Here is a 56,206-nt window from a genome sequence, read left to right as displayed (position 1 = left end):
TCGGCGGCGCGACCACCCACGAGCCGCTGGCCGTCCAGGCGGCCCGGGCGGCCGACGGCGCCGGGCTGAGCGACGAGGTGCCGGCCACCACGGTCGCCGAGCAGCTCGCCCAGGGCGCCGTGGCGATCGGCGAGCTCGGCGGCGGCCAGACCCTGGCCGGCGGCGGGCAGGACGTCGTCTACCTGCCGGCCGCGTTCGCCGAGCGGCACGGCCTCGTCGTCGTCGCCGAGCAGGCGCGGGCACTCAAGGAGGCCGTGCTCGGCCGCACCCTCGAGTGGGTCGACGACCCCGACCTCGGTGCCGCCGCCGACCGGGTCGCCGTCGCGCTGCGGACCTGCGGCCTGGCCGGCGCGATCGCCCCACCCGACGTCGTCGCGCTCGTCCACGACGTGGTGCTGCCCTCGCTGGCGCCCGCGCTGGCCGGCATCCGCGAGGGAGTGCGCCTGGCGGCCGAGCACGGCGTGCCCGCCTTCGTGCACAGCGCCGCGGTCACCGGCTCGCTGCTCACCGCGCTCGCCGGGGAGGACCACGGTGCCCAGGTCGTGGCCTGCCACGTCAACCACCCGTCGTACCTGCCCGAGGAGGCGGCGGCGATGGTCCGGCGCGGTCGTGCGGCCGGGTGGGCCAACGAGGCCTGCGTCCTCGACCTGCTCGACCGGCGCGCGATGGTCACCACCCGGGAGCACTGGGACGCCGTCCTCGACACCGGCCTGGTCGACGTCGTCGCCACCGACTACGGACCCGGCGGCGAGCACGACGGACCGCTGCACGCGGTGCGCGACCTGGTCGACCACGGCCGGCTGGCGCTGGCCGAGGCCGTCGCCCTCGTCTCCTCGGCGCCCGCCGACCTGGTGCCCGGGCTCACCCCGGCCCGGGGCCGGATCGTGCCCGGCGGACCGGCCGACCTGGTCCTCGTCGACCGGGGCGACCTGACCCGGGTCCGCGAGGTGCTGGTCGGCGGCGAGAGCGTCGTGCGCGAGGGGCGCACGACCTACCGCTCGACGCAGCCGCACCTGTCCGCGGCCGAGTTCGACCGGCTGGCCGGCACCGTCGGGCACGCGCTCGCGCTGCGCGACGAGGTCGCGGTCGCCGCCGCGCACCACGGGCTGCGCCCGCGGGTCGACGCGCTGCGGACGTGGGTGCCGGCATGAGCGCCGAGCCCGCTGTCGTCCCGGTGGCTCCCGCCGCTCCGGCCGTGCCCGGCGCGGCCGAGGTGGCCGGTCTGATCCGCCGCGGTGAGCTGAGCGCGGTCGAGCACGTCACCCAGGTCCTCGCCGCGATCGACCGGGCCCAGGCCGGCACCGCCGCCTGGGCGTACGTCGACCACCGCGGCGCCCTCGCGGCCGCCGCTCGCGCCGACGCGCTGCGTGCCGACGGCCGCCCGCTCGGCCCGCTCCACGGCGTCGCGATCGGGGTCAAGGACGTCATCGCCGTGGCCGGCATGCCGCTGCGGGCCGGCTCGCGGGCGACCTCCGAGGTCCCGGACGCGACCGACGCCGCCTGCGTCGCCCGGCTGCGCGCGGCCGGTGCGGTCGTGGTCGGCAAGACGACCACCCACGAGTTCGCCTCGGGCCAGGGCGACCCCGGCACCCGGAGCCCGCACCTGCCCGAGCACCACCCCGGCGGCTCCAGCGTCGGCTCGGCCGTCGCGGTCGCCGCGGGCACCGTGGGCGCCGCGCTCGCGACCGACACGACCGGCTCGATCCGTACCCCGGCCGCCGCCCAGGGCGTCGTCGGGTTCAAGCCCGCGCGCGGCGCCGTCCCGACCGCGGGCCTGCTGGCGTTCAGCCCGACCCTCGACGTGATCGGGCCGATCGGGCGCACCGTCGCCGACTGCCGCGTGGTCCACGAGGCGCTCGCCGGCGTGCCCACCGGCACCGGCACCGGTCGCCCGCCCCGGAGCCGGCGTCCGGTGCTGGCCGTGCCGGACCCGGATCCCGCGCGCAGCGCCGACCCGGACTTCCGGGTGGCCCTGGCCCACGCGCTCGCCGACCTGGCCGCGGCCGGGGTCGAGCTGGTGCCGTGCCGCGCACCGTCGTACGCGCACGGGCTGACGGCGGCCCTCGTCCTCAGCCTGGTCGAGGCGCTGCCGCTCCACGCGGCGCGGCTCGCCGCCCGCGGTGCGGACTACCTGCCCGCGACCCGCCGGCTCATCGCGGGCGGGGCACTGCTCGACGCCGACGACCTGGCCGCCGCCCACCGGGCCGCGGACCGGATCCGGCGCGAGCTGGCCGACCTGCGCGCGAGCACCGGCGCCGACGCGGTCGTCGGGCTGACCCTGCCCGGCCCGCAGCCGCTGCTCGCCGAGGCGGTGACCGCGCTGACGGCGCCGCCCGAGCAGGGCTCGCTGGCCGCCGGCATCCACCACCTCTCGGCCGCCAACCTGACCGGGGCACCGGCGATCTCGCTGCCCATCGGTACGGCGTGCGGGCACCCCGTCGGCCTGCACCTGCTCGGCCTGGACGACGACCGCGCGCTCCTCGACCTCGCCGCGACCGTCGAGCGGAGCCTCGCTCCCGCCGGCAGCACGCGCCGGTGAGCGCCGTCCTGACGCAGCGGGCCTACCGCCCGCTGCCGGTGCTCGTCGTGGCCGTCGCGGTCTTCATGGTCGCGGTCTTCCACCGCTCCTCACTCGCCGTCGCGGGCCTCGAGGCGATCGACCGGTTCGGGCTCTCCGCCGCGCAGCTGGCCACCCTCATCGTCGTCCAGCTCGTGGTCTACGGGCTGCTGCAGATCCCGGTCGGCCTGCTCGTCGACCGCTTCGGCGCCCGTGACGTGCTGCTCGCCGGGACGGTCGTGCTGGCCGGCGCCCAGCTGCTCTTCGCCTGCGCGACGAGCTACTCGTGGGCGCTGACCGCGCGCTGCCTGGTCGGGGTCGGCGACGCGCTGACGTTCCTGTGCGTCGTCCGGCTGGTCAACACGTGGGTGGCCGTGCGCCGGGTGCCGCTCGTGCTCCAGCTCGCCGGCCTGGCCTCGCAGCTGGGCACGATCCTGGCCGCGCTGCCGATGGCCTGGGCGCTCTCGCACCTGGGCTGGGAGCTCGCCTACGCGCTGCCCGCGGTCGCGGGACTGGCGCTGCCGCTGCTCATCCACCTGTTCGTGCACGACGCCCCCGGGCAGCGCAGCACCCGCGGCACGGCCCTGAGCCCCGGCGCCGTCCGCGCCAACGTCGCCCGGTCGTGGGCGCACCCGGGCACCCGGCTGGGGTTCTGGATCCACTTCAGCACGCCCTTCGCGCAGACCGTGCTCGGGCTGCTGTGGGGGCTGCCGTTCTTCGTCGAGGGCCAGGGCACCAGCCCCGGGACCGCCGCGACGCTGCTCACCGTGATGGTCCTGGCCGCGATGGCCGCGGCACCGGTCCTGGGCTGGTTCATCTCCGCCTTCCCCGCCCAGCGCTCGACCCTGGCGATCGGGATCGTGCTCATGCTCGCCACCGTCTGGGCCGCCGTCCTGCTCTGGCCCGGGAACGCCCCGGTACCGCTGCTGGTCTGCCTCGTGCTCGCCAACGGGATCGGCGGCCCGGCCGCGATGATCGGCTTCGACCTGGCCCGGACCTCCAACCCCGACGAGCGGCTCTCCACCGCGATCGGGATGGTCAACGTGGCCGGCTTCATCGCCGCCTTCGTCGTGATGGCCGCCGTCGGCCTGGTCCTCGACCTGCGCGGCGGCGAGCGCACCCCGGGCGACTTCGCCTGGGCGATGGCGGTCCAGTACGTCGTGTGGGGCGGCGGCCTGGTCCAGATCGTGCGCTACCGGCGGCGCCTGCGCCGCCACGAGGCGGCCGAGCGGGACGTGCTGGTTCAGGCGATCTGAGCCAGCGCGACCCGGCCGTCGCCGGCGAGCAGCACCGGCTCGTCGGTCAGGGCCACGTCGCCGGCGCGCAGGGTCGCGCCGGAGGAGGCGCACACGCGCACGCAGCCGCTGAGCACGACGACGACCAGCGGGGCCGCCGCCGGCAGGGGGAGGGCGGCGTCGCGGGAGTGGAGCCGTCGTACCTGGAGGGTGGCGCTGGCCCGGCCCCGGCGGGTCATCACGTTGAGGTCGCGGGTGGGCCGCTCGACCGCGCAGCGGACCGGGACGCCGCCGTCGAAGGCGAACGGCTCGTCGGGGCGTAGCACGTGGGTGCCCTCGGGGAGGGTCAGCTCCATGGTCTCGCCGTCGATGAGCGTGATGATCCGGTCGATGCCGGGGAACGCCGAGAAGTCGCTGCTGTGCGCGACGTCGGCGATGCTCACCCGCCAGTCGAACGGCTCGGAGCCGTCCGTGGCGATCTCGGAGGTCACGCCCTCGCCGTTGGCCCACGGCTGGCGTCGGTGGTCGCGGTCGCGGCGCACGGTCAGGGACATGCGCCTACTCCAGCCGATCCCGCGGTGGCACGGAACGCCCGCCGCCGGGTTGGTGTCTGGGATCCCAGACGTTGCCCTGAGGCCGTCAGGAACGGCGCCCGGCCCGCGCCGCGCCCTCGGCCAGCAGCAGCTGCGCGCCCGTGTAGGTCGCCATCACGACCGACTCCAGCCGCGCCGGAGGGTCGGGCAGCAGGAACGTCCGCACCCCGAGCACCGCGTCGGAGGCGACGAACAGCGCGCCCCCGGCCGCGCTGAGCACCCGCGCGTCGCGCGGCAGCGCCGGGTCCAGGTGGGACGCCGCGGCCGCCATGCCCGACAGCAGCGCCGAGTAGCCGAGCACCGTCGCCCCCAGCCGCCGGTCCTGGCGCGCCGCCGCCGCGGCGACGACCGGTCCGCTCACCGCCCACGTCGCGGCGAACCCGCGCGCGACCCGCCCCGCCCGCAACGGCGTACGACGGTCGCGGGCGCGGCGGAAGCCCGCCACGTAGGCCAGGTGACCCACCCCGAACGAGGTCGCGCCCGCCGCGAACGCCCGGTCGCCCCGGCCCAGCAGGAGCACGTCCCCGCCCCAGCCCCCGGCCTGCGCGGCCAGGGTCGACGTACGCAAGGGGGAGCAGGCGGCCCGCGGGTCCGCCGCCAGCGCCGCGCCGAGCACCGACAGCAGCAGCGGCTTGGTCATGAAGCGCGCCCGGTGCGCCCACGGCCGCGCCGAGCCGGCCAGCGCGGTGTCGGTCGCGGCGAGGGCGGTGTAGGCGAGCTTGAGGCGGGTCGTCGTACGCACCCGCCGACCTTAGGGTCTGCCCGCCTGGCCCGCCGCCAATTGCGCCCGGGTCGGCTCGTAGGGCTGGACCAGCAGCCGCATCCCCGCCTCGGTCGGCGTCCGGTTGGCCTTGCGGCCGTTGCACGGCCCGCACGCGGCGACGGTGTTGAGCCAGGTCCAGGTGCCACCGCGGCTCTGGGGGAGCAGGTGGTCGATGGTCAGCGCGTGCCGGCCGCAGTAGGCGCACCGGTGCCGGTCGCGCTTGAGCACGTTGGTCCGCGAGTACGACGCCGGCCGGTACATCCACTTGGCCGCGACGTAGCGCACCAGCCGGATCACCAGGGGCCACCGGTGCGGCCCGATCATCCGGTCCTCGTGGGCCTCCTCGACGGTGGCGACCTCGCGGAACAGCATCCGCACGGCGTGCTGGAAGGTGACCGTGCCGAGCGGCTCGTAGGAAGCGTTCAGCAGCATCACGGTGGTCATGGGCCGCATCACCTCCTGGTCCTCGTCGCACGGCGCCAGTCGGATTCCTAGTCCGTCAGCATTTCCGTTGGGCCACGAAGGCGTGAAGGGCAGGGGTCCTCTGCGCGAGGTTCCGACACGGTGAATGTACGTCGGCGCGCGCGCCTGCTCCACCCGTTTGTGCTCAGGCGCCCGTCAGGAAGGGCGCCAGCTCGAGGCCCAGGTGCAGCCGCAGGCGGTCTGCGCCGCGGGCCAGGTCGAGCCCGGTGGCCTGCTCGACCTGGCCGAGCCGGTGGTAGACGGTCTGCCGGTGCACGGCGAGCCGGGTGGCGGTGCGGGAGGCGCTGCCGGCCTCGTCGAGCCAGGTGCGGACGGTGGCCAGGACGTCGGGTGGGGCGGTGGCGAGGAAGGCGCGCAGGCGGGGGTCGAGGACGGCGTCCGCGAGGTCGTCGTCGCGGGCGACGCCGAGGAGGGCGAGGGGGCCGAGGTCGCTCCAGGCGACGACGGAGCCGGGTGGGCGGGTGTGGGCGACGCGGAGGGCGACGCGGGCGCCGCGGTGGGCGGCGGCGAGACCGTCGATGCCGGAGACGGTGGGACCGAGGGCGGCGCGGGTGACCCGGTCGAGGGCGTCGAGGCGGCGGCCGAGGCCGACGGCGGCGAGGAGGTCGTCGAGGCCGGGCGTGGGGGTGACCAAGGTGGCGCGCGCGACGGCGGCCGCCGTACCGGTGCCGGCGCCGGCGCGGACCCAGACGACGCCGGGGCGCGAGGGGCGGCTGGCGACCTGGTCGAGGAGCTCGGGGCGCTCGACGAGGACGCAGGTGACGGGCTCGTCGAGGTCGAGCCCGGCGGCCTGGGCGAGGTCGACGGCGGAGGCGCGGGCGGCGAGCCGGCCGCCCTCGACGAGGTCGCGGAAGAGCGCGTCGCGGTGGGCCTGGCGGCGCTCGGCGACGTCGAGGAGGCGGGCCGCGGACTCCGCGATCCGGACCGCCTCGGGCCAGGTCGCCTCGTCGATGCGCCCGGCCGGGTCGATCAGCCAGAAGTAGCCGTGCACGCGGCCCAGGTGGCGGGCCGGGACGCACAGGCGTCCGACGATGCCGAGCGCGGTGTCGGCGGGCGTGCGGAGCGGGCCGGGGGAGTCCTCGATGCCCTGGGCCCGGAACCAGGCCCGCACCTCGTCGCTGGAGCGCCGCTCCAGGATGGAGCGCTGCCGGATCCAGTCCACGACGTCGTCGCCGCGGTGGTCGGAGAAGCCGATGAGGCGGAAGCCCGGGTCCTCGAGCGTGCACGGCGCGTCGGTGAGCCGGGCCATGTCCTCGACCAGGTCGTCCAGCGTCGTCACCCGACAAGTGTCACACGTTCATCGCGAAAGGATGTGACAGGTGTCCGTTCCGTGTGACCCCGGACGCTCCTAGCGTGGAAGCATGCTCAGCCAGACCCTCAACCGCGCGGCCCGCAGCACGCGGGCCCGGCGCGCCGTCGAGTCGATCCCGCTCACCCGGCGCGTGGTCGACCGCTTCGTGCCCGGCGAGACGACCGCTCAGGCCGTCGCCGCCGCCCAGCGCATGGCCGCCACCGGCCGCGTCGTGACCATCGACGTGCTCGGCGAGGACGTGCTCGACCTGGCCGGTGCGCGTGCCATGCGCGACGCCTACCTCGACCTGCTCGCCGCGCTCGCCGAGGCCGACTGCGCCGCCGGCTCCGACGTCTCGCTCAAGCTCTCCGCGATGGGCCAGGCGCTGCCCGACGGCACCGCGATCGCGACCGAGCACGCGGCCGAGATCTGCGCGGCCGCCGCGGCCGTCGGCTGCACGGTGACCCTGGACATGGAGGACCACACGACCGTGGACTCCACGCTCACGATCGGCGCCGACCTCCGTACGGCGTACGGGTTCGTGGGCAACGTGCTCCAGACCAACCTCTTCCGCACCCCGGGCGACATCGCCGCGCTCGACGGCACCGGCGCCCGGATCCGCCTGGTCAAGGGCGCCTACCGCGAGCCCGAGTCGGTCGCGCACCCGCGCAAGGCCGACGTCGACCGCGCGTACGAGCTCGCGATCGACGCCCTGATGGCCTCCGACTGCTACCCGATGATCGCCACGCACGACCCGGCGATGCTCGACCGCGCCGTGCTGCGCGCGACCGCCGCCGGCCGCACCGACCTGCAGTGGGAGACGCAGATGCTCTACGGCGTGCGCCCCGAGCTGGAGCAGACGATCGTCGACGCCGGGCACCGGATGCGCGTGTACCTGCCCTACGGCACCGACTGGTACGGCTACTTCATGCGCCGCCTGGCCGAGCGTCCCGCCAACGTCGCCTTCTTCCTGCGCGCCCTCGCGCACCGCTGACCCGCCGCTTCCCGCCGCACCCGATCGAGAGGACACCTGAGATGGACGCCATCACCACCCCGCCGGCCCCCGTCAACGAGCCGAACCTGACCTACGCCCCGGGCAGCGCCGAGCGCGACGCGCTCGTCGTCCAGCTCGACGCCCTCGGCGGTACGACGCGCCAGCTCGACGCCCACATCGGCGGCGAGAAGGTCGCCGGTGGCGGCGAGGAGATCGCCGTCGTCCAGCCGCACGCGCACCAGAAGGTCCTCGGCGTGCTGCGCAACAGCACCGCGGACGACGCCAAGAACGCCATCGCCGCGGCCCGCGAGGCCGCGCCGGGCTGGCGGGCCCTGCCGTTCGACGAGCGCGCCGCGGTGATCCTGCGTGCGGCCGAGCTGCTCGCCGGCCCCTGGCGCCAGAAGCTCAACGCGGCCACGATGCTCGGCCAGTCCAAGACCTCGTTCCAGGCCGAGATCGACGCGGCCTGCGAGCTCATCGACTTCTGGCGCTTCAACGTCCACTTCGCCCGCCAGGTCCTCGGCGAGCAGCCGATCGCCAACAGCCCGGGCATCTGGAACCGCACCGACCACCGCCCGCTCGAGGGCTTCGTCTACGCGATCACGCCGTTCAACTTCACCGCGATCGCCGGCAACCTGCCGACCGCTCCGGCGCTCATGGGCAACACCGTCCTCTGGAAGCCCTCGCCCACCCAGCAGCTCGCCGCGTCGCTGACGATGGAGCTGCTCGAGGAGGCCGGGATGCCGCCGGGCGTGATCAACATGCTCCCCGGCGACGGTCTCGCGGTCTCCGAGGTCGCCCTGGCGCACCCGGACCTCGCGGGCATCCACTTCACCGGCTCGACCCCGACCTTCCAGAAGCTGTGGTCGACCGTGGGCACCAACCTGCCGTCGTACCGGGGATATCCGCGGCTCGTCGGCGAGACCGGCGGCAAGGACTTCGTCATCGCGCACCCGTCGGCCGACCCCGACGTGCTGCGCACGGCGCTGATCCGCGGCGCGTTCGAGTTCTCCGGCCAGAAGTGCTCGGCCGCCTCGCGCGCCTACGTCCCCGCGTCGCTGTGGGCCCGGATGGGTGCCGACCTCGCCTCCCAGACCGACGCGCTGCCGGTCGGCGACCCGACCGACTTCTCGAACTTCACCGGTGCCGTCATCGACGCCCGCGCGTTCGCCAAGCACAAGGCCGCGATCGAGCGGGCCCAGGCCACGCCCGGTCTCCAGATCGTCGCGGGCGGGACGGTCGACGACAGCGTCGGCTACTTCGTGCGCCCGACCATCGTGGTCGCCGAGGACCCGGCCGACGAGATGTTCGCGACGGAGTACTTCGGGCCCATCCTCGTCGTCCACGTGTACGACGACAGCCGCCCCGGCGCCTTCGAGGAGACCGTGAAGCAGGCCGAGTCCGTGGCGCCGTTCGCGCTCACCGGCTCGGTGCTCGCCACCGACCGCACCGCCATCGACTGGGCCAGCAACGAGCTGCGCTTCGCCGCGGGCAACTTCTACGTCAACGACAAGCCGACCGGCGCCGTCGTCGGCCAGCAGCCCTTCGGTGGCGCTCGCGCGTCCGGCACCAACGACAAGGCCGGCTCGGTGCTCAACCTGCTGCGCTGGACCTCGCCGCGCTCGATCAAGGAGACGCTGGTCCCGCCGACGGACCACCGCTACCCGCACATGGGCTGACGCCCGCGGCGGCGCTCAGCCGCCGTAGGGGACGGTGATGATCTCCAGGTTGTGGTCGTCGGGCGCGGGCCAGTAGAGCCCGCGCCCGCCGTCGTCGTGGTTGACCCGGCCCGGCTCGCGCCGGAACGGGTCGGCCCACCAGGGCAGGCCGCGCGCGACGATCCGGGCGTGGATGGCGTCGAACTCGGCGTCGCTCACCAGGAAGGCGTAGTGCTGCGGGGTCACCGGTCCGCGCGCCGTCATCACGTCGAGGCTGACGCCGTTGGCGAGCTCGACGACGCGGAAAGGCCCGTAGGTACGGGCTTCTGGCAGCCCGAGCAGCCCGGTGAGGAAGGCCGCGGTCACGTCGCGGTCGGTCGCGTGGACGATCGTGTGGTTGAGGTCGATGCTCATCGGTCGGCTCCTTCTCGGCGCGGGGTGGGCAGCAGCAGGGCGGGCACGAGCGCGAGCCCGGCGACCGCGAGCGGCCACCAGAAGGTCGCCCCGAAAGCGTCTCCCGGCGCGGTGCTCCCGTCGAGGTGGTGCTGCAGGACGGTCGCGAAGACCGCGGTGGCGACGACACCGCCGGTGCGTTGGGCGATGCTCATCGTCGTGGTGGCGCGGGGGATGGCGGCCCGGTCGAGCGCCGCGTACGCCGCCGCGCTGGTCGGCGCGAAGATGCAGCCCGCGCCCAGCCCGATCGCGAGGAGCGCGGTGCCGAGGAAGAGCTGCGACGGGTCGCTGCCGACCGTGGTGTAGCCGAGGAACCCGGTGACCAGCAGCCCGACGCCGCCCAGGACGACGGTGCGGCCGCGGCCGCGATCGACGAGCCGCCCGGTCAGCGCCATCGCGAGCGCCGCGCCGACTCCCTGGGGCACGAGCAGCAGCCCGGTCGTCAGCTCGGACTGTCCGCGCGCGACCAGGTGGTAGAGCGGCAGCAGGAAGCCCGCCCCGGTGAGGACCCCGACGGCGAGGAGCTGGACGGCGGTCGCCGTCGCGAAGCCGCGGTTCGCGAGGTGGCGCAGCTCGACGAGCGGCCGCTCCGTGCGCAGGGCGTGCGCGACGAAGGCGGCCAGGAGCAGCGCGCCGCCGCCGATCCCGCCGGCCACGGCGAGCCGCGACCCGGACGACGCGGCGAGCGAGGTGACGCCGTAAGCCAGGGCGACGAGGCCGGGGGAGAGCAGGGCCAGGCCGAGCACGTCGAGCCGCTCGCGGCCGGTGCCGCGCTCGTCGGCGAGCGCACGGACCGACCAGGCGAGGCAGGCCAGACCGACGGGGATGTTGACGAGGAAGATCCAGCGCCAGTCGACGCTGTCGATCAGCACGCCGCCGAGGACCGGGCCGAGGATCGGGCCCAGCATCATCGGGATGCCGACCACGGCCATCGCCCGGCCCATCCGCTGGGGGCCGACCGCGCGGGCGACCATGGCGATGCCGACCGGGCTGACCAGCCCGGCGCCGGCGCCCTGGAGCACCCGGAAGCCGATGAGCGACGGGGCCGACCAGGCCAGGCCGCACAGCAGCGAGCCCGCGGTGAAGACGCCGACGGCGACGAGCCAGACCCGGCGGGCGCCGTACCGGTCCATGGCCCAGCCGCTGAGCGGGATGGCCGCGGTGAAGGCCAGCAGGTAGCCGGTCATCACCCACTGGATCGTGGTGAGGCCGACGGAGAACTCGCCGGCGAGGCGGTCGGTGGCGACGTTGACGATGGTCGCGTCGAGGACGGTGGTGATCATGCCGAGCACGACCACGGCGATGACGGTGCGCGCGGTCCGGTCCAGCGGTACGACGGCCGGGCGGGTGGCGGTCTGGCTCATGGCCGGCTCCTTCCTGGGTTCGGTATAACTTTATAGTGACTCTAAGTTTGAAGTGACGCGAAGTCAAGGTAGGGTGCCGCCATGAGCGAGCCGGGGCTGCGCGAGCGCAAGAAGCAGGAGACCCGTCGGCGGATCACCGACGCCGCGATCGAGCTGTTCGCCGCGCGCGGCTTCGAGCAGGTCCCGGTCGCCGACATCGCCGCGGCCGCGGACGTCTCCACGGCCACGGTGTTCAACTACTTCCCGGCCAAGGAGGACCTGATCTACGACGGGATGGCGTCCTTCCACGAGAGCCTCCTGGCCGCGATCCGCGAGCGCGCGGCCGGCGTCGGCGTGGTCGCCGCCTTCCGGGCCCAGGTGCTCCAGCCGCGCGGCGTCCTGGCCGACCCGGGCTCGCCGGTGCTCGCCGGGCTGGCCCGGATCGCCCGGATCGTGCGCGACAGCCCGAGCCTCCAGGCCCGCGAGCGGCTCGAGGCCGACCGCGCGGTGACCGCGCTGCGGGCGCTGCTCGCCGACGAGATCGACGACGACCTGCGCTGCTGGACCGTCGCCTCGGCGCTGGTCGGCACCACCCGTGGGATGACCCGCCAGGTCCAGGAGGCCGCCGCGGCCGGCCAGGTCGACGCCCGGCTGGCCGCGCGCCTGCTCGCCGAGGCCGCCGCGGCCCTCGACGTGGTCGAGGCCGGGTTGGCCGCCCCGACGAAGGGCCGCACCTGAGCCGGTGCGGTTCGACGAAAGCCGGCGTCCGTCCGCCGCCCTAGGCTGCGCCCATGCAGGGGATCGCGACGTGGCTGGAGGAGCGGCTGCCCAGGCTGCTGGAGGAGCACGGCGTGCCGGCGGCCGCCGTCGCGGTCGGGTACGGCGACGAGGTGGTCGATGCGGCCGCCGGGGTGCTGAGCACGGCGACCGGCGTCGAGGCAACGACCGACGCGATCTTCCAGGTCGGCTCGGTGACCAAGGTGTTCACCGCGACCCTCGTCCAGCAGCTGGTCGCCGAGGGGCTCGTCGACCTCGACCGCCCCGTCCGGGACTACCTGCCGGGCCTGCGGCTCGGCGACGACGACGCGGCGGCCGGCACCACGGTGCGCCGGCTGCTCACCCACACGGCCGGCTTCGAGGGCGACGTCTTCACCGACACCGGCAAGGGCGACGAGTGCCTGGCGCGCTATGTCAACCTGCTGGCCGGCGTCCCCCAGCTCTTCGCGCCCGGCGCGATGTGGTCCTACAACAACGCCGCGTTCTGCGTGCTCGGCCGCCTGGTCGAGGTGCTCCGCGGCCGGCCGTATGACGCCTGCCTGCGCACCCACCTGCTCGACCCGCTCGGCCTCCAGGCGGCCACCGATCCCTATGAGGCGGTGCTGCACCGGGTCGCCGTCGGTCACGTCGCCACCGCCGCCGACACGACGCTCCACCCGACGCCGACCTGGGCGCTGGCCCGCTCCAACGCCCCGGCGGGATCGATGCTGGCGATGCGCGCCCGCGACCTCGTCGCCTTCGCCCGGCACCACCTGACCGAGCCCGGCCTGGCCGGCATGCGCGCGCCGCAGGTGGCGCTGCCGGCGCTGGGCCAGGGCGCCGCCTGGGGTCTGGGCTGGGAGCTGTTCCGGCTCGCGCCGGACCTCGTGGTCGGTCACGACGGCAACACCATCGGGCAGTCCGCCTTCCTGCGCGTGCTCCCCGAACCCGGCCTGGCCGTCGCGGTCCTGACCAACGGGGGCGACGGCAAGGCGTTGCACCGGGCGGTCGCCGGGCACGTCCTGCGCGAGCTGGCGGGCACCGACCTGCCCGCCGTACCGGCGCCGGTGCCCGGCGCGACGCTGCCCGCCGACCTGAACCGGTACGCCGGCACCTACGCCTCCGTGGTGGGCGAGACCGTCGTGCGCGCCGACGAGCACGGCCGGCTGTGGCTCGACCGCCGGCCGCTCGGCGAGCTCGCCGAGATCGACGAGCCGCCGTACGCGACCGAGCTCGTGGGCTGGCAGGGCGACACCTTCTGGCCGGTGACGGCCGACGGCGGGGCGCACCAGCCGGTCGCCTTCGTCGGGGACGACGGCACCGGGCGGGCGGCGTACCTGCACACCGGACGCGCCGACCGGAGGGTCCGGTGAACGAGCTGCACCGCCGCGCCGTCGTCGCGGACACCCACAACGACCTGCTCTGCGCCGTGGTGGCGCGCCCTGTCGAGCGGTGGGCCGGCTACTTCCGCGACCGGTGGCTGCCGCAGCTGCGCGCGGGCGGGGTGGACCTGCAGACGCTGCCGGTGTTCGTCGAGGACGCCTACCGGCCCGAGGGCGCGCTGCGCCGGACTCTCCGGATGGTCGAGGCCGCGCACCGGATCGCCGAGGGCAGTGCCGACGAGGTCGCCCTGTGCCGTGACGGCGCCGAGATCGACGCCGCCCTCGCGAGCGGCCGGATCGCGCTGGTGCTCGCGCTCGAGAGCGCGCCCGGCGTGGGGGAGGACGTCGAGCTGCTGCACACGCTCTTCCGGCTCGGCGTGCGCGTCGCCTCGCTCGCGCACTTCGGCCGCACCGCCCTGGCCGACGGCAGCGGCGAGGACCAGACCGGCGGCCGGCTGACCAAGCCCGGCGCCGCCGCCCTCGCGGAGATGGAGCGCCTCGGCCTGCTCTACGACGTCAGCCACCTCGGCATCGCCGGGGTGGAGCACGTCCTCGAGCTCGCCACCCGTCCGGTGATCGCGACCCACTCGTCGGCCCGCGCGCTCTTCGACCACCACCGCAACCTCAGTGACGTCCAGCTGAGCGGGATCGCCGCCGGCGGCGGGGTCGTGTGCGCCAACTTCTTCGCGCCCTTCCTGCACGCCACGGACTACTCGATCGACCGGCTCGTCGACCACCTGGAGCACCTCGTGGGCGTCATGGGCGTCGCGCACGTCGGGCTCGGCCCGGACTTCCTCAAGGAGGTCCTCGCCGACACCACGCCGCCCTGCTGCGAGGTCGACACGGTCGAGGGTGTGCCCGCGGACGCCTACCTGCCCGGGCTGGAGGGACCGGCCGGGCTGCCCCTGCTCACCGAGGCGCTGCTGGGCCGCGGCTGGGCGGAGACCGACGTGGTCGCCGTCCTCGGGGGCAACGTCCGCCGGCTGTACGCCGCCGAGCTCGGTCGCCCTGCATGAGCGCCTTCGTCCCCGCCGACGAACCGCACCCCCCAGGTCGGGCGGGCTGCACCAACATCGAGCGTGACGCCCGTCGCACCATCGTGCCGTGGCCTTCGAGAGCAGCGTGAGCGGCGTGAGCGGCGCCGGCAACGCGGTGAGCACCGCCCCGGCGCCCGCGACCGAGCGGGTGCTGACCGTGCGGGACCTGTCGGTCGAGATCCGCCGCGGCGACCGCGTCGTGCGGCCGGTGTCCGGGATGGACCTCGTGCTGCACCGCGGCGAGACCCTCGGCATCGTCGGTGAGACCGGCTCGGGCAAGTCGATGACGGGCCTGGCGATCATGGGCATGCTGCCCTCCGGCGGCCGGATCACGAGCGGCTCGATCGACTTCGGCGGCTCCGAGCTGGTCGGCCTCCCGGCCGCGCGCTACCGCGGGATCCGCGGCAACGACATCGCCATGGTCTTCCAGGACTCGCTCACCTCGCTCAACCCGACCCGGCGCATCGGCGACCAGGTCGCCGAGCCGGTCCGGCTGCACGAGGGGCTGTCCCGGCGCGAGGCCGGCAAGCGCGCCGAGGAGATGCTCGCCCTGGTCGGCATCCCGCGTCCCGCCGAGCGGATGGACGACTACCCCCACCAGCTCTCCGGGGGCATGCGGCAGCGGGTGATGATCGCGATGGCGCTGGTCTGCCAGCCCCAGGTGGTCATCGCCGACGAGCCGACCACCGCGCTCGACGTCACCATCCAGGCCGAGATCCTCGACCTGCTCGACGGGCTGCGCGCCCGGCTCGGCATGGCGATGATCCTGGTCACCCACGACATGGGCGTCATCGCCCGGCACGCCGACCGCGTCGGCGTCATGTACGCCGGCCGGCTGGCCGAGACCGGTCCCACCCCGGCGCTGTTCGAGCGGACCCGGCACCGCTACACCCAGGCCTTGCTCGCCTCGATCCCGTCGTTGACCCAGGACCGCGGCGCGGAGCTCTACAGCATCGGCGGAGCCCCGCCCGACCTCAGCGTGCACGACGTCGGCTGCGGGTTCGCCCCGCGCTGCGCAGCGGCGAGCGACCGCTGCCGCGCCGAGCAGCCGCCGCTCGTCGAGGACGAGCGGCCCGGGCACGCCTTCGCCTGCTGGCACCCCGCCGACGGCCCGGTCGAGCGGACGCCGGTCCGGCTCGCCGAGCGGCCCGCGACCGCGGGCGCCGAGCCCGGGGGAGCGCCGCGGCTCCAGGTCCTCGACCTGCGCCGCGAGTACCCCGCCGGCAGCGACGGCTGGTTCGGCGGGCGGCGTACGGTCAAGGCGGTCTCGGGCGTCAGCTTCGAGGTCGCCGCCGGCGAGACCTTCGGCCTGGTGGGGGAGTCCGGCTGCGGCAAGTCCACCCTGGGCCGGATGCTCGTCGCCCTCGACCGCCCGACCTCGGGCGAGGTCGTCTTCGAGGGCGTCGCGGTGAGCGCCGTGCGCGGGCGCGAGCTGGGTGAGCGCCGGGCCCAGCTGCAGATGATGTTCCAGGACTCCAGCGCCGCGCTCGACCCGCGGATGCGCATCGGCGCGATCCTGCGCGAGCCGTTCGCCATCCACGGCGTCGGCACCCGCGCCGAGCGCACGTCCCGCGCCCGTGACCTCCTCGACGACGTGGGCCTGCCGGGCACCGTCCTCGAGCGCTTCCCCCACGAGCTCTCCGGCGGCCAGCGCCAGCGGATCGCGCTCGCCCGCGCGCTCGCCCTCGACCCGACCGTCCTCGTCGCCGACGAGCCGGTGAGCGCGCTCGACGTGTCGATCCGCTCCCAGGTGCTCAACCTGATGCGCCGGCTCCAGCGCGAGCGCGGCCTGAGCAGCGTGGTCATCTCGCACGACCTCGCCGTCGTGCGCTACCTGTCCGACCGGGTCGGGGTGATGTACCTCGGCAAGCTGGTCGAGTCCGGCAGCGCCGAGGAGGTGTACGCCGCGCCGGCGCACCCCTACACGATCGGCCTCCTGGCCGCCGTCCCCGGCGAGGGGGCGTCGCACGACGGCACCAGCCGGATCCACGGCGAGCTGCCCAGCCCGATCGACCCGCCGAGCGGCTGCCGGTTCCGCACCCGCTGCCTGCTCGCCACCGAGATCTGCGCCGAGGTCGAGCCCGAGACCCGCGCCCTCACTCCCACGCACAGCGTGGCCTGCCACCACGCGAACGGAGGCGTCTGACCATGGCCTGGTACGTCATCCGGAGGCTCGCGGTCTCCGTCCTGGTGCTCCTCGGCATCTCCGCCGTCGTCTTCTTCCTGCTGCACATGGTCTCCGACAGCCCGGGCCGCGTGGTCCTCGGCCAGCGCGCCTCGCCCGAGGCGGTCGCCGACTTCAACCAGAAGAACGGCTTCGACCGCCCCGTGGTGGTGCAGTACTTCAGCTACCTGGGCCAGCTGCTCCAGGGCGACCTCGGCCGCTCGTACAAGCTCAACGAGAACGTCGGCACGCTGCTCCAGCAGAACGCCGGGCGCAGCGCGATGCTCTCGCTGGCCGGCCTCGTCGTCGCCCTGCTCATCGCGATCCCGCTGGGCGTCCTCCAGGCGGTGCGGCGCAACAGCGTCGTCGACCGGGTCGCGACCGGCCTGGCGTACGTCCTCTACGCGACGCCGGCGTTCCTGCTCGGGCTCGTCCTGATCGCGGTGTTCAGCCAGCAGCTCGACCTGTTCCCGGCCGAGGCGTCGCAGTCGCACTCGCCGTGGGTGGTGTTCACCGATCCGCGCTCGATGGCGCTGCCGGTGATCACGATCGCCGCGACGAGCATCGCGATCTTCAGCCAGTACCAGCGTTCCTCGGCGCTCGACCAGCTCGGCCAGGACTACATCCGGGTCGCCCGGGCCAAGGGCCTGCCGGAGCGGCTCGTCGTCACCCGGCACCTGCTGCGCAACGCGTGCCTGCCGGTGATCACCCTCGTGGGCACGATGATCCCGGTGCTGCTGGCGGGCAACCTGATCGTGGAGTCGCTCTTCAATTACTCGGGGCTGGGGCTGCTGTTCCTCAACAGCCTCCAGCGCGAGGACTATCCCGTGCTGCTGGCCTACACGCTGATCGGCGGGGTGCTCACCGTGGTCGGCAACTTCATCGCCGACATCGCGGTGGCGCTGGCCGACCGCAGGATCGAGCTCGCGTCATGACCGCCGCCGACCGCACCGCCCCCGCCGACCGCACCGACGAGCCCGTCGTCATCCCCGAGCCCACCTCGGCCCGCGCCGCGCTGCGCCGGCTCAAGCACCACCCGCTGGGCCTGGTCGGCTTCGGGATGCTGCTGCTCATCGTGGCGTTCTGCTACCTCGGGCCGCTGTTCTGGAAGACCAACCAGACCGACGTCAACCTGCTCGACGCCGCGCTGCCGCCGGGCCCAGGGCACCCCCTGGGCACCGACACCAACGGCTTCGACGTGCTCGGCCGGTTGATGGAGGGCGGCCAGGTGTCGCTCCAGATCGGCCTCCTGGCCGCGCTCTTCGCCACCACCATCGGCACCCTGTACGGCGCCGTGGCCGGTCTCGCGGGCGGCGTGGTCGACGGCTTCATGATGCGCCTGGTCGACGTCCTGCTGTCGGTGCCGTTCCTGTTCTTCGTGCTCATCCTCTCCGCGCGCTTCCACGCCAACGCCTGGACGCTCGCCCTGGTGATCGGCGCCTTCTCGTGGCTGATCTCGGCCCGGCTGGTGCGCGGTGAGGTGCTCACGCTGCGGGTGCGCGAGTACGTCCTCGCCGCCAAGGTGATGGGCGCCTCGCGCCGGCGGATCATCCTGACCCACCTGATTCCCAACGCGATGGGCGTCATCATCGTCAACATCACCTTCCAGGTGGCCGACGCCGTCCTGGTCGTGGCCGCACTGGGCTTCCTCGGCTTCGGGCTGACCTACCCGACGACCGACTGGGGGAGCCAGCTCGCCAGCGGTGTCACGTACATCTCCGCCGACTACTGGTGGCTGATCTATCCCGTGGGCGGCTGCATCATCCTCACCGTCCTCGCCCTCAACCTGCTCGCCGACGCCCTGCGCGACGCCGTCGGGCGCAAGGCGGACTAGGTCAGGATCCGCCCGTGGCCGACTACTACGCGACGCCCACGGACGGATCCTGCCCCCCTTCAGCACCGGCTGTCGGCCCGGACCGACGTACCCGCGAGGAATCGTCGGGCCGGACGAACCAGCCGCACGACGCCTGCAGCATCTTCGATGCACAACCCACCAGCACTAGGAGCCAGACAATGAACCACCTGCCTGGACAGCGACGTAGCCGCCTCGGAGTGGCCCTCGTCGCGGTGGTCGCCCTCCTCGTCTCGGGATGCTCCGGAGGCGGAGCATCGACGAAGGACGTCGCCAAGAAGTACAGCGCGATCCCCGACGAGACGGGCAACCCCAAGGACGGCGGGACGGTCACCGTCGCGCTCACCCCGGGGCTCAGCCCGAACTACATCTACCCGTACCCGCCGGCCTCGGCCAACGGCACGGTCATCGCGCGCGGCCTCCTGTGGCGCGCGCTCTACCGCCCCAGCGGTGCCGGCGACCAGGTCGTCGACCAGGAGCTCAGCATGGCCGAGCCGCCGCAGGTCAGCGCCGACCGCACGAGCGTCACCATCAAGCTCAAGGACTACCAGTGGTCCAACGGCAACCCGGTGACCGCCGACGACGTCGTCTTCTCGCTCGACCTGCTCAAGGCCGCGCTGGCCGAGAGCCCCGGCAACTGGAGCTTCTACACGCCCGGGCAGTTCCCCGACGGCGTGAGCGCCGAGGCCACCGCGGCCGACACGGTGACGCTGCGGCTGGAGAAGGCCTACAACGAGTCCTACCTGCTCTCGATGCTCGCGCTGCTCTACGTGATGCCCTCGCAGGACTGGGCGATCGCCAAGGAGGGCGGCCCGAAGCTCGACTTCACGGACCCGAAGAACGCCACGGCGATCTACAAGTTCCTCACCAAGCAGTCCGAGGACCAGTCGAGCTTCGCCACCAACCCGCTGTGGCAGGTCGTCAACGGCCCCTACCGGCTCAAGAGCTTCGACTCGACCACCGGCTCGTTCTCGCTGGTGCCCAACCGCGACTACAGCGGGCCCGGTGACTCCCGGCTCGACCAGGTGGACTTCAAGGCGTTCACCTCCGCGGCCGCCGTGCTCAACCAGTACAAGGCCGGCACGCTGACCGTCGGCACGCTCGACTCGAGCTTCGTCACCGAGATCGACAAGCTCAAGAAGGACGGCTACCACGTCTACGGCGCGCCCGCCCCGGCCCGCTTCGACGCGCTGACCATCAACTTCGAGAACACCGTCGACGGCTTCGACAAGGTCATCGCCCAGCCCTACGTGCGCCAGGCGCTCCAGCACCTCATCGACCAGAAGGGGTACGTCGAGAGCCGCGGCATCTACAACGGCGCCGCGTCCGAGAACTACAGCACCGGCGGCGCGGACTCGCCCTACCCGCCGGCCTTCGGCGACAAGGCGCCCTACCCGTACGACCCGGAGGCGGCCGAGAAGCTGCTGACCGACCACGGCTGGAAGGTCGACCAGGGCGGCCGGACGACCTGCGAGAACCCGGGGACGGCGGACGGCCAGTGCGGTGCCGGCATCACCCAGGGACAGGCGATCAGCTTCACGCTCGCCTCGGCCAACACCCCGGCGTACGTCGGCGCCCGGGACGTCGCCTTCGTCTCCGAGGCCAAGAAGGTCGGCATCGAGGTCAAGGTCGTCACGAAGTCGCTCAACTACATGTACTCGAACTACGGCAACTCCTTCGCCCCGGCGAAGAAGAACGAGTGGGCGATGCAGGACTACGGCCCGCTCTACCTGGCCGCGGGCTACCCGAGCAGCAACACCGTCTTCAACACCACGGGCAGCTTCAACCTCGGCTCCTACAGCAACAAGGACGTCGACAGGCTGATCGAGGAGTCCACCTTCGGGAAGGACCCGGCGGTGCTGGCCGACGAGGTCACCACGATCTCGGAGGACCTGCCGGTGCTCTTCTTCCCGACCCCGCACACGCTGGTGGTCTGGAAGGACACGCTGTCGGGACCGCCGTCGTCGTTCCAGTCGCTGCTGAGCTTCCTGTACACGCCGGAGCTGTGGTACTTCCACGAGTGATGAGGACCGTCGACCTGAGCGCGCTGCGCACGCTCTCCGAGGGAGCGCGCGTGGTCGCGCTCGGCGAGGCGGCCCACCACGTCGCCGAGCTCCACGAGCTCCGGGACCACGTGTTCCGGATGCTCGTGGAGCAGCACGCCTTCACCGCGCTGGTGCTGGAGTCCGGCTTCGCCGAGGGGCTCGACCTCGACGCGTGGGTCGCCGGACGCTCCGGCGGGCCGGTCGAGACCGCGGCCGCGGGGATCTCCTACGGCTTCGGTGACGCCGTCGAGGTGCACCGCCAGCTCACCTGGATGCGCGAGCACGGAGGGCTCCGCGTCTACGGCATGGACCTCGCCGGAGGCTCGACCTCGCCGGGACCGGCGGTCCGCGCCCTGCTGCGCCGGATCGCCGCGGAGCCGGGGGACGCGGACCTGCTGGCCCGCAGCGACCTCGGCGGCAGGGTCGAGGCCGCGGTCCGCTTCGCCGGGCTGGACGACGGCGCGCGCGAGCGGCTGCGTGCGGACCTGCGGGCGCTGGCCGCCCGCGGGCTCGCCACGGGCGACCCGGTCGCGGAGCGGTTGGCCGCATCGGTGCGGGCCTTCGCCGACGACGAGGACCGCGACGCCTTCATGGCCGACACGGTGCGCTGGGTGCTGGAGCGCGAGGAGCGGGTGCTCGTCAGCGCGCACGACGGGCACGTGCAGCGGGCGCCCTTCGACGGCGTACCGACGCTCGGCGGGCTGCTGGGGGCCGGGCTCGACGACGACCGCGACCTCGTCGTGGTCGGCACGACCTTCGCCTCCGGGCCCGCGGTCCGGATCACCGATCGCTCGCCGCGCCCGTTCGACTGGGCGGTCGCGCTCGACGAGGGGGTCGCGTCGCCGCCGGTCGACGCGGCACGGAGCGGCTTCGACCTGGTCCTCGACCTCGGTGAGGTGCACCGGGTGCCGGGCGCGTTCGAGCGGCTGGAGCGCGACCTCGCGGCGCCGTACCCGCCGACGCGGACCGTCGACGTCATCGCCACCCAGGCGGGGGTCTCGGTGCCCGACCCCTATCGCTGGCTGGAGGCCGAGGACGACGAGGTCCACACCTGGCAGCGGCGCCAGGCCGAGATCGCGACCGGGACGATCCTCGGCGGCCAGGACCGCGCGGCGCTCACCGCCCTCGTCGAGAGGTACGACGCCGGCGCCCGCCCCGACCTGCCGAAGCACGCCGCGGGCCGCTGGTTCCGCGCCGACGGCGCCGTGGTCGTCGTCGCCGACGAGCCGTTCGGCCCCGGCCGACCGGTGCTCGCGCTCGCCGGGGGCGAGGTGCTCTCGTGGCTGGCGCCCGCCCCGGACGGGCGGATCCTCGCGATCGGTGTGTGCACCGACGGCAGCGAGCACAACACGATCCGGCTCGTCGACGTCGCGTCGGGGGAACGGCTGCCCGCGCCGCCGCAGGTGCTGCACAGCGCCTGGGCCGGCGGCGCCTCGTGGCAGGCCGACAGCGGCGGCTTCTGGTTCTTCGCGCTGACCGGGACGCCGGAGGAGTTCGCCCAGGCGACCTTCCACCACACGCTCGCCACCGCGGAGACCGTCGTCGAGCCGGTGCCCGTGCCGGACGGCTCGCGCGAGTACACGCTCGTCCAGCCCTCGGCCGACGGGCGCTGGCTGGTCGCGAGCCACCGCGTCGGCAGCCCGGTCCCGGTCGCGGTGCGGGACCTGACCGCGCCCGGCGCCGGGGCGTGGCGGCCGTTCGTCACCGGCTGCACCGGCACCGTCGCCGGTCACGTCATCGGCGACCGCTACGTCGCCGTCACCGACGTCGGGGCCGCCCGGGGACGGGTGGTCGCGATCCCGCTCGACTCCGCGACGCCCGCGGACCCGGCGACCTGGACCGAGCTCGTGCCCGAGGGGCCGACCGTGCTGCGCACGCTGACGCCCGTGGGGGAGCACCTCTACCTCGGCGAGCTCGACCGGACGTTCGCCCGCATCCGGGTGCTCGACCGCACCGGTGCGCCGGTCGGTGAGGTCCCGCTGCCGGGCCGCGGCGCGGTCGCGGCGCCGTTCTTCGCGCTCACCGGACTCGCCACCGGGGCGCCCGCTCCGGAGCACCTCTTCGCGTTCTCGACGCTGACCACCTCGTGGAGCGTGCACCGGCACCGGCCGGGCGCCCCGACCGCCGAGACCCTGGTCGCGCCGGCCGTGACGCTCGACGCCACGGTCGAGGCCGGGGAGGCGCCGGCCGCCGACGGGACGCTCGTGCCGTTCCACGTCGTCCGGCCCGCGGGCGCGGACGCCGGGCTCCCGGCGCCGACGCTGATCACCGCCTACGGGGCGGCCAACGTGCCCACGCTGCCGTCGTACCAGCCGGACCTGGCGGCCTACGTCGCCGCGGGCGGCACGCTCGTCCAGGCCTACCTGCGCGGGGGTGGCGAGCTCGGCCGCGACTGGTACCTCGCCGCCCACCGCGCGACCAAGCACGTGCGCGACGACGACCTCGTCGCCGTCGCCGAGCACCTCCTCGCCAGCGGCCGTACGACGACCGACCGGCTCGCCGTCACCGGCGGCTCCGACGGCGGCCTGATGTGCGGGGTCGCCCTCACCACGCGGCCCGACCTGTGGCGGGCGGTGCTGCCGCGCGCGCCCCTGCTCGACCTCGTCGCGGGCATGCGCGACCCCTACCTGGACTTCGTGATCCGCAAGGCGTGGGGCGATCCGGACGACCCGGCCGACGTGCGCCGGATGATCGGGCGCTCGCCGTACGAGCTGGTGCGACCGGGCGTGCTGCCGGCGGTCTACGTCCAGGCCGGCGCCAACGACCCGCGCTGCCGCCCGTGGCACGCGCGCAAGCTCGTCGCGCGGCTCCAGGCCGCCCAGCGGGGCACGGCGCCGGTGCTGGTGCACGTCTTCGAGAACGCCGGGCACGGCGCGGCCACCGGGCACGACGTGGTGGTCGCCCAGGACGTGGAGTGGCTCGGCTTCCTGGTCCGCGAGCTCGGGCTCGGCGCTACTCCGCCGACGTCGCGCTGAGGTCCATCAGCCGCAGCTGGAGCATCGCCGCGAGCCGCGCGTTGGGGTCGGCCAGGTCGAGGCCGCCGACCTCGGCCGCGCGGCGCAGCCGGTAGCGGAACGTGTTGGCGTGGACGTACATCGCCGCCGAGGCGATCGCCACGTCGCCGAACGCGTCGAGCCAGGCCCGCAGCGTGTCGACCAGGCTGCTCTGGTGCGCGCGGTCGTAGGCGACGAGCCGGGCGACCGGGCCGCTCGGCAGGTCGCCCTGGGGCACCCGGTCGGCGAGCTCGAGCAGCAGCGCCTCCAGGTGGACGTCGTCGAGCCGGGCGACCTGGCGCCCGGTGACCCGCGAGCGCAGCACCCGCAGCGCGCGGTCGGCCCCGGAGCGCGACCGCTTGAGCGCGGCACTGCCCGGCGCGAGCGGGCCCACGCCGACCAGCGGCCGCAGCCGCGAGTCGACCCGGGCCAGGAAGTCCGCCGCGATCTCCGCGGCCCGCTCCTCGCCGCCGCGGGTGACCGGCAGGATCCCGTAGGCGACGTCACCGACCAGACCGGCGGCGCTGCGCGGGTGCACGGCGGTGAGGTGCAGTGCGAAGGCGTCGGCCAGCCGCTTGCGCTCGACCGCGAGCTGGGCCGGCAGCGGCAGCTCGGCGCCGGAGCCGACGACGGTGAGCGCGAGCACCACCGAGGGCTCGTCCTTGAGGCCGAGCCGGCGGATCGTCTCGGGCGTGCGCGGACCGCTCTCGAGTGCGGTGCTGATCAGCTCGGCGCGCAGCCGGCGCTCGACGTCGGCGTCGGCGCGCTGCCAGACCATGTGCATCGCGACGAGCTTGGCGGCGTCGTAGAGGGCCTGGCCGCGCTCCTCGTCGAAGGGCTCGGCCGCGACCGCCCAGATCGTCCCGAGGATCTCGTCGCCGGCCCGGACGGCGATCGCGGCGCGCCCCTGCTCACCGTCGGCGATCGGGCCCACCCAGACCGGCCGGTCGCTGCGGTAGATCTCCTGGAAGACGCCGCGCTCCTCGAGCGTGCGTGTGTAGTCCTCGGGCACCTGCCGGCGCAGGATCGTCTGCACCCGCCAGGTGTCGACCTCCTCCTGGCGGCTGGAGAACGCGAGCAGCCGCGAGTTGCGGTCCTCGATGGTCACCGGCGCGTCGACCAGCGCGGCGATCGCGTTGGCGACGGCGAAGAGGTCGTCCATCCCCGACTGGTAGCCGACGACCTGGCGCAGCCCGGCGCCCGCACGGCCCAGCGTCCCCGCCGGCACGACGGGATCGCCCGCGTCGGGCGCGGGCTCGTCGGCGGTGAGGGTGCGCAGCATGCCGGCGAGCTGGGTCCACGACGCGCCGCGGGCGAACGCGAGGACCGGCACCCCCGCCCGTCGTACGGCGGCGCGGAGGTGGTCGTCGGCCTCGACCGGCCCGCGCACGACCAGCCCGATCGCACCCTGCGCACCGAGCTGACCGACCACGTCGGCGATCTCGCGCGTCTCGTGCAGGCCGACCCCCAGCACCAGCGCACGCTCGGGCAGCTCGGGCTCGTCGAGCGGGTCGTGGATGACGATCCCGCCGATGCCCGCGGCCCCACCGGCCCCGCCCGCCTCGTCGGCGCGCTGCACGTCGCCGCACACCACGTCGAGCAGCGTCGTACCGAGCTCGGCGAGGACGCGCGCCAGCCCGGCACGGGGGAGGTCGGCGGCGCTCACGTCGCCGACGTTAACGGACAGGGATCCACTCCCGGGCGATCGTCACCTCGTCGAGGACGTCGGGCAGTGGGGTGACGCCGAGCCCCGGCCCGGTCGGTACGGCGAGGTGACCGTCCTCCAGGACGAACGGCTCGGTCAGGTCGGTCGCGTAGTAGCGCTCCGAGGCGGAGGTGTCGCCCGGCAGCGCGAAGCCCGGGAGCGCCGCGAGCGCGACGTTGGCGGCCCGGCCCAGGCCGGTCTCCAGCATCCCGCCGCACCACACCGGGACGTCGTGAGCGAGGCAGACGTCGTGGATGCGGCGGGCCTCCAGGTAGCCGCCGACCCGGCCGGGCTTGATGTTGACGATCGAGCAGGCGCCGAGCGCGATGGCGTCGGCCGCTGCGCGGGCCGAGACGATCGACTCGTCCAGGCAGATCGGGGTGGTGAGCTGCCGGGCGAGCTCGGCGTGCCCGAGCAGGTCCTCCTCGTCGAGCGGTTGCTCCAGGAGGAGCAGGTCGAAGGCGTCGAGCTGCGCCAGGTGCCGCACGTCGCCGCGCCGGTACGCCGTGTTGGCGTCGACCTGGAGGGGGATGTCCCCGAAGCGCTCCCGCACCGCGCGCACCGGCTCGACGTCCCAGCCGGGCTCGATCTTGAGCTTGATCCGCAGGTAGCCGTCGGCCAGGTAGCCCGCCACCACGTCGAGCAGCGCGGGGATCGACTCGGTGATCCCGACCGAGACCCCGCACGGGACCGTCGTGCGGACCGCGCCGAGGGCGTGCGCGAACGACTCGCTGCGCCCGCGCAGGTCGGCGTCGAGGATCGCGGTCTCCAGGGCGGCCTTGGCCATCCGGTGACCCTTGACGTGCGCCAGCGCCGGGGCGACCCGGTGCGCGTCGAGCTCGCCCGAGGCGGACAGCCCGGCGAGCGCCGGCACCAGGTGCCGGGTCAGGACGTCGGCCGCGCCGTGGGTGTACTCGGAGGAGTAGAACGGCCCCGTCCCCGCGCCGCTCTCGCCCCATCCCTCGGAGTCCTCGGCGACGGCGCGGACGAGCAGCGCCTCGCGGACGGTCTCGGTCCCGAACGACGTCCGGAAGGGCGCCACCAACGGCACCGCCACGGTCCGGATCTCCACCCCGGTCAGCCTCACAGCGTCTCCTGCCTCTCCACGACGTACCAGCCCTCTCGGTCGAATCCCGTCACGCGCGCGCCGCCGGCGAGCAGCCCGCCGAGCACCTCGCGCAGCGCACCGCGCCACTGTGCGGCGAGCGAGGCGTCGTGCTCGCGCAGCGCCTCGATGTCGGCAGGGACGCCGACCAGCACCGTCCGCCCGTACGACGGCCGCACGATCGGCCCGCCCGCGGCCGAGGTCTCCAGCGCCACGACCGCCCCCGCGGTCCGCAACGCGGCAGCGTCGAGCGTGCGCTGCGTCCCGGAGCAGGCGTCGGCGACGGCCGGCGCGAGCAGCGGCCAGCGCACGAGCAGCCGGTCGGTCGGGTCGGCGCGGTTGATGTCGTCGTCCATCGGGCCGTAGAAGTCGGGGAGGTACTCCACCGCGTCGGCGGCGAGCTTGCCCAGGTTGAACCAGGAGTTGCGCCGGATCAGCGGGTCGTAGGTCCAGGTGACGGCACTCGCGCCGTGCTCCAGCGCCCAGGCGCGCTGGTGCAGCTTGAGCGCGAAACCGACCTTGCGCGCCCGCACCTGCGGCAGCACGCCGGCGATGTGGCTGTGCAGCGCGTCGGTCCCGGGCGCGGCGAAGAACCCGAAGCACGCGCCGACCAGCTCGTCGCCGTCGTACGCGCCGCTGACGTAGCTGCCGGCCTTGGCCAGCGCGCGGAGCAGGTCCGCGGTGACCGGCGGGTTGCTCGCGCCGGTGCGCCAGATGTGCTCGTAGAGGCGGCGGACCGCCTCCAGGTCGGCGATGTCGTCGAGCGTGCGGATCTCCACGCCGGAGGCGGCGATCGCCTCGGCCGCCACGTCGGCGGCCCGGCCGGCCGCGCTCAGCGTGCTCATCGGAGCAGGTCCGTGACGAGCGCGGTCAGCAGTCGGGTACGCCGCTCCAGCTCGGCGACCAGCACGTGCTCGTCGTCGGCGTGGGCGCCCCCGCCCACCGCGCCCAGCCCGTCGAGGGTCGGGGTGCCGACGCCCGCGGTGTAGTTGCCGTCCGAGGCGCCGCCCACGGCGAGCGCGGTCAGCGGGTCGAGGCCGAGCCCGAGGGCGATCGTGGCCGCCCGGTCGAAGAGGTCCTGCGTGGCGCTCGGGGTCAGCGGCGGCCGGTTCGGTCCGCCGACCACCTCGACGTCCGCGCCCGGCAGCACCGGTCGCAGCGCCTGGAGCGCGGCGTGGACCCGGTCCTGCTCCGCCTCGTCGCGCACCCGTACGTCGACCCCGAAGCCCGCGGCCGCCGGGACCGTGTTGATCGTGGTGCCCGCGTCGAGCCGGGTCGGCGTCACCGTCGTCCCGCGTGCGGGGTCGGCGAGCGCCGCCACGGCGTGCACCTGGTGGGCGACCTCGATCGTCGCGTTGACGCCGCGCTCGGGCTCCAGGCCGGCGTGGGCCGCGCGGCCGGTGACCAGCACGTCGTAGCGGGAGACGCCCTTGCGCTCGGTCTTGAGCGCCCCGCCGGGGCCGGCGGCCTCCAGCACCAGCGCGGCCGCGCAGCCGCGCGCCTCGCTCTCGATGAGCCCGCGCGAGGAGGGCGAGCCGATCTCCTCGTCGCCGGTGACCAGGATGGTGATCCCGGTGCGCTCGGCGCCGGGCAGCGCGGCGACCGCGTGGAACGCCATCACCACGCCCGCCTTCATGTCGAAGCAGCCCGGTCCGCGCAGCACGCCGTCGTGCACGCCGACGGGGTGGGTCACGAGCGAGCCGATCGGCCAGACCGTGTCGTGGTGGCCGAGCAGCAGCACCCGCGGGCTCGCCCCGGCCGCCCCGAACCGCCAGCGCAGGTGGGTCCAGCCGTCGAGCACGATCCGCTCCGGCGCGACGCCGAGCAGGCGGGTGCCGAGGGCCGCGACGGCCTCGGCACTGCGGGCGACCGCGGCGAGGTCCTCCGAGGGGGACTCGCAGCGGACGAGTTCCTCGATGTCGGCCACCAGATCGTGCATGGCGCCCAGCATCGGGACTTCCGGGTGCCCGCAGGCTGTCGTCCCGGCCAAGACTCGGGGGCCCGGTTGGGGGCCACGGACGAAGGACGCCGGCCGTCCGGGCGGCGTACGCTGGCGAGGTGGCCACCGCGAAGCCGCCGTCCGCCGTGACGCAGGAGGTGCGGTTCTGCCGCGCCGACGACGGCGTCCGGCTCGCCTGGGCGCGGCACGGGGCCGGTCCGCCGCTGCTCATCGTGTCGTGCTGGCTCAGCCACCTGCAGCACGACTGGCAGAGCCCGGTCTGGCGCCACTTCCTCGACGACCTGGGCGACATCGCCACCGTCGTCCGGTACGACGAGCGCGGCTTCGGGCTCTCCGAGTGGGGCGTCGCCGACTTCTCGCTCGAACGCCGTCTCGCCGACCTCGAGGCGCTCGTCGAGGAGGCCGGGCTGACCCGGTTCGCCGTGCTCGGCATGTCCGGCGGCGCACCCGTCGCGCTCGCCTACGCCCATGCCCACCCCGAGCGGGTGAGCGGCCTGGTGCTCTACGGCGCGATGGCGGGTGGCGGCCTCCAGCAGGAGGACGACGCCGCCGAGGAGGCGTTCCTGGCGATGATCCGCGCGGGCTGGGCACGCCCGGACCCGCTCTTCCGCCGGGTGTTCACCCACGCCTTCATCCCCGATGCCACCGAGGAGCAGATGGTGTGGATGGACGAGCTCCAGCGCACCTCGACCAACACCGAGAACGCCGTGTGCAGCCGGATCGCGCGCGGCCAGGTCGACGTGCGCCCGCTGCTGCCCGAGATCACGGTGCCTACCCTCGTGCTCCACGCCGAGGGCGACCGGGTCGCGCCCGGGTGGGGGCCGCGGCTGGCCACCGCGCTCCCGGACGCCCGTCTGGTGCTGCTCGACTCACGCAACCACGTGCTGCTCGCCGACGAGCCCGCGTGGCCGGTCTTCCGCCGCGAGGTGCGGGAGTTCCTGCACCGAGGTGCGGGGGTTGCGCCCGTCGCGCCGGTCTCGAGCCTCTCCGAGCGCGAGCGGGAGATCCTGCTCCTGGCCGCCGAGGGCCTCGACAACGCCGCCATCGCCGCGCGGCTCACGCTCAGCGTGCGCACCGTCGAGCGGCACCTGCAGAACGTCTACCTCAAGCTCGGCCTCTCCGGGCGCAACGCCCGCGCGGCCGCGGTCGTGCGCGTCCTGGCCTGAGGCCTGGGCCGGCTACGCGCCGGCCGCCACCGGCCGTCGTACGTCGCGCGTCGGCACCGATGCTCCCCGGGGGCGTCGGCTCCTAGCGTCGGGAGCACCCGCACGAGAGGAGACGACGATGTCGAGCAAAGCGGTGATCAGCCTCAGCACGGGGCTGGAGGATCCCGAACGCGTGACGGTGGCCTTCCTGGTCGCCCTCGGCGCGGCCGAGCAGGGCCGGCCGACGCTGATGTTCCTGACCAAGGAGGCGGTCCGGCTCGCCCAGCCCGGCCTCGCCGTCGGTACGGCGTGCGAGGGCTGCCCGTCGCTGCCCGACCTGCTGGCCCGGTACGCCGCGGCCGGCGGGCGCTACCTCGTCTGCCCGATCTGCTTCCACGCCAAGGCGCTCGACCCCGAGCGCCTCCTCGAGAACGCCGAGGTGGGCGGCACCATCCCGATGTGGCAGTGGATCGGCGACGAGGGCGCGACGACGTTCAGCTACTGAGCCATCTCGGGGATGGGCGTGCGCAGCGTCCCGCTCGCCAGCCAGGACGCCAGGTTGTCGAGCGTCAGCGCCCGCATCGCGGCACGGGTCTCGTGGGTCGCCGACCCGACGTGGGGAAGCAGCACCACGTTGTCCATCGTGGTCAGCGCCTCCGGTACGGCGGGCTCGGCGGCGAACACGTCGAGCCCCGCGCCGCCCAGCCGGCCCTCGGCCAGCGCGGCGACGAGCGCGTCCTGGTCGACGACCGAGCCGCGGGCGACGTTGACGAGCACCCCCTGGGGGCCGAGCGCGTCGAGCACCTCGCGGTCGACCAGGGCGGCGGTCGAGGAGCCGCCGGGCACGACGGCGACGAGGTTGTCGACCGAGGCCGCGAGCGCGGCGGGGGACGCGGCGTACGCGTAGGGCACGCCGGGCACCTCGCGCCGGTTGTGGTAGCTCACGGTGCACCCGAACGCGTCGAGGCGCTTCGCGATCGCCAGGCCGATCCGGCCCAGGCCGAGGATGCCCACCCGGCTGCCGGAGACCTCGGTGGTCAGCGGGAACTCGCCGTGCTGCCACTCGCCCGCGCGGACGAACAGGTCGGCCACGACCACCCGGCGCCGTACGGCGAGCAGCAGGGCCAGCGCCGTGTCCGCGACCGCGTCGTCGAGCACGCCGGGGGTGTTGCTGACCGCGATCCCGCGGGAGAGCGCGGCGTCCACGTCGACGTTGTCGTAGCCGACCCCGTGGTTGGCGATCACCCGCAGGTTCGGCAGTGCGCCGATCAGGCCGGCGTCGACCGTGCCGCCGTTGGTGCACACGATCGCGACGACCTCGGCACCGTGCTCGGCCAGGAACTCCGGACGGCCCTCGGCGGGCAGGTCGAGCGCGGCGTACTGCTCGCCGACGGCGTCGTGGAGCTGGGGGCTCAGGGGCGGGACACGGAGGACGGTGGGGCGGCTCACCCCTCCAACATAGAGGCCGCCCGCAGCATCTCCTCGCGGGTGGCGACCTTGACCCGGAGCCGCTCCTCGGCCGCGCCGAGCGCGATCTCGTGGGCGTCCAGGCGCTCCCACCCGGTGTGCGTGACGACGTCCACGTCGCGCTCGGCGAAGTAGGCGTCCACGTCCTCGGGACGGCGCGAGGGCGCGGTCTCCGTGGTGTCGGCCAGGAGGTGGCCGACGGTCTCGGCGGCGTCGCTCTTGGTGTGCCCGATCAGGCCGACGGGTCCGCGCTTGATCCAGCCGGTGACGTAGGTGCCGGGGATCGGCTCACCATCGAGGTCGAGCACCCGCCCGCCCGCGTTGGGGATGACGGCGGCGCGCTCGTCGAACGGCAGCCCCGGCAGCGGGCTGCTGCGGTAGCCGATCGCGCGGTAGACCTGCTGGACGTCCCAGTCGGTCACCTCGCCGGTGCCCTCGACCCGGCCGTCGGCGTCCGGCGAGTGCGTGCGCTCGGTGCGCAGCGTGGTGACCCGGCCCTCGGCGTCGGTGACGATCTCGGTCGGCGCCTCGGCGAAGTGCAGGTGGATCCGGTGCGGCTTGCCGACCGGGTCCGCGCCGACCCAGCTGGTCAGCGTGTTGAGCACCATCTTCTGCGCCTTGTGCTGGGCGATGTGCTCCATGCCGTGCTCGTCGACGTCGAAGCCCTCGGGGTGCACGACCACCTCGACGTTGGGCGAGTGGTTGAGCTCGCGCAGCTCGACCGGCGAGAACTTCGCGTACGCCGGGCCGCGCCGGGCGAACACGTGCACGTCGGTGATCGTCTTGGCCTTCAGGCCCGCGTGGACGTGCGGCGGGATGTCGGTCACCAGCATCTCGTCGCCGGTCTTGGCCAGCACCCGGGCGACGTCCAGCGCGACGTTGCCGACGCCGAGGACGGCGACGCTGGTGGCGTCGAGGGGCCAGGTCTGCGGCACGTCGGGGTGCGCGTCGTACCAGGAGACGAAGTCGGCCGCGCCGAGCGAGTGCTCCTCGCCGGGGATGCCGAGGTCGCGGTCGGCCATCGCGCCGGTGGAGACGACGACGGCGTCGTAGAACTCGCGCAGGTCCTCGAGCTTGACGTCCACGCCGTACTCGACGTTGCCGAGGAAGCGGACCTCGGGCTTCTCCAGGACCCGGTGGAGCGCCTTGATGATCTCCTTGATCCGCGGGTGGTCCGGCGCGACGCCGTAGCGGACCAGGCCGAAGGGCGCGGGCAGCCGCTCGAGGATGTCGACGGAGACCGGGGTCTCGGACTTGGTGAGGATGTCGGCGGCGTAGATGCCGGCCGGGCCACCGCCCACGATCGCGACGCGAAGAGTCATGCTGACGAGTCTGGGGGCCGCGGGCCGCTCACAGAACGAGGTTGTGGTTGGGTGCTCACAAGGTTAGTTTGTGACTGTGCTCGGTCCCCATGTTCCCGACCTGCGTGCGCTGGAGCTGCTCGTCGTCGTCGCCCGGACCGGCTCCCTGGGCGCCGCCGCGACCGAGCTGGGCATCACCCAGCAGGCCGCGTCCTCGCGGGTGCGGACCATGGAGGCGCTCGTCGGCGAGCCCCTGGTGACGCGCAGCAAGCGCGGCTCCGAGCTGACCGCGACCGGTGAGCTCGTCGTGCAGTGGGCCGACCGCGTCCTCGATGCCGCTCAGGAGCTGGACGCCGGTATCGCCGCGCTCCGCGCCGACCGCCGCGGCCACCTCGACATCGCGGCGAGCCTGACCATCGCCGAGCACCTGCTGCCGGGCTGGCTGGTGGGTCTGCGCGCGCACCAGGTCCAGCGGGGCCTGCAGCCCACCGAGGTCACCATGACCGCCACCAACACGGCGCGGGTCAGCGAGCTCGTCGCGTCCGGCGAGGTCGCGCTCGGCTTCGTCGAGGGCCCCGAGGCCCCGCGCGGGCTGCGTCGGCGGCTGGTGGGCACCGACGAGCTCGTGGTGATCGTCGGGCCCGGGCACCCGTGGGCGTCGCGATCTCGTCGCCGGGTCAGCGCGGAGACGCTCGCGGCCACGCCGCTCGTCGTACGGGAGCTGGGGTCGGGCACCCGGACCGTGCTGGAGCGCGCCCTGGCCGGGCTGCCCCAGGCGCCGCCCGCCCTCGAGCTGTCCAGCACGGCCTCGGTACGCGCCGCTGTCGCGGCCGGTGCCGGACCGGCCGCCGTCGGTGCCCATGCCGTGCGTGACGACCTGGCCACCGGACGGCTGGTCCGGGTCACCGTGACGGGCCTCGACCTCACCCGCCGCCTGCACGCGGTCTGGAAGGGCGGACCGCAACCGCCCGAGGGGCCGGCCCGCGACCTCGTCGCGTGGGCGGCGCGGGGCGCCAAGCCCTAGTGGGTGCCCTAGGCCGCGCCGGTGCTCAGGTGTGCGCCGGGTGGCGCGCCATCATCGCCGCGATCGAGTCGTCGGTGCAGTCGGCCCAGAAGGAGCCGACGACGTCCTCGACCTGGCTGAACGAGTCGGCGACGTAGAGCACGTTCTGGTAGTCGGTGATGTCGTAGGTCATGCTGCCCATCTCGCCGATGTCGAGGGGCCGGATCGTCATGCCGCGGAAGGCCTCGATCTCGCCGGGCGAGGAGAGGATCCCCGCGCCGTAGGCCTTGAGCTCGGAGCGCTCCCAGAGGATGCCGAACTCGAGGGTGAACCAGAAGACCTTGCTCACGAACTCCAGCGCGTCGGCCGAGCGGACCCGGCGCGAGGCCTGGCCGGCGAGCTCGTAGAGCGCGGTGAAGCGCGGGTTCGCGAGGGTGTTGCCGTGGCCGACGACCTCGTGCAGGACGTCGGGCTCGGGGGTGTAGAGCGGCACCGAGTGGTGCCGGACGTACTGCGTGGACCAGAACGCCTTGTCGGCCAGCGAGCCGTAGAACTCCCGCAGCGGCACCAGGCCGGCGGCCGGCTGGTAGCGGTAGCCGGTCAGCGGCGCGAGCCAGTCGCTGACCTCGGCGAGCTGGGGGATGTGGTCGATGGGCAGGGCCAGCGACTCCTTGCCGTCGAGGAACTCCCGGCAGGCGTAGGCGCGGTGCTTGGTCACGAGCGCCTCGCTGACCACGCGCCAGACCTCGTGCTCGTCGGCGGTGTAGTCGGCGTGCGGCGCGGGGGTGCCCGGCGTCCAGGCGTTGGCCAGCGTGGCGAGCGCGTCGCGGCGGGCCCGGTAGGCGGGGTCGGCGAAGCCGGGGTGGTCGGCGCCGAGGTGGACCTTGAGGGAGCCGTCCTCGTCGGCGGTCACGGGCGCGAAGTACTGGGCTTCCTCGAACATGCCTGCAGTCTGTGACGCGGTCCACAGAATTGCGAGCGAGGTCAGACGAATGGCTGCCCAAGACGGCAAATCGGTGCCAGAATGTCCGACGTGGACGCCGTCGACTTCGGAATCCTGGACATCCTGCGCGCCGACTCGCGGACCTCGATCCGGGAGGTCGCCGAGCGCCTCGGGATCAGTCGCGCGAGCGCGTACGCCCGGGTCAAGCGGCTCGTCGACGGCGGGGTGATCCGCGGGTTCACCATCGACGTCGACCCGGGCGCGCTGGGCCTGGGGCTGCCGGCGTACATCCACGTGCGGATCAAGCAGAACACCTGGAAGTCGTTCCGCAAGAAGGCGTGGGCGCTGGAGGAGGCGGCCCACGTCGCGCTGGTCGCGGGCGACTTCGACTGCGTGATCCTGGTCCGCGCGCGCGATGCGGCGCACCTGCGCGAGCTCGTCCTGGAGCGGATCCAGGCGCTGCCCGAGGTGGTCGCGACCCAGACCGTCCTGGTGTTCGAGGAGCACGTCGGCCAGGCCTGAGCGTGCCCCCGAAGGTCTATTGACCTTCTCAAACGATCGTGCAAATCTCGTAATATGACGCTGACGCCGAGCGGCTACGAGGACACGTTCGCGCGCGACCACCTGCCGCCCGCCGACCTCTGGCCGGTGCTGGAGTTCACCACCCCCGAGCTGCAGTACCCCGACCGGCTCAACGCCGCCGTGGAGCTGATCGACCGGGCCGTCGAGCGCTTCGGCGCCGACCGGCCCGCGCTGCGCACGCCGGCGGGAGCGACCTGGACCTACGGCGAGCTGCAGGCGCGCACCCACCAGGTGGCCCGGGTGCTCACCGGCGAGCTCGGCCTGCGCAGCGGCAACCGGGTGCTGCTGCGCGCGCCCAACAACCCCTGGACGGTGGCCACCTGGCTCGGCGTCCTCAAGGCCGGGGGCATCCCGGTGACCACGTTCGCCGCCCTGCGTGCCCGCGAGATCGCCCCGCTGGTCGAGCGCACCCGTCCGGTGCTCGCGCTCGTCGACCACCGGTACGTCGACGACGTCGTCGCGGCCGCGCCCGGCCTCGCGCTGGTCCCCGTGGGCGGCCCCACCGCCGACGACCTCGTCGCCCGCGCAGCCCGCCAGTCGACCGACGACCCCGGCGCCGTCGCGACCGCCGCCGACGACGTCGCGCTGTTCTGCCCGACCTCCGGCAGCACCGGCGTGCCCAAGGTGACCACGCACTTCCACCGCGACCTGCTCTCCATCGACCACACCTTCGGGCGCCACGTCCTGCAGCTGCGGCCCGACGACGTGGTCGCCTGCTCGGCGCCGTTCGCGTTCACGTTCGGGCTCGGCATGCTCGTCGTCTTCCCGCTCCGGGCCGGCGCCTGCGCGCTGCTCACCGAGGCGGCGACACCGCTCGAGCTCGCCGAGATCGTCGCGCGCGAGGGCGTCACCGTGCTCGCGACCGCGCCGACGGCGTACCGGCGGATCCTGGGGGCCGGCCGGATCGGCGACCTGGCCGGGCTGCGGGTCGCGGTGAGCGCGGGGGAGCACCTGCCGGTGCAGACCTGGGAGCACGTGCGCGACGAGCTCGGCCTCGAGATCATCGACGGGATCGGCGGCACGGAGTTCCTGCACATCTACCTCTCCGCGCCGGTCGGCGAGATCCACCCCGGTACGACGGGCCGCGCGGTGCCCGGCTTCCGTGCGACCGTGCTCGGCTCCGACGGCGAGGAGCTGCCGCCGGGGGAGCCCGGCCGGCTGGCGGTCATCGGCCCGGTCGGCTGCCGCTACCTCGACGACGCCCGCCAGGCGGCGTACGTCTGCAACGGGTGGAATGTCACCGGTGACACCTTCGTCCGCGACGCCGAGGGCTACTTCACCTACCAGACGCGCACCGACAACATGATCGTCTCGGCGGGCTACAACATCGGCGGCCCCGAGGTGGAGGCCGCGCTCGACGAGCACCCCGACGTCGCCGAGTCGGCCGTCGTCGCCGCGCCGGACGCCGAGCGCGGCTCGGTCGTGTGCGCGTTCGTCGTGCTGCAGCCAGGGGTGGCTGCCGACGACGACACCGCGCGCCGGCTCCAGGACCACGTCAAGCAGACCCTCGCGCCGTACAAGTACCCTCGGCTCATCCGGTTCATCGACGCGCTGCCGCGCAACACGAGCGGCAAGCTCCAGCACTTCCAGCTGCGCCGGACGATCGAGGAGGAGGCACCGGTCTGAAGCCCCGCATCGCCTATGTCTTCGGGGGTTCCGAGGGCATCGGCCTCGCCGTCGCCGAGCGCCTCGTCGCTGCCGGCACCCGGGTCGTGGTGCTGTCCCGGTCGGAGACCAAGCTCGCCGCCGCCCTCGTGCGCCTGGGACCGGACGCCCGCTCCCGCGCGGTCGACGTGACCTCACTGGACGCCGTGAACGCCGCCGTCGCCGGACTCGTCGCCGAGGTCGGCGTGCCCGACCTGGTGGTGACGACGGCCGGCTACGCCCGCCCCGGCTACCTCGACGAGCTGCCGGACGAGGACGTCACCGGCATGGTCGCCACCAACCTCCTCGGCACCATCAACGTCGTGCGCGCGGTGCTCCCGCACCTGCGTGCGGCGGGCACCGGCACGATCGTCACGACGTCCTCGATGGCCGGACTGGCGGGGGTCTTCGGCTACACGGTCTACAGCGCGACGAAGTTCGGCGTGATCGGGTTCTCCGAGGCGCTGCGCCGCGAGGTCCGCCCCTACGGCATCACGGTCAAGGTGCTCTGCCCGCCCAACACGCTCACGCCCGGCTTCGAGGAGGAGAACCTCCACAAGCCCGCCGAGGTGCTCGCCGCCGAGGAGAGCGTCGCCACGCTGACGCCCGCGCAGGTCGCCGACACCCTCGTCCGCGCGCTCGGGCGGCGGCGCGGCTTCCTCGTCGTACCGGGGCGGGACAGCCGGCTCGCCGCCGTCGCCATCCGGCACCTGCCGGCCGTCGTCGACCGCGCCCTGCGCCGCCCCGATCCCGCGCGCTAGCGGCCCTTCGCGCGCCTGCGGTCGTGCGCCTCGAGGAACTCGTGCAGCAGCGCCCACGTCGTCTCCGGCGCCTTCGTGCCGGTCAGCACCCCGAGGTGCCCGCCCGGCGCGACCGGGAGCCGGACGTCCGGTGAGGCGGGCAGCAGGCTGCCGACGTGGTGCGCCGCCGCGGCCGGCACGAGGACGTCGGTTCGCCCGGCGACGTTCATCACCGGCACCGTGACGGTCGCCAGGTCGACGAGGTGGTTGGGGCCTTGCACCTTGCCGGTGGCGAGCTCGTTGCGCAGCGCCAGCCGCTGGTAGACCTGCAGCGTCGCCCGCCCCGGATAGGCCAGCATGTTGTTCATGATGTGGTCGACCGCCTGCACCTGACCGAGGAACTCGCGGTCCTCGCGCCGCGACCACAGCGTGCGCGGCTTCTTGAGGTACGTCGGCAGCGCCGTCGCCTTGAACCCCAGACTCACCACCGGCGCCGGCACCGACCCCGCCGCCTTCAGCGCCGACCCCACGACCCGCCCCCGGGTGACCTTCGCGGCGAGCTGGACCGGCCGCAGCAACGGCTGCTTGGAGAGGTCGAACGGGCTCGCGACCATGCCGACCGACCGGATCGGCAGGTCCTGGTGGACGGCCGTCGTACCGAGGGCGAGGAGACCGCCCATGCACCACCCGACCAGGTGCACTTCGCGCCCACCGTTTTCCTCCGACACCTTCCGGATCGCCGGAGGCAGCACGTCGTTGATGAAGTGCTCGATCCCCACGAGCCGGTCCCGCCCGGTCTACGGCCCGTAGTCCACCAGGTACGTCGGCCGCCCCCGGCCGACCAGGTCCTCGGCCAGCGAGAGCCCCCGACGCAGGTCGAAGCACTTCGCCTGTGACCCGAGCGGAGGCACGAGAAGAACGGGAATCCCCTTGCTGCGCACGCCTTTCGCCTTCTCGTAGCGATGCAGCTCGCGCGTCCGCCCGGTATCGATCACCTCGGACGGAGTCCGCGTCAGGTCGGCGATGCCGCCCTTCACGAGGAAGTCCCAGAGGTTGACGACGGACTGCTTGCTCGGTCCCTGGGGAGCGCGGGGCGGCGTGGTCACCGGCTCAGTGTGGCCCAGGACGCGACCGGTCCGCGGGATTGTTCTCGGATCCACCGAAGCCCCGCAGCCGAATCGCCCGAAGGTTCGGGGTTATCCCCGATGTTGGGGACCGGCATCTCATCGCCGGGTAAAGAAAATCCGATTGCCGTGACGGCGCCCCGAACCGAGTCGTTTCCTGAATGAGGTTGCTCGGGGACTGCTCCTTTCTTACCAATCCTTTCTCATCCTCGAAGGACTACTGGCATGCGCCGACTCTCCGATCGCCTCACTGAGGCGCGCCGCGACCAGCGCGGCTTCACTCTCATCGAACTGCTCATCGTCATCGTGATCCTCGGTGTCCTCGCGGGCATCGTGGTGTTCTCCGTCCGCGGCATCAACAACAACAGCAAGACCGCGGCGTGCAAGACCGAGTACCGCACGGTCAACACCGCCATCGAGGCCTACTACGCCTCCAAGAACGCGTACCCGGGCACGCTCGCCGCGCTCGTGGACGCCGGCTTCCTGCACGACACCCCGTCGGACTGGGTCACCGGTCTGACGGCGGCCACGGCCACCGAGCCGGCCAAGGCCAGCGGCACCGCCTGCCCCTGAGCCTGAGCCCGTGGAGGGCCGCCGGCCGCGCGTCGGCGACCCTCCACCGGACTCGGACCGGACCGTCACCGGACCATCGGAGGGACCCACCGTGTTCCATCACCTGCCTCGCATCGGCGAACGAGTCGACCGCCTCCTCGACGTCCTGTGGGAAGCCCGCGGCACGGACCTGATGCTCACCGTCGGCCTGCCGCCGATGATCCGGGTCGACGGGACGCTCGCGCCCGTGCCGGGTCAGCCGGCGCTGTCGGCCGACGACACCGACGGACTCCTCGCCGAGGTGCTCACGCCCGAGCAGCGCGACGTGTGGTCGTCGAGCCACGAGTACGACTTCTCGTTCTCCTGGCGCGAGCACGCCCGCATCCGCGGCAACGCCTTCACCCAGCGGGGGATGACGGCGGTCGCGCTGCGGATGATCCCGCGGACGGTGCCGACGCCGGACGACCTCGGTCTGCCGGCGGTCCTGCGCGACCTGTCGCTGCGCCACCAGGGTCTGATTCTGATGACGGGGCCGACGGGGTCGGGCAAGTCGACCACGCTGGCCTCGCTCGTCGACCTGATCAACAGCAGCCGCGGCTGCCACATCATCACCGTCGAGGACCCGATCGAGTACGTCCACGACCACAAGCTGGCTGCGGTCAACCAGCGCGAGGTCGGCACCGACACGGGCAGCTTCCACGCCGCGCTGCGCTCGGTCCTCCGTGAGGATCCCGACGTCCTGCTGGTCGGCGAGATGCGCGACCTGGAGTCGATCGGGTTCGCGCTGACCGTCGCCGAGACGGGGCACCTCGTCTTCGCGACGCTGCACACCAACGACACGGCCCAGTCGCTCGGCCGCATGATCGACGTCTTCCCTGCCGAGCAGCAGGCGCAGATCCGCGTCCAGCTCGCCGCGGCGCTCAGCTGCGTCGTCTACCAGCGCCTCGTCCCGCGGGTCGGCGGCGGCATGGTGGCGGCGTACGAGGTGCTCGTCGCGACGCCCGCCGTGCGCAACCTGATCAAGGAGGGCAAGACGCACCAGCTGCGCAACTCCGTCGTCACGGGCGCCCGGGACGGCATGGTCACGCTGGAGCAGTCGCTCTCCCACCTGGTCCAGAGCGGTGTGGTGACCGAGGAGGACGCGGTCGCGCGCAGCCTCTACCCGAAGGACATCGAGCCCCGGCCGCGGTACGCCGTCGGCGTGGGCCGGTGAGGCGGGAGGGCCACCGATGAGGCTCAAGGGCAAGCACAGCAGGACCGAGGCTCCGGTCGCCGTCGCCCGCACCGACGAGGACGACGAGCGGCTCGGCCGCATCCTCGTCGGCGCCGGGCGGGTCCAGCCCTACCAGCTGGACGCCCTGCGCAACCAGGACGACGGCGGCTCGCTCGCCGCCCGGCTCACCGCGTCCGGGACGATCACCGAGGACGACCTCGCCCGCACCCTGGCGGACCACCATCAGGTCGGCCTCGCGGACTTCCGCCTGCTCACCCCGGCCGCCGACGCGATCGCGCTGCTGACCCGGGACCAGGCGATCACCCTGGACGCCCTGCCGATCACCGTCGACGACGGCACGGTCACCGTGGCCGTCCTCGACCCGGCGCCCGAGCGGGTCGCGGCGCTCGCGGCGGTCCTGGAGCAGCCGCTCCGGCCGCTCGTGACCACGCGGCGCGACCTCGGCCGGGCGATCGAGACGGCGTACCCCGCCACCCGCGAGGTGGTCGGCCACATCCAGGCGTTCGAGGCACGCGACGGCATCCGTCGCGAGACCGAGCAGCTCGACACCATCAGCGTCAACGACGACGCCCCCGTCGTCCAGGTGGTCCAGAAGGTCATCACCCAGGCACTGCGGGACCGAGCGTCCGACATCCACATCGAGCCGTCGGGCGAGCGGGTCCGGGTCCGCTACCGCATCGACGGGGCGCTGACCGACGTGCTCGACCTGCCCGGCTCGATCGGGCCGGCCCTGGTGAGCCGCGTGAAGATCCTCGGCGGCATGAACATCGTCGAGCGGCGCCGCCCGCAGGACGGCCAGATCACGATGGACGTCGACAGCCGCGAGGTCGACATCCGGGTCGCCACCACGGCGGTGATCGGCGGCGAGAAGGTCGTCATGCGGCTCCTCGACAAGAGCCGGCCGCTGTTCCGCCTGGAGCAGCTCGGCATGCCCGCCGACACGGCCGAGCGCTACTCGCAGCTCATCCGGTCGCCGTTCGGGATGGTCATCTGCGCCGGCCCGACCGGGGGCGGCAAGACGACGACGCTCTACGCGTCGCTGGGGGAGCTGAACAGTCCCGAGAAGAACCTGATGACGATCGAGGACCCGGTCGAGTACACCTTCGACTCGATCAACCAGATCCAGATCAACGAGTCGGCCGGGATCACGTTCGCCGGCGGTCTCAAGTCCATCCTCCGCCAGGACCCGGACGTGATCCTCGTCGGTGAGATCCGGGACGTCGACACGGCCCGGATCGCCGTCCAGTCCGCACTGACCGGCCACTTCGTGCTCTCGTCGCTGCACGCGACCGAGGCCGTCTCCGCCCTCTACCGCCTGCTGGACATGGGGATCGAGGCGTTCCTCATCGCCTCGTCGGTGACCGCGGTCGTCGCCCAGCGCCTCGTCCGCCGCAGCTGCACCTCGTGCCTGGCGCCGTACCAGCCGTCGCCGGAGGAGGTCGCCTTCCTCCGCAGCTTCGGCGGTACCGAGCCCGTCGGCGGCTGGCAGCACGGGACCGGTTGCCACTTCTGTGCGCACACCGGCTACCTGGAGCGGATCGGCGTCTACGAGATGCTCGTCGTCACCGACGAGGTGCGCGAGCTGATCGTTGACCGCGCGCCCCACGACCAGATGCGCAAGCTCGCCCGCAGCCAGGGGATGCGCACCCTGCAGGAGCAGGCGGTCCGGCTGGTCGGCGAGGGAACCACCACGGCCGCCGAGGTCATGCGCGCCATCTACGTCGCAGGAGTCTGACCATGCCCAAGTTCGCGTACGTCGGGATCGACCTCGAAGGTCAGCACGTCAAGGGAACCCAGAAGGCCCCGAGCCGCGGTGACGCCGAGGTCGCGCTCTACCAGCGGGACCTCCGCGAGCTCCGGGTGACGGAGAAGAAGAACCTCCTCCAGTACGAGATCTCCGGCCCGCGCATCAAGCGCGAGCACGTCATGCACCTCTCCCGCCAGATCGCGGCCTTCCTCCGTGCGGGCTTGCCGATCCTCGATGCGGTGCACTCGATCGGTGCCGAGAGCGAGAACTCCTCGGTACGCCGGATGATGCACGACATCGAGGACGGACTGCGGACCGGTGAGCGCTTCTCCGACACGCTGGAGCGCTACCCGAAGGTGTTCCCGGAGTTCTACCGCGGCATCGTGCGCTCCGCCGAGCTCACCGGCGAGCTCGACACCGTGCTCAGCCGCCTCGCCATCTACATCGAGCGGGACCTGGAGGCGCGGCGCAAGATCAAGTCCGCGCTCATCTACCCGATCGCGGTGGCGATCATGTCGGTGGTGACGGTCGTGGTGCTCGCGGTCTACGTGCTCCCGAAGTTCGAGGACTTCTTCAACGAGCTCGACGCCACGCTGCCGCTGCCGACCCGGATGCTCATGGGCTTCACCGAGTTCCTCGGCACCTGGTGGTGGGCGATCCTCGCGGGCCTCGGCGCCTGGCTGCTGCTCAGCTGGCTGGTGCTGCGCTTCGAGCGGGGCAAGTACGCCCGCGACGCCTTCCTCCTCAAGGTCCCGGTCCTCGGGACGACCATCCAGTACGCGCTGGTGGAGCGCTTCTGCCGGGTCATGGCGTCGATGGTGGGCGCCGGCGTCAACCTGCCCGAGGCGCTCCACGTCGCGACGGAGTCCCTGCGCAACCGGGTCTTCATCAAGCGGCTCAACGGCGTGACCGAGCAGATGCTGGAGGGCCAGGGCCTCGCCGGGCCGCTCGCCCGCACCCAGCTCTTCCCCGGCACCGCGACGTCCATGCTGCGGGTCGGTGAGGAGACCGGTTCGATGGACACCCAGCTCGAGGTCACCGCGGAGTACTACGAGGACGAGCTCGACTACAAGATCGCCAAGCTGACGGCGCTGTTCGAGCCGATCGTCATCGTCGTGATGGGCGGCATCGTCGGGTTCGTCGCCATCGCGCTGGTCTCGGCGATGTACGGCATCTTCCAGCAGGTGCAGGTCTGATGCGCCGGCCGGGGCGTCTGCGCTCGGCGGTCCGCGCCGACGACGGCGTGACGCTGATCGAGACGCTCGTGGCCCTCTCGATCCTCAGCATCGCCGGAGTGGCGGTGATGGCCGGCCTCCAGCTGACCGTGCAGACCTCCGACATCCACCGCAAGCAGACCACCGGCGGCGCCTACGTGCGCAGCTATGCCGAGGCCATCGAGGCCTACCTCAACACCAGTGGCCACTACGTCTCGTGCGCCGGCGCCACCGCCTATGCCCCCGGTGTGGTGGGCTTCGCCGAGCCCGCCGGCTACACCGCGCAGCAGGAGGGCGCCGCGCAACCGCTCGACGGCAACGGCTCCGTCCTGACTGGCGGATCGTGCCCCGACCGCGGCGTGCAGCGGCTGCGGATCAGCGTGCGCAGCGCCGACGGTCGTGCGACCGAGCGGCTGACGATCGTGGTGCGCCGGGCCTGCGGGGAGGCGACGTCATGCGCCTGATCCGTTCGTGGCCGTGGCCTCGGCAGCGGCCGCGACCGTGCCGGGAGAGCGGCGACGGAGGCTTCACGCTCATCGAGCTCGTCATCACCGTGGCGATCATGGGCATCATCGTCACCGCGCTGACCGGCGTGGTGATCAGCTACTTCAAGACGACCGTCGACACCCAGGCACGGATGACGGAGTCGCAGGACGTGCAGTTCGCCGCGGCGTACTGGCAGCGCGACGTCGCCAGCATCGGCGTCCGCACGTACGACGCACCGTCCAAGTCGTTCCCGCTGCAGCAGTCGGTAGGCGTCAGTCCCGCGTGCACGCTGCCGTCCGGGACCACCGTGGTCACGCTCGCCTGGAGCGAGTACGCCACCCCGGACTCCACGGCCACGCCGTCACGGATCACCGTGAGCTATGTCGCCCGCGCGTCGGGAGGCGCGTACGAGCTCGTCCGGGTCCGGTGCACCGGCAGCACGATCGACTCCACGGTCCGGGTCGCGCACAGCCTGCGCGCGCCGCCGACCGTCACCTGCGACGTCGCCTGCACGGGCGCCGGCGCGAACGTGCCGTCGGTCGTGCGGCTCGACCTCGCGGTCCTCGACCCCGAGGGCCACGGCACCGTCGCCTACACGGCCACCCTCTCGGGTGAACGGAGACAGTCATGAGACACCTGCGCCGCCTGCTTCCGGCGCGCGACGACCGCGGCGCGCTGCTCATCATCGCGATGGCTATCGTCACGGTGGTCGCGGTCGTGACCGGGTTCGTGCTGACCCGTGGGGACGGCAGCCTGCGGGCGACGGTCGCCCTGCGCGACGTCGCCCGGACGTCGTACGCGGCCGACGGGGCCGCCCAGGTCGCGATCAACGCGCTGCGGACCGGCTACAACGTCGGCAGCGGTGAGCCCGGCGGCTGGTACTACACGAACGAGACCGCGAACAACAGCGGCTGCTTCGGGTACGACGGGAGCGGCGCGACCGCGACCGCGAAGAACACCCTCGTCCTCGACAACCTGATCCCGCAGGCGAGCGGCGAGACGCAGAAGCCGATGTCGGCCCGGGTGGTGTGCAGCCCCGACGACGACACCGGCGAGCACGGCTCCGCGGTCCCGATCAACAACGCGAACAAGCCCGGCTACGCGGTCGTCACGCTCGGCGGACCGGTCGACGCGACGGGATCGAAGAGCCCGGGCCTGCTGGTGCGCGGCGGCATCTACTCCAACGGGGCGGTCAGGGGGCCGGTCAACGTGCTGGCCGGCGGCGTGCGCGCGGTGGGGGCGTGCGACGCGACGGTGACGGCGAGCCCCAAGAGCTGCAACACGGGCTCGCCGATCGCCGACCCGAACTACTCGAGCGAGCTCGGCGGCACGATCCCGCCGCTCCGCACGCCGCCGACGTCGTGCAACGCCGGGGTCGCGGTCTTCGAGCCCGGCTACTACGACAACGCCAGCACGCTGAACACGGCGACCAACCTGTGCGCGGTGGCCTGGTTCAAGCCGGGCAACTACTACTTCGACTTCCACAACGACAGCTGCGCCAACGTCTGCCCCAGCAACGTCTACGGGACCAGCGGCAACACCTGGACCATCAACGGCAAGACGGTCATCGGCGGCACCCCCGTCGACGCGAACAACAACACGATCGCGCAGCCGCCCAGCAACGTCTCCGTGCCCGGCGCCTGCCGCAGCCCGATCACCGACGTCAACGCGCAGGGCGTGCAGTTCGTGTTCGGCGGCAACAGCCGGATCTACATCGATCAGAACTCCAAGGTCGAGCTCTGCGCGAGCTACCACGCCGACCGGCCGCCGATCGAGCTCTACGGGCTCAAGTCGGGCAGCACGCCGACCCCGACGAACGCCAACGGGCTGGTCGCGACCGCGGTCCCCGCGGCCGGCAGCTTCACGCGGGCGACCACCACCGGGCCTGCCACGGACGCCGACATCGCGGCACCGAACGACGGCAACGCGGCCACCTGGAAGACGACGTCGGCGAACGCGCAGAGCACGACCCTCACCGCGCAAGGGTTCCCGCCCGGCAGCGCCGTCCCGCCCGGCTCGATCCTCACCGCCGCCACGCTGCACGTGCGGCACCAGGACGCGGACGGCACCGCGAGCTCCCAGGCGACCGCCAAGGTCACCGTGGGCGCCACCACGACCGCGGCGATCAACATCCCGGTCTCGGCCACGACGACGACCTCGGACATCACGATCACCGGCACGAACCTCAACAACCTGCAGAAGGAGATCCACGACAACGGGTATCCCGGTGCGTCGATCGCCTACACGGCCAACGCCAAGAAGAACGCCGCGACGACCACGCTCGACATGGTCCGGCTGGACCTGACGTACTACGTGCCGGTGCTGCGCGGCCAGGGCGGCACCTGCATCGACGGCACCGGCGGGACCTGCCGGTTCATCGACATGAAGAACGGCAACAACAAGGTCCAGGTCTACTTCCAGGGCACGACCTACGTGCCCTACGGCGACCTGCAGCTCCTGCTGGGCAACTTCGCGAGCGAGATCATGAAGTTCGGGCTCGTGGCCCGGCAGCTGGAGTTCCAGTTCTGGAACGGCGCCTCGGACCAGACCTACCCGGTCATCGAGATCCCCGACAACTCGCCCGGCTTCGGCTTCGAGACGACGCTCGTGCGGCTCGAGGTCTACGTCTGCCCGGGGACCACGTGTGCGACCGGGGGTGAGCTGGCCCTGAGGTCGAAGGTCAGGATCTTCGACGACGGAGGGACGCCGGGGCCGCCGCACCGGCAGATGACCGTCCTGAGCTGGAGCCACAACCGCTGAGCGAGCAGGAAGTCCTCCGCGTCACCGTCCCGGTGCTGGCCGGCCTGCTGGGCCTGGCGGTCGGGTCGTTCCTCAACGTCGTCGTGCACCGGGTGCCGGTGGGGGCGTCGGTGGTCAGCCCGCCGTCGGCGTGCCCGGGGTGCGGGCACCCGATCCGGGCCCGGCACAACGTGCCGGTGGCGGGGTGGCTGGTGCTGCGGGGGAGGTGCTTCGACTGCGGTACGGCGATCAGTGCGCGCTACCCGCTCGTCGAGCTGGGGACCGGTGTGGCGTTCGCGCTGGTGGCGATGCGGCTGGGGGTGGACTGGGACGACGGCGACGGGGTGCGGCTGCTGCCGGCGTACCTGGCGTTCGCGGGAGTGGGCATCGCGCTGGCGCTGATCGACCTGGACGTGCAGCGGCTGCCGGACCAGATCGTGCTGCCGTCGTACCCGGTGCTGGGGGCGCTGCTGCTTCTGGGCGGGGACGGGAGTGCGCTGCTGCGGGCGGCCGAGGGGACCGTGGCGCTGGCCGCGTTCTTCTTCGTCATCTGGTACGTCGCGCCCGGGGGGATGGGCTTCGGCGACGTGAAGCTGTCCGGGCTGGTGGGTGGGATGACGGCGTACCTGTCCTGGGGGACGTTCCTGGTGGGGGCGTTCCTGGGGTTCCTGCTCGGGGCGGTCGCCGGGATGATGCTGATGGCCGGAGGACGCGCGGGACGGCGGACGGCGCTGCCGTTCGGGCCGTTCATGGTGCTGGGGGCGTGGGCGGCGATCCTGGGGGCGGGGCACCTGGGCGACTTCTACCTGGACAGCATCGGCTTCTGAGCGGAAGGCTCAGCGCTCGCCGAAGCAGACCAGGCAGGTGTGCGGGTCGTGCGCGATCCGGCTCGCGTGCAGGCGCGAGGCCCGGGCCAGGACGTCGTCGAGCGCGCGCTCGGAGACGGCGATCTCGACGATGGCCTCCTCGAGGTCGGCCGCCAGGTGCGGGACCTCGGGTGCCGGCGTGGCGCTGGCTGCTCTCATGGGTTCGAGGATCGCCCGGTGGGCGGGGCGCGGCAACGGGTTCGGGCGAGGTCCGGCCGGTCGGCTGCGGCGAGCCGTCCGGACGGGTCATCCCAGCCGGGACCGGGGCCCGGCAGCCGGCAGCCGGCAGCCGGCGCTACTGCAGGGCCGCGGTCAGCCGGGCCACGTTGTCGACGTACTTGCTGCGGGCGGGGCGCTGCTCCCAGTCGGCGAGGGTGAGCTCGTTGGACAGGGCGCGGTAGGTGTCCTCGACCTCGCGCATCTTCGCGACGACGGCGGCGTCCGGCATCATCAGCGAGACCTCGTAGTTGAGCGCGAACGAGCGCATGTCCATGTTGCTCGAGCCGACGACGGCGACCTGGTCGTCGATGGTGAAGTGCTTCGAGTGGAGGATGTACGGCGCCGGGTACTGGTAGATCCGTACGCCGGCCTCGAGCAGCGCCCGGTAGTACGACGCCTGCGCGTGCCCCACGAGGAACTGGTCGGAGACCTCGCTGACGAACAGCTCGACGTCGATCCCGCGCTCGGCCGCCGTGGTGACCGCGTAGAGCAGCGACTCGTCGGGGACGAAGTAGGGGGAGGTGAGCGAGATCCGCTCGGTGGCGGCGTAGAGCAGCGTGGTGAACATGCGCAGGTTGTTCTCCGCGACGATGCCGGGGCCGCTGGGGACCACCTGGCAGGGCACGTCGAAGACCTCGTCGGGGCGGGCGTCGGGCTCGCCGAAGACCGGGACGAGGTCGACGACCTGGCCGGTCTCGACGTACCAGTCGGAGGCGAAGACGGAGTTGAGCGCGCCGACGACGGGTCCTTCGAGACGGACCATCAGCTCGACCCACTCGCGGCCGAGCCTGTGGTTGGCGGGCTTGTTGTAGCCGGGCTCGGTGAGGTTGAGCGAGCCGGTGAAGCCGACGCTGCCGTCGACGACGAGGATCTTGCGGTGGTTGCGCAGGTCCGGGCGCCGGAACCGGCCCTGGAGCGGCTTGATCGGCAGCATCGGGTGCCAGGAGATGTGGGTGCCGCGCAGCCGCTTGACCATCTTCTTGTAGCCGGGGATCCGGCGCGAGCCGATGTGGTCGAACAGCAGCCGTACGTCGACCCCGCGCTCGGTCGCCCGGATCATCGCCTGGAAGACCGGGTCGGTCACCTCGTCCCACGCGGTGATGTAGAACTCGATGTGGACGTGGCTGCGCGCCCGGTCGATCTCGGCGGCCATCTCGGCCATCGTCCCGGCGTAGTCCGGCCAGAGCTGGACCTCGTTGCCGCCGGTCAGGGGGAGTGCGCCGAGGTGCCGGTTGAGGTCGGCGACCCGGGCCATCGGCGCGGACAGGCGGCTGCTGTCGAACGACAGCGGCAGCCGCTCGGACTGCTCGCGGATGGCCGCCAGAGCGGTGCGCTGACGGGTGATCCGGCGGTTGCCCAGGCGGGTCCTGCCGAGCAGCAGGAAGATCGAGAAGCCGATGATCGGCTCGATCATGATGAGGAGCAGCCAGGCCATGCCCGTCGACGGCTTCCGGTTGCCCGGGATGATGCCGAGCGCGACGAAGCGCAGCACCATGTCCAGGCCGAAGATGATCCAGCCGAGAGTCGACGTCGGAACGAGCAAATTCATGGGTGCACCCTATGGAATCCTGACCCCATGACGCCGCCAGAGCCGAGCTTGTTCGGACGTGTCGCGGGCGCGGTCACCGGAAAGGTGGTCGACGTCGTGCCGATCGAGGAGATCATCGAGCAGGTCGACGTGGACGCGCTGCTCGAACGGGTGGACGTCAACCGCCTGCTCGACCGGGTCGACGTGGACCGGCTGCTGGACCGGGTCGACGTGGACCGGCTGCTCGCCCGCGTGGACCTGGAGGAGCTGGTCCAGCGCGCCGGGATCCCCGACGTCGTCGCCGACACGACGGGCCGGCTGGCGGGCCGCACGCTCGACGTCGCGCGGCGCCAGGTGGTCGGTCTCGACACGGTCGTCGGCGGCATCGTCGACCGGGTGCTGCGCCGCCGGGCCCCCGCGCCGCTGGGGCCGCCGCTGCTCGCGAGCGAGCGCGCCTCGGCCACCGGGCGGTACGCCGGGCCGGTCGGCCGGGCCGCGGCGGTAGCGATCGACGTGGGCGTGGTGCTGGCGTCGTACTCGATCGGGGTGGGGCTGACCAGCTTCCTGCTCGACGCGCTGTTCAACGTGTCCATCGACGGCGGCTCCGGGACCGTCGCCACGATCGCCCTGCTCACCTGGGCGGCGCTGTACGTCGTCGGGAGCACCGCCGTGACCGGCCGGACCGTCGGCAAGGCGATCGTCGGCCTCAAGGTGGTCGCCCGCAGCGGGCGCCCGCTCAGCGCCTTCGCCGCCCTGGTGCGCGCGCTGGTCCTGCCGCTCAGCCTGTCGCTGTTCGGGCTGGGCCTGGTGCCGGCGGTGCTCCGCCGCGACCACCGGGCGCTGCACGACCTGATCGCGGGCACGGCCGTCGTCTACGACTGGGGGGACCGGCCGGCGCAGCTGCCGGGGCCGCTGGCGGCGTACCTGCGGGCGCACGACGCGGCCTGACCGGCGCCGGCGGCGCATCGTCCGGTGGGCACAAGCGGGCGCCGGGTTCTTGTGCTGCGGAGCCGGTCCGGGAGTGCCCGGCTTTTCCTAGCGTGATCGCCATGACCACACCTGTCGCCATCGTCACCGGATCCGCCAAGGGCATCGGCCTCGCCATCGCGCAGGACCTCACCCGGCGCGGCTACCGGGTCGTCGTCTCCGACCTCGAGGCCGAGGCCGCCGAGCAGGCCGCGGCCGGGTTGGACGGCGCGATCGCCGTACCGTGCGACGTGCGGGACGAGGACCAGGTCCGGGCGCTCGTCGCGGCCGCCACCGACCACCACGGCCGGCTCGACCTGATGGTGCCCCACGCCGGGATCGGCGTGGTGGCGCCCATCCTGGAGATGGACCTCGCCGCCTGGCGGGCCGTCACGTCGGTCAACCTGGACGGCGTCTTCACCAGCCTGCGCTGGGCGGCCCCGGCGATCATCGCCTCCGGAGGCGGCGCGATCGTCACGATCGCCTCGGTCACCGGGACGACGGGCTCGCCGCTGATCTCGTCCTACGCCGCGGCCAAGGCGGCGGTCCTCAACCTGACGAAGACCGCCGCCGTGGAGCTGCGGGCGCACGGCGTGCGGGTCAACGCCGTCGCGCCCGGGTTCATCGGGACCGACCTCGTCACCGCGGCGGCGCCGGAGTTCGAGCGGAACCTGGGCCTCGACGAGGGCGGCTTCGGGCCGGTCGTCGAGGCCAAGCAGGGCCGCTTCGGCACGACCGGGGACGTCGCTCGCGCCGTCGGCTTCCTCGCCGACCCGGAGCAGTCGTGGGTGACCGGGAGCGTGCTCACCCTCGACGGCGGGCTCACCTCGTCGTTGCTCTGAGCAACCGGCGCAGCAGACCCGGGCCCGGGCCTCGGCCCGGTCGATCCTCGGGCTCGTGCCCGCCGCACCACTGGTCGGCGGGCACCCGGGCGCGGACGGCGGCGACATGCCGGCCGCAGCCGGACCAGGTCGTCCTGCCGCAGGTACGACAGCGGGTGGGGTGGCACATCGCTCAGCCCTCCTGCTGGGCCGCGGGGTCGAGCGCGTCGGCGAACGAGCAGAAGGCGTCGTAGGCACGGGCGCCGTGGATGGTCGCGGGGCCGCCGTGCATGAGGAAGGTGACGCCGATCGCCTCGGCGGCCTCCTGCTTGGTCGCGCCGGCGCGGGCCGCGGCCTGGGCGTGCGAGGCGATGCAGCCGTCGCAGCCCTCGGCGACGCCGATGGCGAGGGCGATGAGCTCCTTGGTGCGCGGGTCGAGGGCGCCGTCGGCGAAGGCGGCGGCCGAGAGCGCGCCGAAGCCCTGGTAGACGTCGGGGATCGCGCGGCGCAGCTGCCGGTGCAGCGGCGAGAGCTCGTCGAGGATCGGCTTGGCGTGGGGTGAGCTGGTCATGGTGGTTCCTCTCGCTGGTGGTGCGGTGGGTGGTGCGGTGGGGGTGCGGTCAGTCGTGGGCGAAGGTGATGCGGGGCAGGATCCGGCGCAGCCAGGCGGGCGTCGCCCAGGCGGCGCGGCCGGAGAGGCGGAGCAGGACGGGGAGCAGCACGAGCCGGACCAGGAAGGCGTCGAGCAGGACGGCGACGCCGAGGATGACGCCCATCTCCTTGGGCGGCAGTGGGCCGGAGAGCGCGAAGGTGAAGAACACCGCGACCATCACGCCGCCGGCCGCGAAGATCACCCGGCCCGAGTGGGCGACGGCGCCGACCATGGCCTCACGGGGGTCGCCGGAGCGCTCCCAGTGCTCCTTGGCCGAGGCCAGCAGGAACACGGTGTAGTCCATCGCGATCGCGAAGATCATCGCGAAGAAGAAAACCGGCGCCCACGCGTCGAGGAAGCCCTGGTGCTCGAAGCCGAGCAGGCCGGAGCCGTGGCCGTCCTGGAAGAGCAGCCGGGCGACGCCGAAGGCGGCCGCGGTCGACAGCAGGCTCGCGAGGGTGCCGAGCAGCGCGATCAGCGGCGCCTGCAGGGCGATGAGCAGGAGCAGGAAGCCCAGCAGGAGCACGACGCCGATGACGAGTGGCGTCGAGCGGTGGAGCTGGTCGGTGAGGTCGATGTTCTCGACGGCGGCGCCGCCGACGAGGGCGGACGCCGGGAGGCCGGCGCGCAGTCGCTCGACGGTCGCGGGCAGGTCCGGGTCGGAGGGGTCGACGGTCGGGACGGCCTGGAGCAGCGCCAGGTCGCTGCCGTCGGACGCCGGCAGCGCGGGCAGCACGCCCTGGATGCCGGGGTCGCCGGCCAGCACCGTGGCCGCCGCGTCGGCGTCCGCGCGGTCGACGACGACCTGGAGCATGCCGGGCGCGCCGGGACCGAAGGCGTCCTTGACCTGCTCGTAGCCGACCCGGGCGCTGGCGTCCTCGGGCAGCACCTTGATCGACGGCATGCCGGTCTTGAGGCCGACGACCGGCGCGGCCAGCACCAGCAGGACGACGGTCGCGCCGACACCCCAGGCGACCGGGCGGCGCCACAGGTGGGCGCCCCAGCGGGCGAAGACGGGGGAGCGGTGCTCGCCGGCCTTGGCCCAGGGCAGGGCGAGCCGGTTGATCCGGTCGTCGAGCCGGGCGAGCACCAGTGGCAGCAGGGTCAGCGTCGCGGCGAGCACGAAGACGACGGCGATCATGATCCCGCCGGCCATCGAGCGGAACGACGGCGACGGCACGAGCAGCACGGCCGAGAGCGACACGAGCACGGTCGCGCCGGACAGGAGCACGGCCTTGCCGGCGGTGTCCATGGTCTCCGCGATCGCCCGTGCGACGGCCTCGCGGGAGGCGTCGGGCCGGGCCGCGCGGGCGGCGCGGTAGCGGACCACGAGGAAGAGCGCGTAGTCGATGCCGAGCGCGAGCGCGAACATCATCGCGAAGTTCATCGCCCAGATGGAGACCGGCACCAGCTCGTTGACGAGCACCAGCGACCCGGCTGAGGCGATGAGTCCCGCGAGGGTCAGCAGGAGGGGGAGGCCGGCGGCGACGAGCGCGCCGAACGCGACCACGAGGATCGCGAGCGTGACCGGCCAGGAGACCATCTCCGAGGTCAGCATCGCCTCGAGGTTGGCCTCGTTGAAGTCCGACCAGAGCAGCGACGAGCCGGTCGGGTTGACCTCGACGGTCGGGGTCGACAGGGCCTGGAGCTCCTCCTTGAGGTCGGAGGCGACGCGGACCATCTCGTTGGTGTCGACCCCGGCGCCGGCCAGGACGACGGCGGTCCGGCCGTCGGGGGAGAGGCTGGCGCCGGGCATCGGCGGCACCACCGCGGCGAGGCGCGGCTCGGCCTCCAGCACGCGCGTCACCTGGGCGATCACGCGCGCCCCCTCGGCGCCGGACAGCGGCCCGTCGGTGCTGTGCACGACGACCTGGATCGCGTGGCTGGCGTTGCCGCCGAAGTGCTCCTGGGCGAGGTCGCGTACGGCGACCGACTCCGAGCCGTCGGCCTGCCAGCCCGCGCCGGACAGGTTCTTCTCGACCGACGGCGCGAAGATCCCGAGCCCGACCACGACGGCGATCCAGGCGATCGCGACGAGGCGGCCGTGCTCGGTGACCCGGACGCCGAGGCGGCCGAGCGGACCAGGCCGCGAGGTGTGCTGCGCCACGGTGGCGCCTCCTTTCGATTATCCCCCCGGGGGGTTACGATGAGGACCGTAGCAGATCCCCCCGGGGGGATAACGAATCGACTGAGGAGCACCCATGGACCCCGCAGCCTTCACGATCAGCGCCACCGTCCCGGCGCCGTACGACGCCACGGTCGCCCGCGTGCGCACGCTGCTGGCCGACGCCGGGTTCGGCGTCCTGACCGAGATCGACATCCGCGCGACGCTCAAGGCCAAGCTCGACGAGGACGTCCCGGCCCAGCTGATCCTGGGGGCGTGCCGGCCGCAGCTCGCGCACCGCGCGCTCCAGGCCGAGCCGCGCGTGGCGGCGCTGATGCCGTGCAACGTCGTGGTGGCCGACGCAGGGGAGGGGCGCACCCGGGTCGACGTGATGGACCCCGGTCTCCTCGCCACGCTGGCGCCCCGTCCGGAGCTCGCCGAGGTGGCCGCCGACGCCCGGGCCCGGCTGACCGGGATGATGGAGTCCCTCACCGCAGACAAGGAGCGCGTCGATGAAGCTGGAGCCTGACGAGATCAAGGCGATCATCACCCGCCTCAAGCGGGCCAACGGTCACCTCGCCTCGGTGATCCGGATGCTCGAGGAGGGCGCCGAGTGCGAGGACGCGCTGATGCAGCTCGCCGCGGTCAACAAGGCGGTCGGGCGCGGCGGCTACGCGCTCGTGGCCACCGGCCTGCAGAAGTGCCTGGTCGAGGGCGGCCCCGACAGCGTCGACGCGAAGAAGATGGAGAAGCTCTTCCTCGCGCTCGCCTGAGCGGGCGGCGGGCTCAGCGGGCCAGGATCTCGCGCACGCTCGCGGCCGTGACCGCGTTCCACAGCGGGACCCGGCGCAGCATGTAGTGCCCGATCGGGCCCATGTCGGTGAACTCGGTGTCGGCGACGGCGGCGGCGCGCTCGACATACTTGCGGGTGGCGCGGGGCGAGGTGATCCGGTCGAGCCGGCCGTGCGCGGCGCGGAGCACCTTGCCGGTCAGCGGCGTGATCGGGTCGTCGGCCGGCAGCCACGGCGCCAGCGCGACGACACCGCGCACCGACGGGTGGTCGGCGACGGCGACGCCGGTGCGCGCGCCCATCGAGTGCCCGACGATCGCCACCGGTACGTCGTGCTCGGCGGTGATCTCGTCGAGCGCCCAGCGCGCGTCCGGGACAGGTGAGGGCAGCTCGTCGACGCCGGCGTTCCAGCCCTTGACGCCGTAGCGCAGCACCACGATGCCGATGTCGTCGGCGAGCAGCGTCGGGGCGAGGTGCCGGGCCAGGGCCTGGCTGCGCCGCCAGGCGCCGCTGCGCGGGCCGAGCGGTGCGGTCGAGCGGTCGGCGCCGCCGTGGAGCACCAGCACCAGGGCGCGCGGGTCCGCGGGCAGCAGGCGGTCGGTGAGCGCGCGTCCGTCAGGCATGGGTCCTCCGCAGCAGCTGGTAGGCGGCGAGGGCTTCCTCGCGCTGGATCGAGTGGTCGACCATGGGGGCCGGGTAGCCCTCGGGCGGGCCGGCCGTCCAGGGCCGGTGCACGGCCGGTGTGCCGAGGGCGGCGAGCTCGGGCACCCAGCGCCGGATGTAGGCGCCGTCGGGGTCGAACTTCACGCCCTGGGTGATCGGGTTGAACACCCGGAAGTACGGCGCCGCGTCGGTCCCGCAGCCCGCGACCCACTGCCAGTTGTGCTGGTTGCTGGCCAGGTCGCCGTCGACCAGGTGCGCCATGAAATGCGCGGCGCCGTGGGTCCACTCGACCTGGAGGTCCTTGACCAGGAAGGACGCGACGATCATCCGCACCCGGTTGTGCATCCAGCCCTCGGCGAGGAGCTGGCGCATCCCGGCGTCGACGATCGGGAAGCCGGTCGTCCCAGCCGCCCACGCATCGAGCCGGCGGCGCTGCTCGCGCCCGGTGACGTAGGGCAGAGCCTGGAGCTCGGGCCGGAAGTAGGCCCGTGCGGTGCCCGGCCAGGCATGGAGCACGTGGGCGTAGAACTCGCGCCAGGCCAGCTCGCGGCGGAACACCTGGTCGTGGGTGTGCCGGGCGTCGAGGCCGGCGAGCAGGGTGCGCGGGTGCACCGCGCCCCACCGCAGGTACGTCGACAGGCGCGAGGTCTCGTCGAGGTCGGGGCGGTCGCGGATGTCGTCGTACGGCGTGCCGCGGAAGGCGTCCCAGCGGGCCAGCGCCGCCGCCTCGCCGGCCTCGGGGAGCTCGGCGTCGACGCCCGGCTCGTCCGGCAGGTCCGCACCGGGCGCGGTGACCCAGTCGACGGTGGCCGGGTCCGAGCCCGCGGGCGCGCGCCAGCCGTGGTCGGCCCAGGCGCGGTAGAAGGGCGTGAAGACCTTGTAGGGATCGCCGCCCTTGGTGTGGAGCCGGCCCGGCGCCACGGCGTACGGCGACCCGGTGCGGACCAGGGGGACCTCGCCGAGGGCCTGGGCCACGCGCTCGTCGCGGGCGGCGCCGTAGGGGCCGAAGTCGGCGCTCACGTGCACCGCGCCCGCACCGGTCTCGCGCACGAGCGCGGGAAGCACGTCCTCGGGCCGGCCCTGGCGGACGACGAGACCCGGCCCGTGCCGGCGCAGGTCGGCGTCGAGCGCGCGCAGGGAGCGCAGCAGGAAGGCCGTCCGGGCGGGGCCTGACGGGGCGAGGAGGTCGTCGTCGAGGACGAACAGCGGCAGCACCGGTCCCTCGCCGGCGGCGGCCAGGAGGGCGGGGTGGTCGCCGAGCCGCAGGTCCCGGCGGAACCACAGGATGCTCGGAGTCACCCCGCCAT

General features: G+C 73.6%; 52 protein-coding genes (1 of these 52 running past the window's edge). 31 read left to right on the top strand and 21 right to left on the bottom strand.

Going from position 1 to position 56,206, the window contains the following annotated elements; genetic code table 11:
* The 3 genes in view from CCO04_RS17970 to CCO04_RS17960 are tightly spaced (each overlapping or abutting the next) and all read left to right on the top strand, a layout consistent with a single transcriptional unit that may run on beyond the window.
* A protein-coding gene (locus CCO04_RS17970) for an amidohydrolase family protein (RefSeq protein ID WP_215815480.1) crosses the window boundary here: on the top strand, positions 1-1,151 show its 3' portion. It extends 367 nt beyond the left edge of the window; only the last 1,151 of its 1,518 coding nucleotides appear in the window; its start codon lies off the left edge, out of view; its stop codon occupies positions 1,149-1,151.
* Positions 1,148-2,539, top strand: a complete 1,392-nt coding sequence (locus CCO04_RS17965) for an amidase (protein WP_215815479.1) — start codon at positions 1,148-1,150, stop codon at positions 2,537-2,539. Before CCO04_RS17970 ends, CCO04_RS17965 begins: the two co-directional genes overlap by 4 nt.
* Positions 2,536-3,813 (top strand): MFS transporter, encoded by a 1,278-nt coding sequence (locus CCO04_RS17960; RefSeq protein WP_308281323.1) that lies wholly within the window; start codon positions 2,536-2,538, stop codon positions 3,811-3,813. Before CCO04_RS17965 ends, CCO04_RS17960 begins: the two co-directional genes overlap by 4 nt.
* On the opposite strand, the gene CCO04_RS17955 is transcribed toward CCO04_RS17960, so the two are convergent.
* The 4 genes from CCO04_RS17955 to CCO04_RS17940 all read right to left on the bottom strand — a co-directional run bounded on the left by CCO04_RS17955 (position 3,801) and on the right by CCO04_RS17940 (position 6,910).
* Positions 3,801-4,346, bottom strand: coding sequence for a HutD family protein (locus CCO04_RS17955; protein WP_215815478.1), 546 nt, complete (start codon positions 4,344-4,346; stop codon positions 3,801-3,803). The genes CCO04_RS17960 and CCO04_RS17955 overlap by 13 nt on opposite strands.
* A gap of 85 nt (positions 4,347-4,431) precedes the next feature.
* Entirely contained in the window at positions 4,432-5,127 is a 696-nt protein-coding gene (locus tag CCO04_RS17950) for a lysoplasmalogenase (RefSeq protein WP_215815477.1), read from the bottom strand.
* Between the two features lie 9 nt (positions 5,128-5,136).
* A complete protein-coding gene (locus tag CCO04_RS17945) occupies positions 5,137-5,592 on the bottom strand; it encodes an HNH endonuclease (protein WP_215815476.1) in 456 nt (151 codons plus the stop codon).
* Between the two features lie 163 nt (positions 5,593-5,755).
* Positions 5,756-6,910, bottom strand: a complete 1,155-nt coding sequence (locus CCO04_RS17940; RefSeq protein WP_215815475.1) for a CdaR family transcriptional regulator — start codon at positions 6,908-6,910, stop codon at positions 5,756-5,758.
* 82 nt (positions 6,911-6,992) lie between these two features.
* Between CCO04_RS17940 and CCO04_RS17935 the strand changes: the two genes are divergently transcribed.
* Positions 6,993-7,916 (top strand): proline dehydrogenase family protein, encoded by a 924-nt coding sequence (locus CCO04_RS17935; RefSeq protein ID WP_215815474.1) that lies wholly within the window; start codon positions 6,993-6,995, stop codon positions 7,914-7,916.
* 41 nt (positions 7,917-7,957) lie between these two features.
* Positions 7,958-9,595, top strand: a complete 1,638-nt coding sequence (gene pruA / locus CCO04_RS17930; protein WP_215815473.1) for an L-glutamate gamma-semialdehyde dehydrogenase — start codon at positions 7,958-7,960, stop codon at positions 9,593-9,595.
* 15 nt (positions 9,596-9,610) lie between these two features.
* Here pruA and CCO04_RS17925 read toward each other — a convergent pair whose 3' ends face one another.
* Both CCO04_RS17925 and CCO04_RS17920 read right to left on the bottom strand, forming a co-directional pair.
* Positions 9,611-9,988: a VOC family protein gene (locus tag CCO04_RS17925; protein WP_215815472.1), complete on the bottom strand. Its 378-nt coding sequence runs from the start codon at positions 9,986-9,988 to the stop codon at positions 9,611-9,613.
* Complete coding sequence (locus tag CCO04_RS17920) at positions 9,985-11,391, bottom strand: DHA2 family efflux MFS transporter permease subunit (RefSeq protein ID WP_215815471.1); 1,407 nt, start codon at positions 11,389-11,391, stop codon at positions 9,985-9,987. The genes CCO04_RS17925 and CCO04_RS17920 overlap by 4 nt, the downstream gene beginning before the upstream one ends.
* A gap of 81 nt (positions 11,392-11,472) precedes the next feature.
* On the opposite strand from CCO04_RS17920, the gene CCO04_RS17915 reads away from it, so the two are divergent.
* The 8 genes from CCO04_RS17915 to CCO04_RS17880 all read left to right on the top strand — a co-directional run bounded on the left by CCO04_RS17915 (position 11,473) and on the right by CCO04_RS17880 (position 23,581).
* The gene (locus CCO04_RS17915) at positions 11,473-12,108 is read left to right on the top strand and encodes a TetR/AcrR family transcriptional regulator (RefSeq protein ID WP_215815470.1); all 636 of its coding nucleotides are present in this window, start codon (positions 11,473-11,475) and stop codon (positions 12,106-12,108) included.
* 53 nt (positions 12,109-12,161) lie between these two features.
* Complete coding sequence (locus tag CCO04_RS17910; protein WP_215815469.1) at positions 12,162-13,499, top strand: serine hydrolase; 1,338 nt, start codon at positions 12,162-12,164, stop codon at positions 13,497-13,499.
* On the top strand, positions 13,496-14,524 hold the full coding sequence (locus CCO04_RS17905; RefSeq protein ID WP_215815468.1) for a dipeptidase: 1,029 nt from the start codon (positions 13,496-13,498) through the stop codon (positions 14,522-14,524). Before CCO04_RS17910 ends, CCO04_RS17905 begins: the two co-directional genes overlap by 4 nt.
* Before the next feature lie 88 nt (positions 14,525-14,612).
* The gene (locus CCO04_RS17900; RefSeq protein ID WP_308281321.1) at positions 14,613-16,691 is read left to right on the top strand and encodes an ABC transporter ATP-binding protein; all 2,079 of its coding nucleotides are present in this window, start codon (positions 14,613-14,615) and stop codon (positions 16,689-16,691) included.
* Between the two features lie 2 nt (positions 16,692-16,693).
* The gene (locus tag CCO04_RS17895) at positions 16,694-17,644 is read left to right on the top strand and encodes an ABC transporter permease (protein ID WP_215815467.1); all 951 of its coding nucleotides are present in this window, start codon (positions 16,694-16,696) and stop codon (positions 17,642-17,644) included.
* Positions 17,641-18,543 carry an ABC transporter permease gene (locus tag CCO04_RS17890; protein WP_215815466.1) on the top strand — a complete coding sequence of 301 codons (903 nt, stop codon included), beginning with the start codon at positions 17,641-17,643 and terminating at the stop codon, positions 18,541-18,543. Before CCO04_RS17895 ends, CCO04_RS17890 begins: the two co-directional genes overlap by 4 nt.
* 179 nt (positions 18,544-18,722) lie before the next feature.
* The gene (locus CCO04_RS17885) at positions 18,723-20,585 is read left to right on the top strand and encodes an ABC transporter substrate-binding protein (RefSeq protein ID WP_215815465.1); all 1,863 of its coding nucleotides are present in this window, start codon (positions 18,723-18,725) and stop codon (positions 20,583-20,585) included.
* On the top strand, positions 20,585-23,581 hold the full coding sequence (locus tag CCO04_RS17880) for a prolyl oligopeptidase family serine peptidase (protein ID WP_215815464.1): 2,997 nt from the start codon (positions 20,585-20,587) through the stop codon (positions 23,579-23,581). The genes CCO04_RS17885 and CCO04_RS17880 overlap by 1 nt, the downstream gene beginning before the upstream one ends.
* Here CCO04_RS17880 and CCO04_RS17875 read toward each other — a convergent pair.
* From CCO04_RS17875 to CCO04_RS17860, 4 genes are read right to left on the bottom strand one after another with little or no spacing between them, the layout of a single operon-like run.
* Positions 23,559-25,265: a CdaR family transcriptional regulator gene (locus CCO04_RS17875; RefSeq protein WP_215815463.1), complete on the bottom strand. Its 1,707-nt coding sequence runs from the start codon at positions 25,263-25,265 to the stop codon at positions 23,559-23,561. The two genes, CCO04_RS17880 and CCO04_RS17875, sit on opposite strands and share 23 nt — an antisense overlap.
* Positions 25,266-25,275: 10 nt before the next feature.
* Positions 25,276-26,391, bottom strand: coding sequence for an o-succinylbenzoate synthase (gene menC / locus CCO04_RS17870; protein WP_215815462.1), 1,116 nt, complete (start codon positions 26,389-26,391; stop codon positions 25,276-25,278).
* Entirely contained in the window at positions 26,388-27,254 is an 867-nt protein-coding gene (locus CCO04_RS17865; RefSeq protein ID WP_215815461.1) for a GNAT family N-acetyltransferase, read from the bottom strand. Before CCO04_RS17865 ends, menC begins: the two co-directional genes overlap by 4 nt.
* Positions 27,251-28,348, bottom strand: coding sequence for a M20 family metallopeptidase (locus CCO04_RS17860; protein WP_215815460.1), 1,098 nt, complete (start codon positions 28,346-28,348; stop codon positions 27,251-27,253). Before CCO04_RS17860 ends, CCO04_RS17865 begins: the two co-directional genes overlap by 4 nt.
* A gap of 119 nt (positions 28,349-28,467) precedes the next feature.
* Between CCO04_RS17860 and CCO04_RS28685 the strand changes: the two genes are divergently transcribed.
* Together CCO04_RS28685 and CCO04_RS17850 are read left to right on the top strand one after the other, a co-directional pair.
* Positions 28,468-29,535 carry an alpha/beta fold hydrolase gene (locus tag CCO04_RS28685; protein ID WP_308281319.1) on the top strand — a complete coding sequence of 356 codons (1,068 nt, stop codon included), beginning with the start codon at positions 28,468-28,470 and terminating at the stop codon, positions 29,533-29,535.
* Positions 29,536-29,653: 118 nt separating this feature from the next.
* Positions 29,654-30,019 carry a DsrE family protein gene (locus tag CCO04_RS17850; RefSeq protein ID WP_215815459.1) on the top strand — a complete coding sequence of 122 codons (366 nt, stop codon included), beginning with the start codon at positions 29,654-29,656 and terminating at the stop codon, positions 30,017-30,019.
* Here the strand turns inward: CCO04_RS17850 and CCO04_RS17845 are convergent.
* Positions 30,013-30,963 carry a 2-hydroxyacid dehydrogenase gene (locus CCO04_RS17845; RefSeq protein ID WP_215815458.1) on the bottom strand — a complete coding sequence of 317 codons (951 nt, stop codon included), beginning with the start codon at positions 30,961-30,963 and terminating at the stop codon, positions 30,013-30,015. The two genes, CCO04_RS17850 and CCO04_RS17845, sit on opposite strands and share 7 nt — an antisense overlap.
* Complete coding sequence (locus CCO04_RS17840) at positions 30,960-32,303, bottom strand: FAD-dependent oxidoreductase (RefSeq protein WP_215815457.1); 1,344 nt, start codon at positions 32,301-32,303, stop codon at positions 30,960-30,962. The genes CCO04_RS17845 and CCO04_RS17840 overlap by 4 nt, the downstream gene beginning before the upstream one ends.
* Positions 32,304-32,373: 70 nt before the next feature.
* Between CCO04_RS17840 and CCO04_RS17835 the strand changes: the two genes are divergently transcribed.
* Positions 32,374-33,306 (top strand): LysR family transcriptional regulator, encoded by a 933-nt coding sequence (locus tag CCO04_RS17835; RefSeq protein ID WP_215815456.1) that lies wholly within the window; start codon positions 32,374-32,376, stop codon positions 33,304-33,306.
* A gap of 25 nt (positions 33,307-33,331) precedes the next feature.
* Here CCO04_RS17835 and CCO04_RS17830 read toward each other — a convergent pair whose 3' ends face one another.
* A complete protein-coding gene (locus tag CCO04_RS17830; RefSeq protein WP_215815455.1) occupies positions 33,332-34,228 on the bottom strand; it encodes a phenylalanine 4-monooxygenase in 897 nt (298 codons plus the stop codon).
* A gap of 90 nt (positions 34,229-34,318) precedes the next feature.
* Here CCO04_RS17830 and CCO04_RS17825 point away from each other — a divergent pair, with 90 nt between their 5' ends.
* Genes CCO04_RS17825 through CCO04_RS17815 form a run of 3 tightly spaced genes read left to right on the top strand, consistent with a single transcriptional unit; the run spans position 34,319 to position 37,215 of the window.
* Positions 34,319-34,750 carry an Lrp/AsnC family transcriptional regulator gene (locus CCO04_RS17825; RefSeq protein WP_308281318.1) on the top strand — a complete coding sequence of 144 codons (432 nt, stop codon included), beginning with the start codon at positions 34,319-34,321 and terminating at the stop codon, positions 34,748-34,750.
* A 54-nt stretch (positions 34,751-34,804) separates the two neighbouring features.
* Complete coding sequence (locus CCO04_RS17820) at positions 34,805-36,436, top strand: AMP-binding protein (protein WP_215815453.1); 1,632 nt, start codon at positions 34,805-34,807, stop codon at positions 36,434-36,436.
* Complete coding sequence (locus CCO04_RS17815) at positions 36,433-37,215, top strand: SDR family oxidoreductase (RefSeq protein WP_252373518.1); 783 nt, start codon at positions 36,433-36,435, stop codon at positions 37,213-37,215. The genes CCO04_RS17820 and CCO04_RS17815 overlap by 4 nt, the downstream gene beginning before the upstream one ends.
* Here CCO04_RS17815 and CCO04_RS17810 read toward each other — a convergent pair.
* Entirely contained in the window at positions 37,212-37,973 is a 762-nt protein-coding gene (locus CCO04_RS17810; protein ID WP_215815452.1) for an alpha/beta fold hydrolase, read from the bottom strand. The genes CCO04_RS17815 and CCO04_RS17810 overlap by 4 nt on opposite strands.
* A gap of 18 nt (positions 37,974-37,991) precedes the next feature.
* A complete protein-coding gene (locus tag CCO04_RS17805; protein ID WP_215815451.1) occupies positions 37,992-38,300 on the bottom strand; it encodes a hypothetical protein in 309 nt (102 codons plus the stop codon).
* A gap of 243 nt (positions 38,301-38,543) precedes the next feature.
* On the opposite strand from CCO04_RS17805, the gene CCO04_RS17800 reads away from it, so the two are divergent.
* The 8 genes from CCO04_RS17800 to CCO04_RS17765 all read left to right on the top strand — a co-directional run bounded on the left by CCO04_RS17800 (position 38,544) and on the right by CCO04_RS17765 (position 47,117).
* Positions 38,544-38,891 (top strand): competence type IV pilus major pilin ComGC, encoded by a 348-nt coding sequence (locus CCO04_RS17800; protein ID WP_215815450.1) that lies wholly within the window; start codon positions 38,544-38,546, stop codon positions 38,889-38,891.
* A 91-nt stretch (positions 38,892-38,982) separates the two neighbouring features.
* Positions 38,983-40,083, top strand: coding sequence for a type IV pilus twitching motility protein PilT (locus tag CCO04_RS17795; RefSeq protein WP_308281317.1), 1,101 nt, complete (start codon positions 38,983-38,985; stop codon positions 40,081-40,083).
* A gap of 16 nt (positions 40,084-40,099) precedes the next feature.
* A complete protein-coding gene (locus tag CCO04_RS17790) occupies positions 40,100-41,839 on the top strand; it encodes a GspE/PulE family protein (RefSeq protein ID WP_215815449.1) in 1,740 nt (579 codons plus the stop codon).
* 2 nt (positions 41,840-41,841) lie between these two features.
* Entirely contained in the window at positions 41,842-43,047 is a 1,206-nt protein-coding gene (locus CCO04_RS17785) for a type II secretion system F family protein (protein ID WP_215815448.1), read from the top strand.
* Positions 43,047-43,529 (top strand): prepilin-type N-terminal cleavage/methylation domain-containing protein, encoded by a 483-nt coding sequence (locus CCO04_RS17780; RefSeq protein WP_215815447.1) that lies wholly within the window; start codon positions 43,047-43,049, stop codon positions 43,527-43,529. Before CCO04_RS17785 ends, CCO04_RS17780 begins: the two co-directional genes overlap by 1 nt.
* Entirely contained in the window at positions 43,520-44,182 is a 663-nt protein-coding gene (locus tag CCO04_RS17775) for a prepilin-type N-terminal cleavage/methylation domain-containing protein (RefSeq protein WP_215815446.1), read from the top strand. Before CCO04_RS17780 ends, CCO04_RS17775 begins: the two co-directional genes overlap by 10 nt.
* Positions 44,179-46,311 (top strand): hypothetical protein, encoded by a 2,133-nt coding sequence (locus CCO04_RS17770; protein ID WP_215815445.1) that lies wholly within the window; start codon positions 44,179-44,181, stop codon positions 46,309-46,311. Before CCO04_RS17775 ends, CCO04_RS17770 begins: the two co-directional genes overlap by 4 nt.
* A 32-nt stretch (positions 46,312-46,343) precedes the next feature.
* Positions 46,344-47,117: an A24 family peptidase gene (locus tag CCO04_RS17765; protein ID WP_215815444.1), complete on the top strand. Its 774-nt coding sequence runs from the start codon at positions 46,344-46,346 to the stop codon at positions 47,115-47,117.
* A gap of 9 nt (positions 47,118-47,126) precedes the next feature.
* On the opposite strand, the gene CCO04_RS17760 is transcribed toward CCO04_RS17765, so the two are convergent.
* Positions 47,127-47,315: a hypothetical protein gene (locus CCO04_RS17760; protein ID WP_215815443.1), complete on the bottom strand. Its 189-nt coding sequence runs from the start codon at positions 47,313-47,315 to the stop codon at positions 47,127-47,129.
* Between the two features lie 136 nt (positions 47,316-47,451).
* On the bottom strand, positions 47,452-48,924 hold the full coding sequence (cls, locus tag CCO04_RS17755; protein ID WP_215815442.1) for a cardiolipin synthase: 1,473 nt from the start codon (positions 48,922-48,924) through the stop codon (positions 47,452-47,454).
* A gap of 27 nt (positions 48,925-48,951) precedes the next feature.
* Between cls and CCO04_RS17750 the strand changes: the two genes are divergently transcribed.
* Together CCO04_RS17750 and CCO04_RS17745 are read left to right on the top strand one after the other, a co-directional pair.
* Positions 48,952-49,851: an RDD family protein gene (locus CCO04_RS17750; RefSeq protein WP_215815441.1), complete on the top strand. Its 900-nt coding sequence runs from the start codon at positions 48,952-48,954 to the stop codon at positions 49,849-49,851.
* A gap of 101 nt (positions 49,852-49,952) precedes the next feature.
* Positions 49,953-50,711 (top strand): SDR family NAD(P)-dependent oxidoreductase, encoded by a 759-nt coding sequence (locus CCO04_RS17745; RefSeq protein ID WP_215815440.1) that lies wholly within the window; start codon positions 49,953-49,955, stop codon positions 50,709-50,711.
* Positions 50,712-50,883: 172 nt separating this feature from the next.
* Here CCO04_RS17745 and CCO04_RS17740 read toward each other — a convergent pair whose 3' ends face one another.
* Positions 50,884-51,261: a carboxymuconolactone decarboxylase family protein gene (locus CCO04_RS17740; RefSeq protein ID WP_215815439.1), complete on the bottom strand. Its 378-nt coding sequence runs from the start codon at positions 51,259-51,261 to the stop codon at positions 50,884-50,886.
* 49 nt (positions 51,262-51,310) lie between these two features.
* Positions 51,311-53,449 (bottom strand): MMPL family transporter, encoded by a 2,139-nt coding sequence (locus CCO04_RS17735; RefSeq protein ID WP_215815438.1) that lies wholly within the window; start codon positions 53,447-53,449, stop codon positions 51,311-51,313.
* Positions 53,450-53,543: 94 nt separating this feature from the next.
* Here CCO04_RS17735 and CCO04_RS17730 point away from each other — a divergent pair, with 94 nt between their 5' ends.
* On the top strand, positions 53,544-53,975 hold the full coding sequence (locus CCO04_RS17730) for a DUF302 domain-containing protein (protein WP_215815437.1): 432 nt from the start codon (positions 53,544-53,546) through the stop codon (positions 53,973-53,975).
* Positions 53,959-54,219, top strand: coding sequence for a metal-sensitive transcriptional regulator (locus tag CCO04_RS17725; protein ID WP_215815436.1), 261 nt, complete (start codon positions 53,959-53,961; stop codon positions 54,217-54,219). Before CCO04_RS17730 ends, CCO04_RS17725 begins: the two co-directional genes overlap by 17 nt.
* A 13-nt stretch (positions 54,220-54,232) precedes the next feature.
* Here CCO04_RS17725 and CCO04_RS17720 read toward each other — a convergent pair whose 3' ends face one another.
* Together CCO04_RS17720 and CCO04_RS17715 are read right to left on the bottom strand one after the other, a co-directional pair.
* The gene (locus CCO04_RS17720; RefSeq protein WP_215815435.1) at positions 54,233-54,859 is read right to left on the bottom strand and encodes an alpha/beta hydrolase; all 627 of its coding nucleotides are present in this window, start codon (positions 54,857-54,859) and stop codon (positions 54,233-54,235) included.
* Complete coding sequence (locus CCO04_RS17715; protein ID WP_215815434.1) at positions 54,852-56,198, bottom strand: deoxyribodipyrimidine photo-lyase; 1,347 nt, start codon at positions 56,196-56,198, stop codon at positions 54,852-54,854. The genes CCO04_RS17720 and CCO04_RS17715 overlap by 8 nt, the downstream gene beginning before the upstream one ends.
* Between the last annotated feature and the right edge of the window lie 8 nt (positions 56,199-56,206).

The organism is Pimelobacter sp. 30-1 (genome assembly GCF_018831735.1).
In the GTDB taxonomy this organism is placed as follows: Bacteria; Actinomycetota; Actinomycetes; order Propionibacteriales; family Nocardioidaceae; genus Nocardioides.
This window is presented reverse-complemented; position numbering and strand designations above follow the sequence as displayed.

What these genes read in the sequence shown, in the direction of transcription:
- CCO04_RS17965 (WP_215815479.1), top strand. Translation starts at nt 1,148, where the DNA reads ATGAGCGCCGAGCCCGCTGTCGTCCCGGTGGCTCCCGCCGCTCCGGCC.
- CCO04_RS17955 (WP_215815478.1), bottom strand. Translation starts at nt 4,346, where the DNA reads ATGTCCCTGACCGTGCGCCGCGACCGCGACCACCGACGCCAGCCGTGG.
- CCO04_RS17945 (WP_215815476.1), bottom strand. Translation starts at nt 5,592, where the DNA reads ATGACCACCGTGATGCTGCTGAACGCTTCCTACGAGCCGCTCGGCACG.
- CCO04_RS17935 (WP_215815474.1), top strand. Translation starts at nt 6,993, where the DNA reads ATGCTCAGCCAGACCCTCAACCGCGCGGCCCGCAGCACGCGGGCCCGG.
- pruA (WP_215815473.1), top strand. Translation starts at nt 7,958, where the DNA reads ATGGACGCCATCACCACCCCGCCGGCCCCCGTCAACGAGCCGAACCTG.
- CCO04_RS17925 (WP_215815472.1), bottom strand. Translation starts at nt 9,988, where the DNA reads ATGAGCATCGACCTCAACCACACGATCGTCCACGCGACCGACCGCGAC.
- CCO04_RS17920 (WP_215815471.1), bottom strand. Translation starts at nt 11,391, where the DNA reads ATGAGCCAGACCGCCACCCGCCCGGCCGTCGTACCGCTGGACCGGACC.
- CCO04_RS17915 (WP_215815470.1), top strand. Translation starts at nt 11,473, where the DNA reads ATGAGCGAGCCGGGGCTGCGCGAGCGCAAGAAGCAGGAGACCCGTCGG.
- CCO04_RS17910 (WP_215815469.1), top strand. Translation starts at nt 12,162, where the DNA reads ATGCAGGGGATCGCGACGTGGCTGGAGGAGCGGCTGCCCAGGCTGCTG.
- CCO04_RS17895 (WP_215815467.1), top strand. Translation starts at nt 16,694, where the DNA reads ATGGCCTGGTACGTCATCCGGAGGCTCGCGGTCTCCGTCCTGGTGCTC.
- CCO04_RS17890 (WP_215815466.1), top strand. Translation starts at nt 17,641, where the DNA reads ATGACCGCCGCCGACCGCACCGCCCCCGCCGACCGCACCGACGAGCCC.
- CCO04_RS17885 (WP_215815465.1), top strand. Translation starts at nt 18,723, where the DNA reads ATGAACCACCTGCCTGGACAGCGACGTAGCCGCCTCGGAGTGGCCCTC.
- CCO04_RS17880 (WP_215815464.1), top strand. Translation starts at nt 20,585, where the DNA reads ATGAGGACCGTCGACCTGAGCGCGCTGCGCACGCTCTCCGAGGGAGCG.
- CCO04_RS17865 (WP_215815461.1), bottom strand. Translation starts at nt 27,254, where the DNA reads ATGAGCACGCTGAGCGCGGCCGGCCGGGCCGCCGACGTGGCGGCCGAG.
- CCO04_RS17860 (WP_215815460.1), bottom strand. Translation starts at nt 28,348, where the DNA reads ATGCACGATCTGGTGGCCGACATCGAGGAACTCGTCCGCTGCGAGTCC.
- CCO04_RS17850 (WP_215815459.1), top strand. Translation starts at nt 29,654, where the DNA reads ATGTCGAGCAAAGCGGTGATCAGCCTCAGCACGGGGCTGGAGGATCCC.
- CCO04_RS17840 (WP_215815457.1), bottom strand. Translation starts at nt 32,303, where the DNA reads ATGACTCTTCGCGTCGCGATCGTGGGCGGTGGCCCGGCCGGCATCTAC.
- CCO04_RS17830 (WP_215815455.1), bottom strand. Translation starts at nt 34,228, where the DNA reads ATGTTCGAGGAAGCCCAGTACTTCGCGCCCGTGACCGCCGACGAGGAC.
- CCO04_RS17820 (WP_215815453.1), top strand. Translation starts at nt 34,805, where the DNA reads ATGACGCTGACGCCGAGCGGCTACGAGGACACGTTCGCGCGCGACCAC.
- CCO04_RS17800 (WP_215815450.1), top strand. Translation starts at nt 38,544, where the DNA reads ATGCGCCGACTCTCCGATCGCCTCACTGAGGCGCGCCGCGACCAGCGC.
- CCO04_RS17790 (WP_215815449.1), top strand. Translation starts at nt 40,100, where the DNA reads ATGAGGCTCAAGGGCAAGCACAGCAGGACCGAGGCTCCGGTCGCCGTC.
- CCO04_RS17785 (WP_215815448.1), top strand. Translation starts at nt 41,842, where the DNA reads ATGCCCAAGTTCGCGTACGTCGGGATCGACCTCGAAGGTCAGCACGTC.
- CCO04_RS17780 (WP_215815447.1), top strand. Translation starts at nt 43,047, where the DNA reads ATGCGCCGGCCGGGGCGTCTGCGCTCGGCGGTCCGCGCCGACGACGGC.
- CCO04_RS17775 (WP_215815446.1), top strand. Translation starts at nt 43,520, where the DNA reads ATGCGCCTGATCCGTTCGTGGCCGTGGCCTCGGCAGCGGCCGCGACCG.
- CCO04_RS17770 (WP_215815445.1), top strand. Translation starts at nt 44,179, where the DNA reads ATGAGACACCTGCGCCGCCTGCTTCCGGCGCGCGACGACCGCGGCGCG.
- CCO04_RS17760 (WP_215815443.1), bottom strand. Translation starts at nt 47,315, where the DNA reads ATGAGAGCAGCCAGCGCCACGCCGGCACCCGAGGTCCCGCACCTGGCG.
- cls (WP_215815442.1), bottom strand. Translation starts at nt 48,924, where the DNA reads ATGAATTTGCTCGTTCCGACGTCGACTCTCGGCTGGATCATCTTCGGC.
- CCO04_RS17750 (WP_215815441.1), top strand. Translation starts at nt 48,952, where the DNA reads ATGACGCCGCCAGAGCCGAGCTTGTTCGGACGTGTCGCGGGCGCGGTC.
- CCO04_RS17745 (WP_215815440.1), top strand. Translation starts at nt 49,953, where the DNA reads ATGACCACACCTGTCGCCATCGTCACCGGATCCGCCAAGGGCATCGGC.
- CCO04_RS17740 (WP_215815439.1), bottom strand. Translation starts at nt 51,261, where the DNA reads ATGACCAGCTCACCCCACGCCAAGCCGATCCTCGACGAGCTCTCGCCG.
- CCO04_RS17730 (WP_215815437.1), top strand. Translation starts at nt 53,544, where the DNA reads ATGGACCCCGCAGCCTTCACGATCAGCGCCACCGTCCCGGCGCCGTAC.
- CCO04_RS17725 (WP_215815436.1), top strand. Translation starts at nt 53,959, where the DNA reads ATGAAGCTGGAGCCTGACGAGATCAAGGCGATCATCACCCGCCTCAAG.
- CCO04_RS17720 (WP_215815435.1), bottom strand. Translation starts at nt 54,859, where the DNA reads ATGCCTGACGGACGCGCGCTCACCGACCGCCTGCTGCCCGCGGACCCG.